The sequence below is a fragment of the Stenotrophomonas sp. RIT-551 genome (genome assembly GCF_026241915.1).
Lineage (GTDB): Bacteria > Pseudomonadota > Gammaproteobacteria > Xanthomonadales > Xanthomonadaceae > Stenotrophomonas > Stenotrophomonas bentonitica_A.
Map to the genome: position 1 here is coordinate 1 of NZ_JAPJIU010000014.1, position 56456 is coordinate 56456.

Sequence of the window (56456 nt, forward strand, 5' to 3'; positions counted from 1 at the left end):
TTTTATTGCAGGCACCTGGTTTTTGCAGGTATCTGTTTCTCGGAAGAGACCTCTGCTGAGCTGGCGCATCGCGCTGCTCCAACCGTCTCCCTGGTGAAATTAGCGCTGTGGCACCACCCGATCCCATCCCGAACTCGGAAGTGAAACGCAGCTGCGCCGATGGTAGTGTGGCCTAAGCCATGCGAGAGTAGGTCATCGCCAGGGTTTACACCCAAAACCCCGTTGCTCACGCAGCGGGGTTTTTTTTGTCCTTCTCCCAACGGATGGGAGCGTCTCATTTCACGTGCCACAGCAGATGAGCACGGTCATGCAGTAGTGCGGCGGGTCTCGCTGAGCAGTAGTGCGGCGGGTCTCGCTGGGCAGTTCTGCGGTTTGGGAATGGTGGCGTCTCCGCTTGCATCTTCCGCGAGCGTAAGGCCCGCGTAGCGACCGGCAGGCCCCTCGGCAAATGTCCCCCGGCCGCCGCCTGACGGCGACGCCCCCCTCCTTGATTTTGCCCAGGCGCCTACCGGCCGCTACGGCGCTCCGCGTGCTGTGTGAGGACTGACAAATCAATCCACACTCGCTGATCGCGCTGCTGCTGTGCGGCGCCAGTGGTCTCCACACGTGGGTCGCGATGCCCTTGTGGGCGAACTCAAGGAGGAGGGGGCGGCCACAGGCCGACCCCGGTGGACATTCGCCCGCAAGGGTATCGCGTCCCAACGCCCGACCAATCCAGTCGCCGCCGCGCTCGGAGAGCTGCCGCACTTCATGCTCGCCCGGCGGAGAGGCAAAGACCAAAAAAAACGGCGCCCCGAAAGGCGCCGTTTTCATGAAGCAAAGATCACGTCACTGCAACCAACCGCTCAGCGCGCAGACTCCGCGGCCGGCGCCTCAGCGCCCTTGCCCTTCATCATCGCATCGCGTGCCGCCTTGAACGGATTGCCTTCGTACCAGTTCGGCCAACGATCGCCGCCGGCCAGTTCCTTGCCAACCCCGTACAGCAGCTGCAGGTCCTCGACCGTGCCGTCCAGCTTCCAGGTGGCCGGATCGAACTCATCCTTGGGGCCGTGGTAACGGTGGCTGCCGTAGTCTTCGGCCGCCTTGCGGCCAGCCTCGACACCGCCCTCGCGCAGATCCTCACCACCGTCGGCATACAGCGCCGGCACGCCCGCCTTGGCGAAGTTGAAATGATCCGAACGGAAGTAGAAGCCGCTCTGCACCGCGGTCTCGCCGTGCAGGGTGCGGCCCTGATTCGCGGCCAGCGGCTTGAGGATGTCCTCCAGCTCGGAGCTGCCGAAACCGGTCACGGTCATGTCCTTGGCGCGGCCGGCCACCGACATCGCATCGATGTTGATCACGCCGGCGATCTTGTCCAGCGGGAAGGTCGGGTGGCTGACGTAGTACTTCGAGCCGAGCAGGCCGGACTCTTCCAGCGTCACCGCCAGGAACACCACCGAACGCTCCGGTGCCGGCTGCTGGTGGACCATCGCGTCAGCGACTTCCAGGATGCCGGCCACGCCGGTCGCGTTGTCGACGGCACCGTTGTAGATGTTGTCGCCCTGCTCACCTTCGTGCTTGCCCAGGTGATCCCAGTGCGCCATGTACAGCACGGCCTCGTCGGCCCGCTTGCTACCGGGCAGGACGCCGACCACGTTGCGCGACTTCTTCTCGGCGATGGTGCTCTTCAGGTCGAAGGAGACCTTGGCCTTCAGCGGGACCGGCTTGAAGCCGCGCTTGCTGGCGTCCTTGTAGGCCTTGTCCAGGTCCAGGCCGGCCTCGGCGAACAGCTGACGCGCGGCCTCGGCGCTCAACCAGCCCTGTGCGGGCAGGCGCGCTTCCGGATCATCCTTGGCCGGCAGGTCGTACTGCGGGCCGGCCCACGAGTTCTTGACCACGTCCCAGCCGTACGACGCACCGGCGGTGTCGTGCACGATCAGTGCGGCTGCAGCGCCCTTGCGTGCGGCCTCCTCGAACTTGTAGGTCCAGCGGCCGTAATAGGTCATGCGCTTGCCGTCGAACAGCTTCTCGTCGTTGACGTGGAAGCCCGGGTCGTTGACGAACATCACGACCGTCTTGCCCTTCCAGTCCTGGCCGGCATAGTCGTTCCACTTCTGCTCCGGTGCGTCCACACCGTAGCCCACGAACACCAGATCGCTGTCCTGGACCTTCACCTCCGGCTGGCCGCTGCGGGTGCCGATCACCATGTCGGTGCCGAACGTCAGCTCGCGGGTCTTGCCTGCCTGGTCCAGCTTGAGCACGGTCGACTCATCGGCGGTGGTCTCGGTCATCGCCACGTCCTGGAACCAGCTGTCGCCGTTGCCCGGCTGCAGGCCGATGCGCTGCATCTGGTCGCGGATGTAATTGACGGTCAACTCTTCGCCCTTGCTGCCCGGCGAACGGCCTTCGAACTCATCCGAGGCCAGGGTCTTGACCAGCTCGGCGAAGTCGCCGGCATTGATCTCGGGCGAGAACGCATGGCCCGGCGCGGTCGGTGCCGCGTCGGTGGCGGGGGCCGCGGTGGGCGCGGCGGATTCGCCCTTGCACGCGGTCAACGCAGCGGCAGCGGCAAGGCACAACAGAAGTTTGCGGGGCATCATCGGTTCCTGGAACGGGAAAGGCGGGTGCGCGCGGCACCAGCAGCCACAATATCAATCCTGCGGCGCGGTGTCGGTATCGAAGGGAACGGCCACCGCGCCACTGACCGGTCCGACGCGGGCCGTGCGGTGCACGTACAGGGTGACCTCGCGCTCGAACTGCAGCGGTCCGTTGACCGACGCGTTCGGGCCGATGATCACGCGCGGCTTGCGGCCGGGCGTCAGCGACAGGTTGAAGTTCGGTTTCTTGACCTCGATCCCGCCCTCCACCTGCGAGCCCACGCCAACGGTGATGTCTCCGTTGACGGTCTCGATGCCGCGCGCCACGCGCGTTTCGACCAGGCCGATGCTGCCGTTGACGGTTTCAAGGCTGCCGTCGATCTGGGTACCACGGTCCAGGAAGATGCCGCCGTTGACGGTGTCCACGCCGCCGCTGGCAATCACTTCGCGTCCGACCCGCACGCTGCCATTGACCGTGGATATTCCCCCGGTGCGCGCGCGATCAGCCACGCGGATGCCGCCGTTGACGGTTTCGATACGACCCGTCACAGCGCCTTCGGCGACCTTGATGCCGCCGTTGACGGTCTCCAGATTGCCGTAGGTCTGACCGGCTTCGGCGGAGATGCTGCCGTTGACCTTGCTGATGTTGTCGCTTGCCAAGGCCGGCGCACAGGGCAGCGTCAGGGCCAGCAGCAGCGGGAGCAGGGAGCGTTTCATGGGAACCTCGATGGTGGAGCGCGGCTGGCAGGCCGCCTGCAGGAATGTCACCATGCATCGTTGCAATCCGCATCTGCCTGAAGTCACTGGAAAGCCCTTGCGCCACAACGCCTTTTCCTCACGCCGGGATAACAATCCGACCGATGGACGCGGTCGCACGCAGTGGCTGAGCCCGGCGTTGCGTGCCCTCGTGCTGGCAGTGGCCATGCTCGGCGCCAGCCCGCTGGCCGCGCAATCGTCCAAGGAGGCCGAGCGCAAGCTGCAGAAGCTGCGCAGCGAGCTCAAGGGCGTGGCCCAGGAACGGCGGACGCTGGAAGGCCAGCGTGGGCAGGCATCGCGCCAGCTGCGCGAAGCGGATGAGAAGGTGGCCCGCACCGGGCGCGTACTGGCCCAGACCGAGACCGCGCTGCAGCGCGAAACCCGCGCCATGAACGAACTGCAGGCCAAGCGCGATGCGCTGCAGGCCGGGCTGGAACAGCAGCGCACGGAGCTGGCCTCGCTGCTGCGCGCGGCCTATCGCATCGGCAACAACGCACCGCTGAAGCTGCTGCTGTCGCAGGACCGTGTTGCCGATGCGAACCGCAGCCTGGCCTACCACCGCTACCTGCAGCGCGAGCGCGCGCAGCGGATCCAGTCGCTGACGGCCGACCTCACCGAACTGCAGCGTGTGGAGACGGAGATCGTCGAGCGGCGCAAGGCGCTGGAAGGCACCCGCCAACAGCAGAAGCAGCAGGTGGCCACGTTGGCCGATGACCGCCGCGAGCGGGCGGCCACGGTCGCCACGCTGGATGAGCGCTACAAGGACCGCAGCGAGCGTGAGAAGGCGCTGGGCCAGGACGCCAAGGCACTGGAAACGCTGCTCGCGAATCTGCGTGCCGCCGCTGCACGTGCCGAGGCGGAACGTCGCGCTGCCGCGCGCCGGGCCGCTGCGGAAAAAGCCGCTGCCGAGAAGGCTGATCGGGCTGCTGCCGCGAGTGGCACGCGGCCGCCGCCGCGGGCGACCAAGACACCCCCTGCGGTCGCTTCCGCACCGGCCCCGAAGGTGGGCGGCCTGGGCTGGCCGTTGTCCGGCAATCTGCTCGCCCGCTATGGCGGCAAGCTGCCCGATGGCCGCACCAGCAGCGGCGTTCTGATCGGTGCGCCAGCGGGCAGCACGATCACCGCCGTCGCCGATGGCACCGTGGTGTTCTCCGACTGGATGACCGGCTACGGCATGATCCTGATCGTCGACCACGGCAACGGCTACATGAGCCTGTACGCCCACAACGACACCCTGCTGCGTGATGCCGGCGCCACGGTGAAGAAGGGCGAGGCCGTGGCCAAGGTCGGTAACTCGGGTGGGCAGGGCGTGACCGCGCTGTACTTCGAGCTGCGCCGCAATGGCCAGCCGGTCGACCCGGGCAGCTGGCTGCAGCGGCGATAAACCGCGCACAACAGCAGCGCACCGCCAGGGGCGGGGTTCAACGGGAATTTATCGTCGCTTCGCGCATAATCGGGCGACGCACCCCGGTGCGTGGCTCAACCGTCCCCCGATCATCCTGGAGTGCTTCATGCGCGTAGCCCGTTCCGCCACCTTGCTGCTGGCCCTGTTGCCCGCGGTGTCCTGGGCGCAGCAGACCGCCGAAGCGCCGGCACGCGGGGCCGATGCGGCCACCACGGAAGAAGCGGTGACCTCACGGGTTCCGTTGGAAGAGATCCGCCGCTATGTGGCCGTGTACAACGCAGTGCGCGCCGCCTACGTCGACCCGGTCGATGACAAGAAGCTGATGCAGTCCGCCATCCGTGGCCTGCTGCTGGATCTGGATCCGCACAGCACCTATTTCGACAAGGAAGACGCCGAAGCCTTCGATGAGCAGGCCAACGGCGCCTACGACGGCATCGGCGTGGAGCTGCAGCAGCAGCCCGACAACAGCAGCCTGAAAGTGATCTCGCCGATCGACGACACCCCGGCCGCACGCGCGGGCATCCTCGCTGGCGACCTGATCATCGCCATCGACGGCAAGCCGATCAGTGCGATCGAGGCCACCGAGCCGCTGCGCGGCGTGGCCGGCACCAAGGTCGTGCTGACCCTGGTTCGCGAAGGCAAGCCCAAGCCGTTCGATGTCAGCGTCACCCGCGAGACGATCCGCGTGACCAGCGTGCGCAGCCGGATGCTTGAACCCGGTTACGGCTACATCCGCCTGAGCACCTTCCAGGCCGACACCGGTGCCGATTTCCAGAAGCACGTTGCCCAGTTGCAGCAGCAGGCTGGTGGCAAGCTCAAGGGGCTGGTGCTGGACCTGCGCAGCAACCCGGGTGGCCTGCTGACCGCCGCCGTGCAGGTGGCCGACGACCTGCTCGAGAAGGGCAACATCGTCAGTACCCGTGGCCGCATCTCGATCAGCGATGCCCGTTTCGATGCAACGCCGGGCGATCTGCTCAAGGGCGCGCCGGTCGTGGTGCTGGCCGACGCCGGTTCGGCCAGTGCCTCCGAGGTGCTGGCCGGCGCCCTGCGCGACAACGGCCGCGCGCGCGTGGTCGGCAGCCGCACCTTCGGCAAGGGCTCGGTGCAGACCGTACTGCCGCTGGACAACGGGGACTCGGTGAAACTCACCACCGCGCGGTATTTCACGCCGAGCGGCAAGTCGATCCAGGCCACCGGCATCATTCCCGATGTGCTGCTGCAGCCGGAAAAGCGTGCTGGCGATGACGACCTGCCGGCCAGCCTGACCGACTACAGCGAAGCCACGCTGCCCGGGCACCTGCGCGGTGACGAGGAAGGCACCGAAGGCTACAAGGCCGGTGACGTGCTGCCGGGCGATGGCCCGATCAACGATGCCCTGGCCGAGTTGAAGCAGCCGGGTTCGGTGCTGGCCAGGCAGAAGGCGGAGGCGGCGAAGAAGCCGGCGGCCAAGCCGTCAGCGGCAGCGGTCAAGCCGGTAGACGCGAAGCCGGCAGATACGAAGCCAGCCGAACAGCCTGCGGCTGCACCGGCTACGCCCGCACCGGCCGAGCCGGAAGCTCCGGCCTCGACGGCACCGATCAAGCCCTGACCAAGCCACCCAATACTCGCCATGACGGACCTGTTTGATCAGATCGCGGCATTGACCCGCTCCGCCGCGCTATCCGAAGACGAGAGGGCAATGCAATTGGGCACTGTGGCCGCGCTCCATGGCATCGATGGCGATCGCGTCTACTGGTGGGCCGGGCTCTCCCGCCCGCCCCGCAGGATGCCGTATGAAGATGGCAGTGCCGGATTGGCTCTCCTCAACGAAGTGCTGACCGCGCTGCCACTGGAAGAAGTAGTGCTGGTCGCAACCGACGAGGAACCCGCGCCTTGGCCGATGTGGGTGCTGGGTCGGGATGAGCTCATCGCGTTGCTGGAAGCACTACCGTTCTTCGAGTACTTCGTTGCGTCGCCAGATGGGCGCACGCTAGTTTTCGATACGCATCACAACGAATTGCTGATCGCTTCGCTGGACCCCTCGGGGGCTGTCTCTCGCTCGGACTGACGCGAACGCGCCGTCCCCGATATCAAAACCCGTGCCGCTTGCGCAGCCGCCGCGCGATCGCCGCACGCACATACACGCCATAGCCGAGCCCGAACACGAAGCCGGCGATGTGCGCCCACCAGGCGACCATGCCGAAGGTCGGGCCGATGTAGGCGAAGACCACCTGCAGTGCCGCCCAGACACCGATCAGCAGATAGGCCGGCGCACGCACGAATTCCAGGAACAGGCCCAGCGGAATCACCACGCCCAGCCGCGCGCCCGGGAACAGCGCCAGATAGGCGCCGATCAGGGCCGACACCGCGCCGCTGGCCCCGATGATGATCTGGTCCGGGCTGCCCATGGTGTAGATCGCGGTCAGATTCGAGATCGCCCCGCCGACCAGGAACAGCAGCATCAGCCGCCACGGGCCCAGCACGCGCTCGGCCGGCAGCCCGAAGATCAGCAGGAACACCAGGTTGCCCAGCAGGTGCGACCAGTCCGCATGCAGGAACAGCGCGGTGAACAGCCGTAGCACGCTGCCGTCCTGCAGGGTTGCCCACCAGTCCAGCGGGTGGGTCAGGCCGGTGGAAAGCGCGCCCCAATCCATCCACAGGCTGCGCCGGGCGTCGTCCGGCCGGGAGATCGACCACAGGAACGCGACCCACAGCGCCGCGAACAGCAGGGGGGTGGCCCAGCGGTAGGCGGCTTTCTTGCGGGAGGGGGTCGACACGAACATGCGGGCACTAGCCTAGCGCGGAGGCTGACCTGACGGGGATATGTCGTGTTCAGCATGAATAGCCACAAGGGCGACGCACGTTATTGTTTCATTAACCGCTCTCGGTATACTCGCATACGGCGTCGTATGTCGGGAGGGGAATCCGGCGCGTTGTCCTGACCCATCAAGGGGAGGGGCGGCGCAGGCGCGCGTTGCCAACATCACCGCTTTCCGGAGAGAACCAACAATGCATACCGCTTCCACTCTTGCCCGCGTCACCGCCCTGGCCGTCGGCATTGCCGGTGTCCTGGCCGTGGGCCACGTCCACGCTGCCGCCTTCCAGCTGAAGGAAAACAGCGCCAAGGGCCTCGGCCGCGCCTTCGCCGGTTCCGGCAGCGCCGCCGGCGACGCCTCGATCATGGCCGTCAACCCGGCCGGCATGCGCCAGCTCGAGGGCATGCAGGTCCAGGGCGACCTGAGCGCCATCAGCTTCTCGGCCAAGTTCAAGGGCACCGGCCGCAAGCCGACCGGCCAGCCGCAGACCGGCGGTGACGGCGGCGACGCCGGCATGATCGCCCCGGTTCCGGCTGCCTACTTCCATATGCCGATCGGCGAAAAGGCCCACTTCGGCGTCTCGCTGACCGCCCCGTTCGGCTTCAAGACCGATTACGACAATGGCTGGGTCGGCCGTTACAGCGGCCTGAAGACCGACATGAAGGCCATCGACCTGGGCTTCGCGGCTTCGTATGACGTCAACCCGTACGTGTCCTTCGGTGCGTCCGTGTTCGTCGAGCACCTGACCATCGAGCTGAGCAACCAGATCGACTTCGGCACCGCGCTGGCGCAGTCGCGCGTGCCGGGCTTCGCCCCGGGCAGCGCCGACGGCAAGTTGACCGTGGAAGGTGACAACAATGCCGTGGGCTGGACCGTCGGTGGCTTGTTCAGCCCCGATGAGAACACCCACATCGGCATCAGCTACCGTTCCAAGGTCGAGCACAAGATCACCGGCGGCGATGCCACCTTCGATGTGCCGCAGAACGCTGCTGCCGTGCTGGCCATCGCCCAGCCGGGCCGCTTCGTGAGCACCTCGGGCAAGGCCACGCTGACCCTGCCGGCCTCGGCCACCCTGAGCGTCACCCACAACGTCAACGACCGCTGGACCGTGATGGGTGATGTCACCCGCACTGCCTGGTCGACCGCGTTCGACCAGGTCACCATCGACTTCGCGTCGGCGCAGCCCGATTCGGTGCTGGAGTTCGGCTACCGCGATACGACCTTCGTTTCGCTGGGTACCGATTTCAAGCTGAGCGACACGGTGACCCTGCGTGGCGGTATCGCGCTGGACCAGACCCCGACCACCAACGCTCACCGCGACGTGCGCGTGCCCGATACCAGCCGCAAGTGGCTGTCGCTGGGCGTGGGCTGGACCCCGTCGGCGAACACCGAATACAACTTCGGTTACACCCACCTGTTCACCAAGGATCCGGACGTGATCATCGGTGGCACCACCAACAACCAGGGCAACTCGCTCAACGGCAAGTACAAGGTCCGTGGCGACGTGCTGGCCGCGTCGTTCAACTACAAGTTCTGATCGACGCAGCACTGAACGGTTGAACGCAGCAGCAGAAAACCCCGCGAAAGCGGGGTTTTTTGTTGGTCGCGTTGAGGCGCTTGCGGATCGACTGCCGCAGCACGGTGGGATCCGCGATCACGACGTACAATCCCCGCCCGGACTGCGCCCCTGCCGTCCCGTGCCTACTGACAAGGATCTGTATATGTCGTCTCTGCTGCTGCGCTCCACGCTTGCTCTTGGCCTGGCCGGTCTCTCGCTGCCCGCCATCGCCGCGCCGGAGTTCGCCGCCTGTTTTACCTTGACCCCGGGCCTGTCGTGGTCCAGCAGCGATGAAACGCTGACCATCGAGAAGGCCACGTTCGCCGGGCAGGAGGCGATCAAGGTGAGCAGCGCCGGTGGTGGGGTTGGCACGGCCAGCTATTACGACGCCAGCGGGCGCCAGCTTCTCGGCCAGGAGCGCCTGGGCATTTCCGCTTGGGGTGGCGACGCGTCCAGGCCGGTGATGACCGACATCTTCAAGCCCGCGCCGACGTTCCCGCAGAGCGCCAAGCCAGGCGATCGGTTCGAGGTCAACGGCAAGGGCGAGCGCACGAACCATGTCGACGAGACGGTCGAGCCGATCGACTACGACGGCTTCTCCGATTACACCTTCGTCGGCTTCGAAGATCTGGAGACGGAAGTCGGCGACCAGCCGCGGACGTTCAAGGATATCTGCCATGTCACGGCGACCTTCGAAGACAACCGTATCGAGGCGTGGTACGCCGCCGGCTTCGGCCGCATCAAGTTCGAGCGCTACATGGGCAGCGAACTGCTGATGCGCGATGAGATCGAGTCCATCGAGCAGTAGTGCCGGCCGCTGGCCGGCAATCTGTGCCAGCTTCCAGGCCACAAAAAACCCCGCTTTCGCGGGGTTTTTCGTTCAACGCATGTGCGCTGGAATCAGTCGCCCAGGGTCAGCAGCGAGGCATTGCCGCCGGCCGCCGTGGTGTTCACGGTGACCGTTTTTTCGGTGGCGAAGCGCAGCAGGTAGTGCGGGCCGCCGGCCTTCGGGCCGGTACCGGACAGGCCCTGGCCGCCGAACGGCTGCACGCCGACCACCGCGCCGATCTGGTTGCGGTTGACGTACACGTTGCCGACATTGATGCGCGAGGAAATGCGGTCCACGGTTTCATCGATGCGCGAATGCACGCCCAGGGTCAGGCCGTAGCCGGTGGCGTTGATCTGGTCGATCACCGCATCGAGCTGGTCGCCCTTCCAGCGGATCACGTGCAGCACCGGCCCGAAGATTTCCCTGTGCAGCTGGTCCAGGTTCTTCAGCTCGTACGCACGCGGGGCGAAGAAGGTGCCGTGCGCCGCTTCGTCGCTGAGCGTGGCAGCGGCGATCAGGCGCGCTTCCTTCTCCATGCGCACGGCATGGTCCTTGAGGATCTGCAGCGCATCGGCATCGATCACCGGGCCGACGTCCGTGGAGAGCAGACCCGGGTCACCGACCTTCAGCTCGGCCATCGCGCCGGACAGCATGGTCATCACCTTGTCGGCGATGTCGTCCTGCACGAACAGCACGCGCGCGGCCGAGCAGCGCTGGCCGGCGGAGGTGAAGGCCGACCCGATCGCATCCTTGACCAGCTGCTCTGGCAGCGCCGAGGAGTCGGCGATGAAGGCGTTCTGGCCGCCGGTTTCGGCGATCAGCACACCGATCGCGGCGTCGCGCGCGGCCATCGCACGGTTGATCGCACGGGCGGTATCGGTCGAGCCGGTGAAGGCCACGCCGGCCACGCGCGGGTCGGCGGTCAGCGCGGCGCCGACGGTCGCACCGTCGCCCGGCAGGAACTGCACAACGCCTTCGGGCACGCCGGCGTCGAGCAGCAGCTTCACCGCGTAGTAGCCGATCAGGTTGGTCTGTTCGGCCGGCTTGGCGATCACGCTGTTGCCGGCCGCCAGTGCGGCGCTGACCTGGCCCAGGAAGATCGCCAGCGGGAAGTTCCACGGGCTGATGCAGACGAACACACCGCGGCCATGCAGCTGCAGTTCGTTGGATTCACCGGTCGGGCTCGGCAGCTTTTCGGCATGGCCGAACTGCTCGCGTGCCTGCTTGGCGTAATAGCGCAGGAAGTCGACCGCTTCGCGCACTTCGGCAATACCGTCGGGCAGGCTCTTGCCAGCTTCCTTGACGCACAGTGCCATGAACTCCGGCAGGCGTGCCTCGAGCTGGTCCGCCGCGTGTTCCAGGATTGCGGCGCGGCTGGCGGCCGGGGTGCGGTTCCAGGCCGGCTGCGCGGCCACGGCGTTGGCCAGGGCCTTCTCCACGGTGGCACTGTCGGCCGGCTGCCACTGGCCGACGACCTGGCGGGTGTCGGCCGGGTTGGTCACGTTCAACAGCGCAGCGGTCGGGTTGGCACCGGGCACCAGCGGCGCGGCGTGCCACCCGCTCTTACCCGGCGCGGGCACGGCCGCATTGAGCTGCTCGGCCAGAGCGCGCAGATCGTTGTCGTTGGCGAGATTGACGCCCATGGAGTTCTTCCTGTCATGGTTCTGGCTGCGCAGCAGATCGACCGGCAGCGGGATTTTCGGATGCGGGATGGACGCGAACGAGGAGACCACTTCCACCGGATCGCGGATCAGGTCGTCGATGGCCACGTTCTCGTCGGTGATGCGGTTGACGAAGCTGGAATTGGCGCCGTTTTCGAGCAGGCGGCGCACCAGGTACGGCAGCAGGTCTTCATGCGAACCGACCGGCGCGTACACGCGGCACGGCACGTTCAGACGGTCGGCCGGCACCACTTCGGCATACAGGTCATCGCCCATGCCGTGCAGCTTCTGGTGCTCGTACTGGCCGCCCTTGGCGATCGCCTGCACGGCCGCGATGGTGTGCGCGTTGTGCGTGGCGAACATCGGGTAGATCGCATCGCTGTGCGTGAACAGGCGCTTGGCGCAGGCCAGGTAGGACACGTCGGTGTTCTGCTTGCGGGTGAACACCGGGTAGGCCGGCAGGCCCTCGATCTGCGCGCGCTTGATCTCCGCATCCCAGTACGCGCCCTTGACCAGGCGCACCTGCAGGCGACGACCGATGCGGCGGGCCAGATCGGCCAGGTAGTCGATCGTGTACGGCGTGCGCTTCTGGTACGACTGCACGACCACGCCGAAGCCTTCCCAGCCGGCGAGCGAGGCATCGCTGACCACCGTCTCGATGATGTCCAGCGACAGCTCCAGGCGGTCGGTTTCTTCGGCATCGACGGTGCAGCCGATCCCATAGGACTTGGCCAGCTGCGCCAGTTCCAGTACGCCCGGCACCAGGTCGGCCATCACGCGTGCGCGCTTGGCATGCTCGTAGCGCGGGTACAGCGCGGAGAGCTTGATCGAGATGCCCGGTGCCGAATTGACATCGCCGTCCGGGCGACCGCCGCGGGCCTTGTGGTCACCGCCGATCGAATGGATCGCGCGACGGTAATCCTCCAGGTAACGCTTGGCGTCCTTCATGGTCAGCGCGCCTTCGCCGAGCATGTCGAACGAATAGCGGTAGCTGGCGTTGTCGCCCTTGTGCGAGCGCGACAGCGCTTCGTCGATGGTGCGGCCCATGACGAACTGGTGGCCCATGATCTTCATCGCCTGGCGCACTGCCAGGCGGATCACCGGCTCACCCACGCGACCGATCAGGCGCTTGAACGCGCCCGGCACATCGGCGCGGGTGGCATCGTTGATCTGGACCAGGCGGCCTGTCAGCATCAGGCCCCAGGTGGAGGCGTTGACCAGCACCGAGTCGCTGCCGCCCATGTGCTTCTTCCAGTCCGCGTCGCCGAGCTTGTCGCGGATCAGCTTGTCGGCCGTCTCCTGGTCCGGAATGCGCAGCAGCGCTTCGGCCACGCACATCAGCAGCACGCCTTCCTCGCTGCCCAGATCGTACTGGCGCATGAAGGCCTCGATCGCGCCCTGGTCCTGGGCACGCACGCGCACGCGCTTGACCAGGTCGGCGGCGGTGGCCTGTACCCTGGCCTGTTCGGCGGCGGGCAGGCGCGCCTGCTCCAGCAGCTCTCGCACGTGGGTGGCCTCGTCCTTCAACCAGGCATCGGTGATCGCCTGGCGGAACGCATTGGGAACCGCCGGCAGCTCAGGAGAGAGCAGCGGCGGGCGGGCAGCGCCGGACGATGCCGGGGCAGGGGGAAGGACAGAGGATGCAGTCATGCCGGTCGGCTCGTGGAGAACTTGACCATTTTAATCGTTTTCTGGGGGAGTCAAGCGGTTTTTGCGGTCGCGCCCATGCGGCGCATAGCCTTTCATACAGGGGGATTCGGCGGATTCGAGCCGGCTGGTAGTTATTGTGCCGATTTCGTCAAAACGGCCGCCGCAGCCGATGCTGTGTTGCAACATTCCTGAAACTGTGAATGGACCCTTGCTACTCGCTGGAGAGCGGGGCTACCATCGAGACGTTTCCCGCGGCAGGAAAAACGCGGTTGCGACATGATCGAGGTGCTCATCGCTCCGGACGGATCAGGGACGCAACTGCGGCTGCGTCCCCCACGGGCGCTCGATGCCCGGCAGTTCGTCCTGTTGTTTGCAGTGTTGGCGGGGGGGATGTGGCTGGCGGCCGGCCTGGGCTGGTTCACCGGCAACGTATTCGCCCCCGTGTTTGCTCTGCTGTACAGCGTGTTGCTGGCAGTGGCGCTGCGCACGGTGTGGCGCAGTGGAGAACGGCAGGAAGAGATCCGGGTAGTGCCGGCGTGCGTGGAAGTGATTCCCGCACCCGGGCATTCGCCGGTGTTCAGCGCCCACCCGCACTGGGTGAGGCTGATCGCCGACGAACGCAGGGTCCGGCTGGCATCCAGCGGTAGGCAGGTGGACGTGGGGAGCTTCCTCGCACCGGCCGAACGCCAGGTACTGGCTCAGAAACTAGAAGGCTTGCTCGCGGCCACTGACGGCCGCAACCGACGACGCTAAGGGTCTAGGCAATGAAGCAATGCAGAAAGTGGGGCAGGACGTTCGGGAAGTCAGTGTTGAGCGGGGCTGCGCTGCTGGCGCCGGCCATGGCGTGGGCCCAGGCGGCCGACCCCAAACCGTGGCAATTGAACATGGGCAAGGGGGTGACCCAGAGCTCGCGGTTGGCGTGGGAGTCCAACCTGTTCTCGCTGTGGGTCTGTACCGTGATCGGGGTGCTGGTATTCGGCGCGCTGTTCTACGCGATCTTCAAGTTCCGCAAATCCAAGGGCGCGGTCGCCGCCACCTTCAGCCACAACACCAAGGCCGAGGTCATCTGGACCGTGATCCCGGTGATCATCCTGGTGGTGATGGCCTGGCCGGCCACGGCCAATCTGATCAAGTTCTACGACACCCGCGATTCGGAAATGACCGTCAAGGTCACCGGGTATCAGTGGATGTGGAAGTACGAATACCTCGGCGAGAACGTCAGCTTCACCAGCCGCCTGGACCGTGAGTCCGACCGTGTCCGCCAGAGTGGCGTGGTGCCGACCCGCGACAGCCATCCGCATTACCTGCTGGATGTCGACAACCGCCTGGTACTGCCGGTCGATACCAAGGTGCGCTTCGTGATCACCTCCGACGACGTCATCCATGCATGGTGGGTGCCGGCGCTGGGCTGGAAGCAGGATGCGATTCCCGGCTTCATCAACGAGGCCTGGACCAACATCGAGCAGCCCGGCGTGTACCGCGGTCAGTGCGCCGAACTGTGTGGCAAGGATCACGGCTTCATGCCGATCGTGGTCGAGGCGGTCTCCAAGGAGGATTACCAGAAATGGCTGGCGTCCAGGAAGCCTGCGCCGGCCCCTGCACCGGAGGCTGCACCGGCACCGGCGCCGGCCGTCCCGGCCGAGGCCACTCCGGCACCGGCCAGCGAGCCGGCCGCGGCAGCAACAGACAGCAACGCCTGAAATCGAGCCGCGTCCGCCAGCCGGCGGATGCGGGTACCACCGGATACAGTGAGGTGTAGTTGCGATGGCGCATTCCGCAGTTGACCACGACGGGCATCACGGGCATCAGCAGGGGTTCTTCGAGCGTTGGTTCTTCTCGACCAACCACAAGGACATCGGCACGCTCTACCTGCTTTTCAGCTTCATCATGTTCATCATCGGTGCGGCGATGAGCGTGATCATCCGCGCTGAGCTGGCGCAACCGGGCCTGCAGTTCGTCAAGCCCGAGTTCTTCAACCAGATGACCACCGTGCATGCGCTGGTGATGATCTTCGGTGGCGTGATGCCGGCCTTCGTCGGCCTGGCCAACTGGATGATCCCGCTGCAGATCGGCGCGCCGGACATGGCCCTGCCGCGCATGAACAACTGGTCGTTCTGGCTGCTGCCGGTGGCCTTCAGCCTGCTGCTGCTGACCCTTTTCCTGCCGGGCGGCGCCCCCGCCGGTGGCTGGACGCTGTACCCGCCGCTGTCGCTGCAGGGCGGCTACAACGTGGCCTTCAGCGTGTTCGCCATCCATGTGGCCGGCATCAGCTCGATCATGGGCGCGATCAACATCATCGCCACCGTGCTCAACATGCGCGCCCCCGGCATCGATCTGCTGAAGATGCCGATCTTCTGCTGGGCCTGGCTGATCACCGCGTTCCTGCTGATCGCGGTGATGCCGGTGCTCGCCGGCGCGGTGACGATGCTGCTCACCGACAAGTTCTTCGGCACCAGCTTCTTCAATGCCGCCGGTGGCGGTGACCCGGTGATGTACCAGCACATCTTCTGGTTCTTCGGGCACCCGGAGGTCTACATCATGATCCTGCCGGCGTTCGGCGTGGTCAGCGAGATCATCCCCACCTTCAGCCGCAAGCCGCTGTTCGGTTACCAGGCGATGGTCTACGCGATCGCCGCGATCGCCTTCCTGTCCTTCATCGTCTGGGCCCACCACATGTTCACCGTGGGCATGCCGCTGGGCGGCGAAATCTACTTCATGTTCGCCACGATGCTCATCTCCATCCCGACCGGGGTGAAGGTGTTCAACTGGGTCAGCACGATGTGGCGTGGCTCGCTCACGTTCGAAGCGCCAATGCTGTGGGCGGTGGCCTTCGTCATCCTGTTCACCATCGGTGGCTTCTCCGGCCTGATGCTGGCGATCGTGGTGGCCGACTTCCAGTACCACGACACCTATTTCGTGGTCGCGCACTTCCACTACGTGCTGGTCACCGGCGCGGTGTTCGGGTTGATCGCCGCGGTGTACTACTGGTGGCCGAAGTGGACCGGGCGCATGTACAGCGAAACCTGGGCCAAGGTGCACTTCTGGTGGTCGATCGTGTTCGTGAACCTGCTGTTCTTCCCGCAGCACTTCCTCGGCCTGGCCGGCATGCCGCGGCGTATTCCGGATTACAGCGTGGCCTTCGCCGACTGGAACCTGATCAGTTCGATCGGTGCGTTCGGCATGTTCGTCACGCCCTTCATGATGGCCGCGATCCTGTGGCATTCGCTGCGCCACGGCGCTAAGGCCGCCGACCGTTGCTGGGAAGGAGCGCGTGGCCTGGAGTGGACGATCCCGTCGCCCGCGCCGGCGCATACGTTCACCACGCCGCCGACCATCCGTCCGGGTGATCTGGCCCATGACGACATCACCCATTGAGGCCGCTCATGACCACCACCACCCGCACGCCGGATGAGCAGGCCCTGCAACGCCGCCGCGCGCACCGCACCGCGTGGGCCGTCGGGATCGTCGCGGTGATGGTCTATGCCGGCTTCATCCTCAGCGGGGTGATCGGGCGATGAGCGATCCGCGCCCGGCTCCGCCCGCACGTCATGCGGGCCTGCCCCGCCTGATCGGGGTGGCCCTGGCGGTGTTCGTGCTGACCTTCTCGCTGGTGCCGCTGTACCGCATCGCCTGCGAGAAGGTGTTCGGCGTGCGCCTGGAACGTGGCCCGGGCGCGGCGGCGGGTACGGCGGCCGCCACCGGCAAGCGCACGGTGCGGGTGGAATTCGATGGCGGTGTGAATTCCAAGCTGCCGTGGGCGTTCCATCCCGAACAGCTGACGATGGACGTGGTGCCCGGCGAGCTCAACGAAGCGCTGTATTACGCGCGCAATGACAGCGACCGCGCGCTGGTCGGCAGCGCGGTGCCCTCGGTTGCACCGGCCAAGGCGTCGGGCTACTTCAGCAAGACCGAGTGCTTCTGCTTCACCGCGCAGACGCTGCAGGCCGGCGAGAAGCGCGACATGCCGGTGCGCTTCATCGTCGATCCCGACCTGCCGGCCAACATCACCACGATCACCCTGTCCTACACCTTCTACAAGAACGACGCTTTGTCCGCGCAGTTGGCCCCGGCCAGCCTGCCGACCGGCGCGCGTGCAGCTCCCTGATCCGGACCGGACCCAAGACCATGGCCCAGCAAAGCCCCGATGCGAACGTGTACTTCGTGCCCACGCACAGCAAATGGCCGTTCATCGGTTCCATCGCGATGATGGTGACGATGGTCGGCGTGGCCAGCTGGCTCAATGATTCCAGCTGGGGCAAGTGGACCTTTTACGCGGGCATCGCGATGCTGGTGCTGACCCTGTTCTGGTGGTTCAGCGACGTGGTGCGCGAATCGCAGGCCGGCAGCTACAACCGCCAGGTCGACGGCTCGTTCCGGATGGGGATGGTGTGGTTCATCTTCTCGGAAGTGATGTTCTTCGGCGCATTTTTCGGCGCGCTGTTCTATACCCGCAACCTGGGCCTGCCGTGGCTGGGCGGCGCGGGCGACGGTGTGATGACCAACGAGCTGCTGTGGGATGGCTACTCGGCGGCGTGGCCCACCAACGGCCCCGGGGCGATCGGCGGGCATTTCCAGACCATTCCGGCCTGGGGCCTGCCGCTGATCAACACGCTGATCCTGCTGACCTCCGGTGTCACCCTGACCATCGCGCACCACGCGCTCAAGGCCGGGCATCGGCGCCAGCTGCTGGTCTGGCTGGGCATCACCGTGCTGCTCGGCCTGGGCTTCCTCACCCTGCAGGCGGAGGAGTACATCCACGCCTACAAGGAACTCAATCTCACGTTGGGCTCGGGCATCTACGGCTCGACGTTCTTCATGCTCACCGGCTTCCACGGCGTGCACGTGCTGCTCGGCACGATCATGTTGGCGGTGATGTGGCTGCGTTCGTCGAAAGGGCATTTCACCCGCGACAACCATTTCGGTTTCGAAGCCGCCGCGTGGTACTGGCACTTCGTCGACGTGGTGTGGCTGATGCTGTTCCTGTTCGTCTACGTGCTGTAGCGTCGGTGCGACGTCCTGCCGCATCGACGCCGGTGCGGCTTCAGCCGCCGATGCCGTGGGGCTTGATCCAACCGCTGTAGATGCCGATGACCACGAGCACGATCAGCGCCACCGACACCGCGATGCGGCGGGTGAGGGCATTGACGGTGCGCTTGGTCTGGCCGCGATCGACCAGCAGGTAATACAGCCCGGCGCCCAGATTCCAGACGATGACGATCAGAAACGCGATTACCAGCAGGGTCTTCAACGAATCATTCATGCGCGGCTCGATGGCGTGGCGGGTGCGCCTATATCACCGCGTTTTGCCGGCGTTGTCATGATGCGCAAGCACACACGCCTGATCGGCTGGATCGCCGCGGTACTCGTCATCCTCGCGTTCTGCCAGCTCGGCCGCTGGCAACTGCAGCGCATGCATGAAAAAGAAGCGCTGCTGGCCCAGCAGGTGCCGGCGCGTGCGCAGTCACTCACGCTGCGCCAGGCGCTGGCGGCACCGCCGGTGCTGCGCTGGGTGGAGGACCGGGGCCGCTTCCTGCCGGGTACGCTGCTGCTCGACAACCAGACCCGCGATGGCCGGGCCGGGATCAAGGTCTACCAACCGTTCCAGAGTGATGACGGCGCACGGGTGCTGATCGACCTGGGCTGGCTGCCGATGCCGCCGGATCGTGTGATCCCGCCGATCACCCCGCATAGCGGCCCCACGGCCCTCAGCGGCCTGCTGGCGCCGCCGCCGGCTACCGGCCTGGCGCTGGGCCCGGCGCTGTCGCCCGCGCCACAGCCGGGCGTATGGCTGGCCAGCCGGATGCCACCGGAAGAGATGGCGCGCGCGCTGTCGTTGCCGCCGGGCAGCCTGCAGGTGCGCGTGCTGCGGCTGGACCCTGCGCTGCCAGGCGGATATGCGCGGGATCTGGAGCTGCTGCCCAACACGCTGCCGCCCAGTCGCCATCTGGGCTATGCCGTGCAATGGTTCGGGCTGGCGTTGACCGTGCTGGTGGTCGCGCTGGTCCTGGAATTCCGACGCCATCGCCGCCGGCGTGGCACTTCCCGGCGCTGACCGGCTCAACATGAGAAAATGCCGCCCATGAATGCCACTTCCCCGGCACGGCTGCCGTCCCGTTCACGCGGCCGCTGGACCCTGATCGCCCTGTTCGGCGTGTTCTTCGGCGCCATGGCGTTGGCGGGCGTGCTGCGCTTCTCCGGCTGGCAGCCCACCGCGCACCGCAATACCGGGCAACTGCTGCAACCGCCGGCGGACCTGCGCGCGCTGCCGCCGACCCTGGCCGACGGCCAGCCGTACCCGTGGAATCCCAACGAACGGACCTGGCGGATCCTGGTGGCCCCGTCTGCCAGCTGTACCAGCGAGTGCGTCACTTTGTCGCAGGGATTGGGCAAGGTGTGGCAGCTGTTCGGCCATAACGCCGATAATGTCGAGATCCTGTGGCTGGGCACGCCGCCGGCCGAGGTCCAGGGCATGCCCGCACTGCGCGCGCTGCGCGCCCAACCGGACCTGCGTGCCGCTTTGCCCGCCGTGGATGACGCCGCCGGCACGCCTGTGTATGTGATCGATCCCAACGGTTTCGTGATCATGCGGTACGCGCCGGGATTCGATATGGCCGGTCTGCGCAAAGACCTGGCCACGCTGCTGAAACTGAAGTGAGTTCTGTTCGATGAGCCTCTCCGCACGCCCGGTGCTGCACCGCAATTTCCACCGTCTGGCGTGGTTTGCACTGATCATGACGGCCAGCACGATCATGTTCGGCTCGTTCGTGCGCTTGTCCGATGCGGGCCTGAGCTGCCCGGACTGGCCGACCTGCTATGGCCGTGTCACCTGGCCGCAGCACGCCCAGGAAGTGATCGGCCACGAGGCCGCCAAGATCCGCCCGCTGGAAACGCACAAGGCGTGGCGCGAGCAGGTGCACCGCTTCCTGGCCGGCGCACTCGGTATCGAGATCCTCACCCTGGCGCTGCTGGCTACGCGCCGCCGTCGCTGGGGCAGCACTGCGGTCATCACCGCCTGTGTGCTGGTGGCGACCGGCATACCGCTGTACATGATGGGCATGCACGTCCCGGCGAGCATCATCGCCCTGATCGGCGAGGCGATCCTGCTGATCGCCGCGTTGCGCTGGACCAATATCGACCTGGCCCGCGCCGCGTTGCTGACGCTGGCGGTCGTCATCTTCCAGGCGCTGCTCGGCATGTGGACGGTCACCTGGCTGCTCAAGCCGATCGTGGTGATGGGCCATCTGCTTGGCGGCATGCTGATGTTCGGCCTGCTGGTGTGGATGGCGTGGCGCGCCACGCACATGCCGATCACCCTGGCCGAAGCGCCCAAGCTGAAATGGCTGATCCGTGCCGGCGTGGCCGTGCTGGTCGCGCAGATCGCCCTCGGCGGCTGGGTCAGTGCCAACTACGCCGCACTCGCCTGCGGTGGCGGCAGCGCCTCGCTGGACAACTTCCCGCGCTGCGTCAGCCAATGGTGGCCGCCGCATGACTTCAAGGAAGGCTTCACCCTGTGGCGCGGCATCGGCGTGGATTACGAAGGGGGCGTGCTGGATGGCGCCTCGCGCATCGCGATCCAGATGGCACACCGGATGATGGCGATCGTGGTGGCCGTGTACCTGCTGTGGCTCTCGGTGCGCCTGTTCCGCCTGCCGAGCATGCGCGGCTGGGCCAGCGCACTGGGCCTGCTGGTGGTGCTGCAGATCACCCTGGGCATCCTCAACGTGAAGCTGGCGGTGCCGCTGGAAGTAGCCGTCGCGCACAGCGGTGGCGCGGTGGCGCTGCTGTTCGTGCTGGTGACGCTGCTGGCGCGCCTGCGCGCGCCGGATGCCGAGGGTGGCAAGGCCGGCGCTGCCTCCCCTGCCGTGCAGGCGGGCTGACGCATGGCCAATTACCGTCAGTACTGGGATCTGACCAAGCCCAAGGTCGTCGCCCTGATCGTGTTCACCGCGCTGGTGGGCATGTTCCTGGCCATCCCCGGGCTGCCGACCGCGCAGCAGGCGCTGGATGGCGCGCTGGGCTTCCTTGGCATCTGGCTGGCCGCCTCGGCCGCCGCGGCGATCAACCAGCTGCTGGACGCGCGCATCGATGCACAGATGGCGCGCACCTCGTGGCGACCACTGGTGGTGGGCAAGGTCAAGCCCTGGCAGGTGCTGGTGTTCGCCGGCCTGCTGATCGCGTTGTCGATGACGATCCTGGTGGTCTGGGTCAACGTGATCACTGCCGTGCTGACCTTCGCCTCGCTGATCGGGTATGCGGTGATCTACACCGTGTACCTCAAGCGCGCGACCTCGCAGAACATCGTCATCGGTGGCCTTGCCGGCGCCACCCCGCCGATGCTCGGCTGGGCCGCGATTACCGGCATGCAGGGCCCGTGGGACTGGGCCTACGCATCGCTGCTGGTGCTGATCATCTTCATCTGGACCCCACCGCACTTCTGGGCCCTGGCGATCTTCCGTCGCGAGGATTACGCCAAGGCGGAGATCCCGATGCTGCCGGTGACCCATGGCGTGGCGTACACACGCAAGTCGATCATGGTCTATTCGATCGCCCTGGCCATCGTCAGCATCCTGCCGGTCGTGTTCGGCATGAGTGGCATGTTCTACCTGGGCGGTGCGATCGTGCTCAACGCGGTCTTCCTCTGGTACGCCTGGCGCATGCTGAATCCGCCGGATGAGATTTTCTCGATGAAGATGTTCGGCTACTCCATCGTCTACCTGATGGCGCTGTTCGCCTTCCTCATGGTGGACCACTGGATGCTGCCCTGGTTGCAGTAACGCCTTGAATCGGTGATTCGCCGTCGCCATTGCCTCTGTACCGAACAGGGAGTGACGGTATGAAGCGATGGCGTTGGATGGCAGGGTGGGTGATCGGGATGGCGTTGGGTGCGGCCAATGCGGCACCGGCACCGGTAACGCGAGTGGAGGACACGGCTGCGCAGATCATCCAGCATGCAGGCGATGCGCGCCTGATCGTACTCGGCGAATACCACGGCACCGCTGAAACGCCGCGGCTCGTGGCCGATCTGGTGGAGCGCTACAGCCGCGACAACGCCGCGGTTCGGCTGGGACTGGAGATGCCGATGAGCGAGAACGTCGCGCTCGCGCGCTACCTGCGCTCCAACGGTGATCCTGATGCGCGTGAAGCACTGCGGACCACCCCGTTCTGGTCCGTCAAGGATAACCAGCATGACGGGCGACGTAGCCGTGACATGCTCGATCTGATCGAATCCATTCGATCGCTGCGCGCACAGGGACGCGATGTGGGCGTCGCCGGCTATGACGTGGAGACCGGGTCGTCCACGGGCAACGACATGCGCGACGCCGCCATGGCCACGCATCTGCACCAGCAGTTCAACGCGCTGCCGCCCGGCGCCCGGATGCTGGTGCTGACCGGCAACGTGCATGCGATGCGCAGCCCGCCCGCAGATGCGCCACCGGAGATGCAGCAGCGCACGATGGCCTCCCACCTGCTGGATCTGCCGCTGTACAGCGTGCGCCTGGAGGCGTTGCGCGGTCATTTCTGGGCCTGCGTGCAGCCTTGCCGCGCGCTGCCGCTGATCGAGCGCGCACCACGAGATCCCGAACTCAGTACTGACCAGGATCGGCAGTACGATCTGGTGGTGTTCCTGCCCGGACTCAGCGTCGGCACACTGACGGCGCCCTAGGGCTGGCTCTGCGGCCTGCGTGACGAGGCCGCGCAGGCTGCAGTATTGCCGTCTCAGTCCTGCCGGGTGACGGGCGTCGGTTCCACTGGATCACGCGCATACCGCTGCGCGATCATCGCGCAGACGATCAGCTGGATCTGGTGGTAGATCATGATCGGCAGCACGATCGCACCGAGGCTGCCACCGGCGAACAGCACCTTGGCGATGGGCACGCCGGTGGCCAGGCTCTTCTTGGAGCCGCAGAACAGGATGGTGATTTCATCCTCGCGGTTGAAGCCCAACCGGCGCGCGATGAAGCGGATCAGCGGCATCGCGATGCCGAGCAGCAGTGCTGCCACCACCGCCACACTGAGCAGCGACAGCAGCGGCGTCTTGCTCCACAGCCCTTCGCTCACCGCTTCGCCGAAGGCGGAGTAGACCACCAGCAGGATCGTGCCCTGGTCGGTGTAGCGCAGCAGGGCGCGCTGCTTTTCGACCCAGCGGGCGATCCAGGGCCGCAGCAGGTGGCCGGCCACGAACGGCACCAGCAGCTGCAGCATGATGCTGACGATGGCCTGGCCGGGGTTGTGCATGCCGCCTTCGGTGCCGGCCAGCAGGGCCAGCAGCAGCGGGGTCAGGAATACGCCGAGAATGCTCGACAGCGAGGCGCTGCACACGGCCGCCGGGACGTTGCCGCGGGCGATCGAGGTGAACGCGATCGAGGACTGCACGGTGGACGGCAGCGCGCACAGGAACAGCACGCCGATGTACAGCTCGGGCGTCAGTAGCCAGCCATCCAGCGGTTTGAACATCAGCCCCAGCAACGGGAACATCACGAAGGTGCAGGCAAGGATGGTCAGGTGCAGGCGCCAGTGCAGCAGGCCGGCGACGATCGACTCACGCGGCAGGCGTGCGCCGTGCAGGAAGAACAGTGCGGCGATGGCGACGTCGGTGACATCGTCCAGGACCATCGCGGCGGCGCCGTGCATCGGCAGGAAGGACGCCAGCAGCACGGTGCAGAGCAGGGCGAGGGTGAAGTTGTCCGGTCGCAGGCGCGACCACCAGCGGGTCATGGTGGGCAGGCTCCTGTAGAGCAGGGAAGTGGGCGGGAGAAGAAGAGCGGGGTCAACGCGCGGCGTCCTGCTCCAGCAGGACACGGGTCGGCGCTTCCAGCGAGGTCATGCCGGCCTCGCGGCCGACCTGCAGCGCCTGGTCCACCGAGGCACCGTCACGCGCCTCCAGCACGGCCAGCAATGCACCGGCGCGGTTGCCGGAGGCGCAGTGCAGCAGCACCGGGCCCTGGCTCTGCGCCAAGGCGGTACGCAGCGCCTGCGCGTTGGCGTCGGTCAGGCCGGCGGCACCTGCAACGGGAATGCGCACGTAGCGCAGGCCCAGGCGCTCGGCCGCGGCGGTTTCATCGAAGCCACGCGCCTCGTCGGGCTGGCGCAGGTCGATCACGGTGGTGATCCCGGCCGCGGCCGCCTGCTGCAGCTCGGCCGCGCTGGGTTGCCCGGCGGTGTACAGCTGCGGCCGTGGCTGTGCGAATGGCAGTTCCGCCGCCCAGGTGGGCAGGCACGGCGCGAACAGCGCGGCCATGACGCCAGCGCGGAGCCAGCGGACGATCGGTGCGGTGGAACGTGCGATGTGGGATGCCACGGCGGCTCCGTCGGTCAGAAGCGGAGGGTGCTGCGCGCCTTGAGCAGTTCGCGCAGCTCGTACTTGTCAGTATCGTCCAGACCCTGCTGGCTCTGCTTTGCCTGAAGCTCATCCAGACGTTGCATCAGCAGCTGTTTCTCCAGCTGGGCCACGGCGTCATGCAGTTCCTGGGTCCACATTGCCTCGTCGCCGGGCAGGGTCTGTGCGGCCAGCTTGTGCAGCGCGTCCTGTTCCTCGCGCCCGTCGAAGTGCTCCAGCAGCGCGCCGGTGCTGATGTCCGGGCGCTGCTCGACCAGGGTCAGCAGTTCGGTCAGCAGTTCGATGCCGGGCAGGCGCAGGCCGGTGAAGTGGTGGCCTTCCAGGGTCATCGCCAGCGAGGGCTGCTGCAGCAGGATCGCGATGGCCGCACGCACCAGGCTGCGGCGCTGCGCCGGTGCGACCGCGCGCTGTGGCGGCCGCGAAGGAGCCGCGGATGCGCTGGGCTTGGCACCCAGGCCGGTCAGCGTGGTCAGCTGCTGCTTCATCAGGTCGCCGAAGGCGCCATCGGGAATCTGCGCCAGCATCGGCTTGGCCCGTTCGGCCAGGCGTGCCTTGCCGTCAAGCGTGCCCATGTTGACCTCACGGGTGAGCTCATCGAAGAAGAACTGCGACAGCGGCGTGGCCTGCTGCAGGCGTGCATCGAAGCCCTCGCGGCCTTCCTTGCGCACGATCGTGTCCGGGTCCTCGCCGTCGGGCAGGAACAGGAAGAACGCCTGGCGGCCGTCCTTCATGCGCGGCAGCACCGACTCCAGCGCACGCCAGCCGGCGCGACGGCCGGCGGCATCGCCGTCGAAGCAGAAGAACACGTCCGGCGCGTTGCGGAACAGCAGCTCGGCGTGGTCCGGCGTGGTCGCCGTGCCCAGCGTGGCCACTGCCTGGGTAACCCCGAACTGGAACAGCGAGACCACATCCATGTAGCCCTCGACGACGATCAGCCGCTCGATCTTCTGGTTGGCCTGGCGTACCTGCCACAGGCCGTACAGCTCGCGGCCCTTGTGGAACAGCGCGGTCTCGGGCGAGTTGAGGTACTTCGGGCCGTCGTCCTTCTCCATCACGCGACCGCCGTAGGCGATCACGCGGCCACGGCGGTCGAAGATCGGGAACATGACCCGGTCGCGGAACTTGTCGTAGACGTGGCCGCGGTCGTTCTTGGAAAACAGGCCGGCGCGGTCGAGCAGCTTCATCCGGCGCTCGTCCTTGCCCAGTGCATCCTTCAACGCGCTGTAGCCGTCCGGTGCGTAACCGATGGCGAAGCGCTCGCGGTTCTCTTCATCGACACCGCGCTGGTCCAGGTAGGCGCGCGCCTTGTCGCTGCCTTTCAGCGCGGTCTGGAAGAAGCGCGTGGCCGCGTCCAGTGCCGAGTACAGATCGCGGCTGTCGTCCTGCTGCTGGGCGGTGCGCGGCTGGGTATCGCGCGGCACTTCCATGCCCACGCGCTTGGCCAGCTCATCGACCGCGTCGAGAAACTCGAGGCGGTCGTAATTCATCAGGAAGCTGATCGCCGTGCCATGCGCGCCGCAGCCGAAGCAGTGATAGAACTGCTTGGTCGGCGAGACCGTGAACGAGGCCGAGCGCTCGTCATGGAACGGGCACCGTGCGGCGTATTCCTTGCCCTGGCGCTTCAGCGGCACGCGGCTGCCCACCACCTCGACAATGTCGGAGCGGGCCAGCAGGTCGTCGATGAATGCGTCGGGGATACGGGCCATGGGCAGCAGGCGGGGGCATGGCCGGTCACGGCCACACGCGGAAGCGGGGGTGCCGCTAGTCTACTAGCTGCCGGCCGTTTCGCCCGGTTTCGGCGGCGCGACACCGGCCTGGGCGAGGACGGCATGGGCGCGCAGGCGCTCATCGATCACCGAGGTCATCAGTGCACCGACGAAGAACACCACGGTGGCGTAGTAGATCCACACCAGCGAGATCACCAGGGCGCCCATCGAGCCATACGCGCTGCCCGGTGCGACGGTGGCGATGTACAGGCCGATGCCATAACGGCCCAGCGCGAACAACGCCGAGGTGATCGCACCGCCGATGAAGGCCTGTCGCCACGCCACGCGGCGGTCGGGCAGGTAGTGGTAGAGGAAGGCGAAGCCCACCGTGTACAGCGCCAGGCTGGTCAGATAGCCGATCGCCGGCAGGACCGAGGGCAGGTGCGCGAAGACCACCTGCAGCATGGTGGTGGCGGTCATCGACAGGATCAGCAGGAAGCCCAGCGCCAGGACCACGCCGAAGGAGAACACGCGCTTGCGCAGCCACGCCACGATCCCATCCAGGCGCTCGCCGCTGGTGTTGAAGATCAGGTTCAGGGCGTTCTGCAGCTGGGCGAACACCGCCGTGGCGCCGATGAACAGCAACAAGGTGCTCCAGACCCCCGCCAGCGTGCCGATGTCCGGCTGGTTGTTGGCGTTGCTGAGCACGGTTTCGGCCACCGAGGCGGCACTGGTGCCGGCCACATCGTTGATCTGGCCCAGCAGCGCCTGCTGCGCCGGGGGATACAGCGAGGCCGTCAGCCACAGCAGCAGGACCAGCAGCGGCGCCATCGAGAGCAGGGCATAGAAGGCCAGCGCGGCGGCCTGGGTCATCACGTCCGCATCGATGAAACGGCGCACCAGTACGGCGGGAAAGCTCTTCTCCAGCCGCGCCATGTGCTTGCGGACCTTGGACAGGGAGGGGCTCGGTTGGTGCATGGACGGCGTCGGGTCGGGAGCGAGGCCCCTGTTCTAGCAAATGCCCGGGGTGCGCCGGGTGAAGCGGTCCGGTCACGGCGTGACCTTGACGGATATCGCGCTATCCTTTTTCCCGGTTTTCCACCTTCACAGCAGAAAGGACGCTTCATGAAAGGAATGGTCTACACGACGATGGCGCTGTTGGCGGCCGCAGGTCCGGCGATGGCGGCCGGGGCCTGCGACAAGGCCTTCAAGACGGTAGGGGACGCGCGCAACGGTGCGCTTTACATGGCCGATGTCACCGTGCCGGGGCTGAAGGTGCAGAGCGCGCTGGACCAGTTGCGCAAGATTGGCGGCGATGACGAATTCGAAGTCGCCGGTCAGCTGGTGCAGGGCGATACCGGCGACCAGTACCTGATCCAGCGCAAAGGGCTGCGCACCCCGCTGGTACTGGTGGGCACCGCCGACCGTACCGGTCGGGTCACCCTGGCGACCAAGCTGGCCCGGGGCCAGTCGGTCGAGCCGGCGGCGGCCAAGCAGTCGATGTGCGGGATGCTGGACAAGCTCAAGGCGGGCAGCCAGGGCGACGCGGTTGCCGCAGCGGGACGCACCCAGTACCCGATGCCGGCCATGGAGGCCGTGGCGGCCCCGGATCTGTCCAAGATGATGGGCAAGGAAGTCAAAGACACGATGGCCCTGTACCGCAGTGCCGGTGCCTTCAAGGACCTGATGCTGGGTACCACCACCAACAAGGAAGACAAGGGCGACCGTTCGGCCACGTTCCTGCCGCTGTACGCCAAGTATGTGGGGCGGCGCTACCAGATCGATGGCCAGATCTATACCGTCAATCCCAACACGTACTCGACCAAGCCTGGTGACATCGGCTCGATCAACTATCTGGTCACGCCGACCCGCGGCCTGCTGCGCGTCCGCCAGAGCGACAGCTACAACAACAACAACTACACCATCCGCTGCGAATTCGCGTCCGACCAGGCCGCCAACTTCACCATGCTGCGCGAGCGCGACTGGGCCAAGCTGGAAGGCGAGATCAGTTCGATCGAGGAAAGCTCGATGACACTGCGCAATTGCCGCCAGGCCTCCTGACAGCGGACCTGCTGAAACTGAAAAGGCCCGCGAAATGCGGGCCTTTTCATCGGCGGCGTGGCGGCGGGATCAGCCGGCCAGCTGCTGCTTGACCAGCTTGGACACCAGGCCCATGTCGGCCTGGCCGGCCAGGCGCGGCTTGAGCGCGCCCATCAGCTTGCCGATGTCGGCCGGGGTGGTCGCGCCGGTTTCGGCGATGGCGGCCTGGATGGCGGCCACGATCTCGGCTTCGCCCAGCTTGGCCGGCAGGTACTGGTCGATGACCACGATTTCCTCGCGCTCGATCACGGCCAGGTCTTCGCGACCGGCGGCCTCGAACTGGGTGACCGAGTCCTTGCGCTGCTTGACCATCTTTTCCAGCACGGCGAGCACGGCGGCGTCGTCCAGCTCGATGCGCTCATCGACTTCGCGCTGCTTGATCGCGGCGTTCATCAGGCGGATCACGCCCAGGCGGTGCTTCTCGCCGGCCTTCATGGCGGCCTTCATGTCATCGGTGAGCTGCTGCTTCAGGCTCATGGGAACACCTCGTGTCGGTGGAAATGGGAAGCGGGGCGCCGAAGCGCTGGAACGCAAAAAGCCGGTAACGCTCGCGCGTTCCGGCTTCGGCTCCGTCACGACAGGCCAGGGCCCGCCGTATCGAAGTTGCGTCCGATCAGTACAGGCGCTGACGCTTGGTAACGTCGCGCGACGAACGGCGCAGCTGACGCTTCACAGCAGCGGCAGCCTTACGCTTACGCTCCTGGGTCGGCTTTTCATAGAACTCGCGCTTGCGGGTTTCGGCCAGCACGCCGGCCTTTTCGCAGGTGCGCTTGAAGCGACGGAGCGCAAACTCGAAGGGCTCGTTCTCGCGGACTTTAACGCTGGGCATGGAATCTCCGGGACACAGTAGAACCGGGTCACGCCCGGTGAGAGCCGCACATTATAGCGGCGAGAAAAGAAGTTGCAACCCACCCCGGCGAACTTCTTGGCCACGGGTGATGCTGAGACAGGCCAGCGTACGTCTGCCGGGGCCTGAAGAGGTCCATAATACCCGTTATGCGAGTCCTTGGTATCGAATCTTCCTGCGATGAGACCGGCGTGGCGGTGTATGACACCTCCCTGTCCGGGATCGACGCCCTGCGCGCCCACGCGGTCTACAGCCAGATCGCCCTTCACGCCGAGTACGGCGGGGTGGTGCCCGAGCTGGCCAGCCGCGACCACGTGCGCAAGCTGCTGCCGCTGATCCGCCAGACCCTGGCCGACGCCGGCATGACCGTGGCCGACATCGACGGGGTGGCCTACACGGCTGGCCCCGGCCTGGTCGGCGCGCTGCTGGTCGGGGCGGGCGTGGCCCGTTCGCTGGCCTGGGCGCTGGAGGTGCCGGCGGTCGGGGTCCACCATATGGAAGGGCATCTGCTGGCCCCGCTGATGGAAGACGACCCGCCGCAGGCGCCGTTCGTGGCCCTGCTGGTGTCCGGCGGGCATACCCAGCTGGTGGCGGTGGACCGGATCGGCCAGTACCGCCTGCTCGGCGAAACCCTGGACGACGCCGCCGGCGAGGCTTTCGACAAGACCGCCAAGCTGATGGGCCTGCCGTACCCCGGTGGCCCGCAGTTGGCGGCCCTGGCCGAGCGCGGCACGCCGGGCCGGTTCAAGTTCACCCGGCCGATGACCGACCGCCCCGGGCTGGATTTCAGCTTCTCCGGGTTGAAGACCCAGGTCTTGCTGGCCTGGCGCGACAGCGACCAGAGCGAGCAGACCCGCGCCGATATCGCGCGCGGTTTTGAAGATGCGGTGGTCGACACCCTGGCGATCAAGTGCGAACGCGCGCTGGATGCGGCGGGCACCGATGTGATCGTGGTGGCTGGCGGCGTCGGGGCCAACAAGCGCCTGCGCGCCAAGCTGCAGCAGATGGCCGCCCGCCGCGGTGGCCGCGCCTGCTTCCCGCGCCCGGCGCTGTGCACCGACAACGGCGCGATGATCGCCTTCGCCGGCGCCCTGCGTCTGGAAGCGGGCCAGCACACCCCGCCGCAGGTGCAGGTCACCCCACGTTGGGACATGGCGACGCTGCCGGCGGTGTGAGGTTGGCCGAGCGTCGGCAACGACTCAGACCGGCCTCCGCTTCAGCAATGATGTCACCGACTCATGCCGGTTCATCCACCGCTCGATATGGGCGCAGCGCATTTGGACGATTCGTCCAATCGTGGCCAGATCCAGCGCAAGGTCACGCGCGAAGATCGGTTCGTGATGCGCAATCCGGTTGCGCAGCTGCCTCACCTGTTCGAGGTTGCCGTGCAGCTGCGCGCGCACAAGGTGCCCGGGTACGTCCGGATCCGCGCCTGGAAGGACGCGCCTCAGGGTCTTGGACCATAGCGTCCTGTCGAATCGTTGGGTAAACAGATGCTGCCAGAACGCGAATCTCAACGAGGCGATAACGGCCGCCGTTGACGTGTGCTTCGACGCTGCGCGGCGCAACTCTCCGCGCGCGTTGTAGCGCGCTGTGCCGCCGGGAAGACTGGTACGGAACCCTTCCTGCCATGGCGGGAGTGCACCATGCTGCTGGGCTACCGCTTCAGCCACCGCATTGCGGATGACGACCTCGCAGGTATGGAGCGGCAGTAAAAACGCGCCGCTGACCCTCATGTTCCATCGATACAGCTCGAATGGATGGGTGCGAAGTCGGGCGTGTGCGACGGCTCCTTCATACGTTGTCATGCGTGCTGCGGAGAATGAGCGGTGAATCAGGTGCTGATCGCGCACGTCAGAGCTTTGCGGGGTCCATGGGCCTCCACCGTAGAGGGTGGCTGTCGCGCGCGGTATCAGGGAAGTCGGTCAGTCGTGGCAGGTTTGATCTATCGAAAACACTTATCGGATCAATGATCTACCGAGTTCCAAGGGGGCTGAGCACTACGTCATAAATCCGGATTCAGACCGTTGACCCTATTTGGCAACACCGGTACCGTTGCCGCGTGTGCCACCGGGATCAGCTGATGGGTAAGCCCATCTCCCCCGGGGACAGTGGTGGTAAGCAAAGGGTCCCGCGCGGGACCCTTTGTCTTTTCCGGCACCGGCGCGGACGCCCGCCGACCCCGATTCCCGGCACATTCCGGACAGCCCCGTTACCATGGTCGCCATCTTCCACGTGGCATGGCTATGGACAAGGTATTCATCGAGGGGCTCGAGATCGATGCCCTGATCGGGATCTACGACTGGGAACGGCGGATCCGCCAGACCCTGCGTTTCGATCTGGAAATGGGCTTCGACAACCGCCGTCCGGCGGCCAGCGACGACATCGCCGATACCCTCAATTACAAAGCCGTGAGCAAGCGCATCGAGCAGTTCGTGCGTGACTCGGACTACGGCCTGGTCGAAACCCTGGCCGAGCGCATCGCCGAGATCGTGCTGCGTGAATTCAAGGTGCAATGGCTGCGCCTGAAGCTCAGCAAGCCCGGCGCGGTGCGCGGTGCGCGCGCGGTGGGCGTGATCATCGAGCGCAGCGCGCAGGACCTGGCAACGCCCTGATACCCCGATTAGGAGATCGATACACGATGTTGGATGCGGTAGTGGCAACCCGATGGCTGGACAGTGTCCAGCAGACCCTGGAACCCTGGCCTTGGGCCTACACCCTGCTGGTGCTGGCAGCGCTGGCCCTGGCGGCCTGGCTGGCCAACTTCGTCACCAAGAAGATCCTGCTGCGCGGCCTGCGCAAGCTGGTCAGCCGCCTGCCTGGCCATAGCGCCGGCAACGAAGGCGGCAACAACCTGCGGGTGATTTCGCGGTTGTCCAACGTGGTGCCGAGCATGGTCATCGCCGCCGGCATCCGGATCGTGCCGGACCTGCCGCCGGAGCTGGTGGCGTTCGTGATCGGCGCCTGCCGGGCGTGGGCGGTGCTGACCGTGGCGCTGGCCGTCTCGCATGCGCTGGATGCCGCCAACGATCTGTACGAGCGGCGCCCGGATGCGCGCAACAAGCCGATCAAGGGCTACCTGCAGGTCGTGAAGATCATCGTCTTCGTGATCGCCGGCCTGTCGATCGTGGCGACCCTGCTGGGCGTGAAGCTGGGCCCGCTGGTGACCGGCCTGGGCGCGGCCACCGCGGTGCTGATGCTGATCTTCCAGGACACCATCCTCTCGTTGGTGGCCAGCGTGCAGATCAGCGGCGATGGCCGGGTGCGGCTGGGCGACTGGATCGAGATGCCGAGCCAGAACGCCGATGGTGATGTGATCGATATCGCGCTGCACACCATCACCGTGCAGAACTTCGACAAGACCATCACCACCATCCCGACCAAGAAGCTGGTGACCGAGTCGTTCAAGAACTGGCGTGGCATGCAGGAAGCGGGTGGGCGCCGGATCAAGCGCTCGCTGTACCTGGACCAGCACAGTGTCGGCTTCGTCGATGCGCCGATGCTGGCCGAGCTGGAGCAGTTCGCGGTGCTGGGCGATTACCTGCGCGGCAAGCAGGCCGAGCTGCAGCAGTACAACGCCGACCTCCAGGCCAAGGGCGTGGCCGCCGTCAACGCGCGCCGGGTGACCAACCTGGGCACCTTCCGCGCCTATGTCGAGCGCTACCTGCAGCACCATCCTGGCATCCATACCGAAATGACCCTGCTGGTACGGCAGCTGCAGCCCACCACCCAGGGCCTGCCGCTGGAGATCTACTGCTTCACCCGCAGCACGGCGTGGGGCGAGTACGAGGGCGTGCAGTCGGACGTGTTCGATCACCTGCTGGCGATCCTCCCGGCCTTCGGGCTGCGGGTTTTCCAGGAATCCAGCGACGCCATGTTGATGGCGGGGCAGCAGCGCCTGGCCGCTGCGGAGTAAGCTCCTGTGCCCCCGTCGCTGCCCGTGCGGTGGCGGGGGTCTTCCCTCCGGGGAAGAAAAATGAACGCAAAAGTCATTCACAACGGCCTCGGGAACGCTAGAATCCCGGGCTTGTAAACGTTTTCATAAGGACAGCCGGTGGCCGCCGATCGTATCGAAACCCTCATTGCCCAGATGACCGTCGAAGAAAAAGTCGGCCAGCTGGGTGTGTTCGCCGACATGGTCCGCCCGTTCGCGCCGGATGTGAATCCGGAAGCCAACGTCAGCAATGCCGACCAGGTGCTGCAGCAGGTGCGCGAGGGCAAGGTGGGCTCGCTGTTCAATGGCGTGGGCGTGGAAGCCGGCCGCCGCATCCAGCAGGTCGCGCTGGAAGAAAGCCGCCTGAAGATTCCGGTCATCCTGGCCGCGGACGTGATCCACGGCATGCGCACCGTATTCCCGATCCCGCTGGGCGAGGCCGCCAGCTTCGAGCCGGACCTGGCCGAGCGCACCGCCCGCGCCACCGCGGTGGAAGCGACGGCAGCCGGTCTGCATTGGACCTATGCGCCGGCCGTGGATATCGCCCGCGACCAGCGCTGGGGCCGTGGCGCCGAGGGCGCCGGTGAAGACGTGGTGCTGGGCTGTGCGTTCGCCGCCGCCCGCGTGCGCGGTTTCCAGGGCCCGGACCTGCGCGCCGCCGATGCCCTGCTGGCCACCCCGAAGCATTTCGCCGCCTACGGCGCGGTGATGGCCGGCATGGAATACAACATGGTCGACATCTCGCCGCAGACCCTGCGTGACGTGCACCTGCCGCCGTTCAAGGCCGCTTTCGAAGCCGGTGCCCTGACCGTGATGTCCTCCTTCAACGACATCAACGGCGTGCCGGCCAGCGCCAATGCCGAGCTGTTGACCGACATCCTGCGCGGGGAGTGGAAGTTCCCGGGGGTGGTGATCTCCGACTACACCGCCGACATGGAACTGGTCGCGCACGGCTACGCCGCCGATGACCGCGACGCCACCGCCAAGGCCTTCACCGCCGGCCTGGACCTGAGCATGCAGAGCGGCTTCTATGCCGAACACCTGCCGGGCCTGATCGAGAGCGGCGAAGTCCCGATGGCCACGCTGGACGAGTCGGTGCGCCGCATCCTGCGCCTGAAGGAAGCGATCGGCCTGTTCGACGACCCGTACCGTTCGCTGGATCTGGCGCGCGAAGCGGACACCTCGCATATCGCCGCGCATGACGAACTCTCGCGCGATGCCGCGCGCCGTTCGATCGTGCTGCTCAAGAACGCCGAGTCGGTGCTGCCGCTGAAGAAGGCTGGGCAGAAGATCGCGCTGATCGGGCCGTTCGTGCAGGACCGCGACAACATCGAAGGCTGCTGGACGCTGTTCGGCGACAAGTCGCGATACGTCACCCTGGAAGCCGGCGTCCGCGCGGCGATCAGCGATGAAGCACTGCTGGAAATCGTGCCGGGCTGTGATCTGGAAGCGGCCGTGCAGGACGGTATCGAACAGGCCGTGGCCGCCGCGCTGCGTGCCGACGTGGTGGTGCTGGCCCTGGGCGAACCGCAGCGTTACAGCGGTGAGGCGCAGTCGCGCGTTGAGATCACCTTGCCGCCGGCGCAGCAGGCGCTGGCCGAAGCGGTGGCGATGACCGGCAAGCCGCTGGTCGTGCTGCTGCGCAATGGCCGCGCGCTGGCCCTGCAGGGCGCGGTGCGCAATGCCCATGCCGTGGCGATCACCTGGTACCTGGGCACCCAGACCGGGCACGCCGTGGCCGATGTGCTGTTCGGCGATTACAACCCGTCCGGCCGCCTGCCGGTGAGCTTCCCGCAGGTGTCGGGCCAGCAGCCGTATTTCTACAACCACCCGCGCACCGGTCGCCCGGAACTGCCGACCATGTCGGAGTTCAAGGCGCGCTGGCGCGAAATTCCGAACGAGCCGGCGTACGCGTTCGGCCACGGCATGGGCTACACCACCTTCGCCTATGGCGTGCCGCAGCTGAGCAACGCGCAGCTGGGCTGGGACGACACCCTGACCATCACCACCACGCTGACCAATACCGGTGCGGTGGCAGGTGAGGAAGTGGTGCAGCTGTATATCCACGATCGCGTGGCCAGCCGCGTGCGGCCGGTGCGCGAGCTGAAGGGCTTTGACAAGATCGCGCTGCAGCCGGGCCAGAGCACCGAGGTGACCTTCACCCTGGATCGCCATGCACTGGGCTTCACCGGCCGCGATGGCGTGTTCCGCGCCGAGCCGGGCCAGTTCGAGCTGTGGGTGTGCGCCTCGTCGGTCAGCGGCGAGCCGGTGATCTTCGAGCTGCTGGCTGCCTGAGCCGGCCTCGCTTCACCCGGTAGTGCCGGCCAGCGGCCGGCACTACCGTATCCATCATCGGCGGCTGACGTTCCGGCGGGTACGCTGGCTCCCCCGTGAAACCGATGGAGCCACCCATGCGCCTGTCCCGTACTCCTTTGTTGCTGGCCCTGGCCAGCCCGCTGTGGCTGGCCGCCTGCAGCCCGTCGTCGCCGCCGCCGGCTGACACCGCCGCTGCGGATCCCGCCCAGGGTCCGGCCACCGCCATCCCCGAAGGCCGCCCGACGCCGGGTGACACCGTGCCGTCCTCGGGCCTGTCGCCGGATGCGGTCACTGCCGGCAGCCCCGCGCCGGATGCCGCCGCGCCCGCCGCTGGCGGTGCTACAACACCTGCTGCGGACGCCGCCGCCACACCTGCCGCGCCGACCAGCGCTGGCACCGGCGATGTCCGCCAACGCATCGATCAGGTGCTTGGCGACGCGGCCCAGTACGAAGCTGTGTTCAATGCCTTCCAGAAGGCGGTCAACGGCGGCGATCGCGCGGCCGTGGTCGAGGAAGTGCGTTTCCCGTTGAACATCGCCAATGGCGCCAGGATCACCGGCCCCGGCGAGTTCCAGCGCAACTACGAGCGCATCCTGACCCCGGCCGTGCGCAAGGCCATCGCCGCGCAGAAGTTCGACGACGTCATGGTCAACCAGCAGGGCGTGATGATCGGCGACGGCCAGGTCTGGCTCAACGGCGCGTGCCTGGATCAGGCGTGCAGCCGCACCGAAGTCAAGGTCGTGACCATCCAGTAAGCACGTGCAGCGCTTGAACGCACGTGAGGTGTGCAGGCTGCCGGCGATGCGCCGGCAGCCTGTCTGGCTCAGGCTTTCGGCGTGAGCTTGAGCAGCTTGCCGTTGCTGCCGTCTTCAAGCAGCCATATCGCGCCATCCGGACCCTGTTCGATCTCTCGGATGCGCTCGCCCATGTCGAAGCGCTCGGCCTCGCGGGCGTTGTCGCCGTCGAAGGCCACGCGCACCAGCGCCTTGGAGGACAGGCCGCCAATGAAGCCACTGCCGTCCCACTTGGGGAACTGTTTGCCGTTGTAGATGATGAAACCGGCCGGCGAGATCACCGGGGTCCAGGTCACCTTGGGCGCGGCGAATTCCGGGCGGGTGGAATGGTCGGGAATGTCGCGGCCGTCGTAGTGATTGCCGTTGGAGACGATCGGATAGCCGTAGTTGGCCCCGCGCTCGATCAGATTCAGCTCATCGCCGCCGGCCGGGCCCATCTCGTGCACCCACAGCTTGCCGCGCGCATCGAAGGCGATGCCCAGCGCATTGCGGTGGCCGAGCGACCACACCTGCGCGGCCACGCCGCCCTGCGAGGCGAACGGGTTGTCGGCGGGCACGCTGCCGTCGTCATTGAGGCGGACCAGCTTGCCGAGGTTGCCGCCCATGTCCTGGGCCGGATCGAACTTCTGGCGCTCGCTGGACGTGATCCACAGCTTGCCGTCCGGACCGAACGCGAGGCGATGGCCGTAATGCCCCTTGCCGCTCACTTTCGGGGTCTGGCGCCAGATCACCTTGAGGTCTTCCAACGTGCCGCTGCCATCGGCCGCCAGCGCCAGCCGCGCACGGGCAACCGCAGCGCCACGGGTATCACCGTCGCCTTCTTCGGCGTAGCTGAGATAGATCCACTGGTTCTTCGCGAAGTCCGGGTGCGGCAGCACATCGCCGAAGCCGCCCTGGCCGCCATAGGCGACGTCCGGGACGCCGGTGATGGTGGCGGTTTTGCGGGTCTGCACGTTGAAGTGCTTCAGCGCGCCTTTCTTCTCGGTGACCAGCAGGCTGCCGTCGGGCAGGAAACTCATCGCCCAGGGCTCGTTGAAGCGGGCGAATTCGGTGGCGGCGAACGGCCACTGCGCCTTTTCCACGGCCGGGGCGGCGGCCTTGTCGGCAGCAACACAGGCGGTGGTGAACAGGGCGGGGGTGAGGCTGATGGCGAGGGTAAGCAAGAGCTTGCGGGTCATGGAAGTCTCCGTCGGGGAGGCGATGGCCAACCCCTGTTGTACACCATGCCCATCAACGCCGCGTGGACCAGAGGTCCTGCCCACACGACAACGGCGACCCGAGGGCCGCCGCTGGAGGTGGATCGGGGAGTGCGCGTCAGGTGCCGCGCGGTACGCCCTTGTCCAGGTGCGCCTGGCGCAGCGCGGTGGACTCATCCCAGCCGCGGCGCACCGCATTGCGGGCCTGTTCCCAGCTCAGCTTGCTCTGGCCATGTTCCTTCGCCCAGCGGGCCTGCAGCTCGGCTTCCACTTCTTCATACGCGCGGATCATGTCGTCAGCGCGGGTGCGATGGCCGAGCTGGTAGGCCGGCTCGTAGTCATCGAAGAACTGGTTGTTGTCATAGTACGGTTCGCTTGGAAAGCGCTCACGCCAGTAATCCGATACGGCCTGGCGCGGGACACCGTCTTCCGGCACCCGGCCGGGAATCTGATAGTCAGTGCTCATGTGTTGGCTCCGGTTGGGTGAGACTTCACCGTACCCAAAGCCGGGTTAACGCCATGGACCGGCGAGGTGAATGACACATCAAGTGCCATTCACCTGCGCACCTGCTCAGCCGTCGTGATCGCGGCGCGGGAGTTTATAGATGACCGCGCCTACCGCGAAGGCGATGCCTGCCGCCGCGATGTTCTGCCAGCTCGCGCTGGCGAACAAGCCCAGGCACAACAGCAGTGCGAGGATCGGGATCAGCGGTCCGCCGGGCAGCTTCAACGCGCCAGGGCGATCACGGAACCGGCGCGCCAGCACCAGCACCGCCGCGGCCGTGCCGATGTAGGCGAACAGGCGCGTGGTCATCGACAGCAGCGCCAGCTGCACGAACGAACCGGACAGGGCCAGCGCCAGGGCGATCAGTCCCTGCGCGATGATCGCCGCCGCCGGGGTGCGGAAGCGCGGATGCACCTGCGCCAGGATCTTCGGCCCGTAGCCATCGCGCGCCAACGCAAACAGGAAGCGCGGACCCATCATCATCGTGTTGCTGTTGGTGCCGAGGATGGAGATCGTTGCGCCCACGGTGAGGATCAGGGCGAGGGTGAGCCCGCCGAAGCTGGCGGCGGCATCGGCCAGCGGCGTCGGCGAACTGGCCAGCCCGGCCAGCGTGCCCTGTGCGATGAACTGCACCGCGCCGTAGATCACGGTGACGGTGATGATCATGGTGATCAGGGCGAAGGGAATATCGCGGCGCGGGTTCTTGTACTCACCGGCAGCGGCCGGGATGTTTTCGAAACCGGCATAGGCATACAGCAGCAGGAGTGCTGCTTCGCCCATGCGCCGCAGATCGTGTGGGTCAGGGCGTACGCCGGAGAAGGCCAGGTCGGTATCCACGTAGAACGCGCCGATCGCCACGAACAGCACCAGCGGCAGCAGCTTGCCGATCACCAGGATCACACCGGTACGCGCGGCCGAGCGCACCCCGGCCACGTTCACCGCGGTGAGGAAGCCCAGCGAGACCACGATGACCGCGATACGGCCGATGTCATGCCCGGCCCAGGGCCAGAACCGCGCGACCGCATCGGCCAGTGCGTTGCTGAGCGCCGCCGCCGAGCTGATGCGGGTGAGCCAGATCATCCAGCCGATCTCGAACCCGGCAAACCGGCCGAATGCCTCGCGCGCATACAGATAGCTGCCGCCGGGCTCGTCGAAGTAGCTGGCCGCCTGCGCATAGCAGAGCACCAGCAGGGCGACCACGATGCCCGCCGCGACCACCCCCCACAGGCTGAAAGGACCGAGCAGGGCGACGGTGGCCGCCGGCAGCAGGTAGATGCCACTGCCGATCACATCGTTGATCGAAAGGCCGACGATCTGCCAGCGGCTGACCGCGCGTTCGAGTTGCGGGTCGGGCGGCGCGGTGCTCAATGCACGCTCCCGGCCAGCACGGGCAGCTGCCATTCGGCCTGCAGGCGCTGGTATTCCGCGCGCGGCAACAGTACGAAGCGCGGCCGCGCGCTGGCGTCCAGCCACGCAAGCAGCGTGGTCATGCGCGCCGGGTCCATCGCGGTGCAACCCGCGGTCGCCTCACCGGGTGTGCGCCACAGGTGGGCGAAGATGCAGCTGCCACGGCCGGGCGTCGCTTTCGGGTTGTGCTCGATGACGAAGCCTTCGCGGTAGCGCACGTCGCCCTTGTTGTGCAGGTCCAGCCGCATCGGTTCGGTCGAGCCTTCCACCGCATCGGCACCGACCACCTCGGCATCGACGATGCGGTTGTAGTACGGCGAGTCCGGCACGTCCATGCAGTAACTGGTGTCGCGCATCGGCTGGTAGGGCAGGCCGCTGGTGACGCCGCGCGCATAGCCGAAGGCCGGGCCGACCGCGAAGATGCCGGCCGGGCTGCGGCCATCGCCTTCCTGCTTCCGTGGCGTCCCGGACTGGGCCGGATGCAGCCCTTCGCCCCATGCGCTGCCGCTGCGGCCCACGGCAACATCGAAGGCGGCGCCGTGCGGCTGCCAGCCCTTCGCGGTGCGCTCGAAGGCCTGCAGCTTGCCCTGGGTGGCATCCCAGCCCTCGGTGGTGACCACGACCAGCTGCGTGCTGCCCTCCAGCGCGGCGGCGAACACGGGGGCGGCGATGACCAGCATCACGGCGGCGGTGACGGAGCGGAACAGCGGCATCATCGTGGCGGACTCCAGGATCAGCTGTCGATCAAATGTTCGATCCGTTCCAGGTTCACCCCGAGCTGGCGGTGGCGGTCCGGGTTGGCGTGGCACAGCAGGACGAAGACGAAATCCAGCAGCGCCTGCAGAGAAGAACGGTACAGCAGTTGCGCCACGTGCGGCGCCGGGTCATGCGCGCACAGCACCAGGCTGGCATCGGCATGGGCGCGCAAGGGGTTGGCGCTGTGGCGGGTGATCGACACCACCTTGCCGCCCATGTCCTGGAATTGGCGCGACAGCTGGAACAGCTGTGGCAGCTTGCCGAATTCGGAGAACACCAGCATCGCGTCCCCGGGCCGTGCGGCCGAGAGGTTGGCCATCATCAGGATCGGGTCGGCGTGGTGCACGGTAAGCATGCCCAGCAGCGACAGGCGCATGGCGAATTCGCGGGCGTACAGGCCGTCATCGCCCAGGCCGTAGACGAACACCTTGGGCGCGCCATCGATCAGCTGCACGATCGCTTCGATGTCGGCCTGGGGATTGGCCAGCCAGGTTTCTTCCTCGGCGGCGGCCTTGCTCACGCGCAGGCGCTCGGCGATCTGGGTGTAGTCGTTGGCGGCCTCTGGGAGCGGCGGGCGGCTGTGCGGGTCGCTGCCGGCGCGGGCGACGGCCTCGCCGATGGAGTACTTGAGGTCCGGATAGCCCTTGAAGCCCAGTTTCTGGCTGAACTTGACCACGCTGGACTGGCTGATGCCCAAGGCGCTGGCCAGCTGCTGGGAGGAGTAATCGCGCAGGAGGTGGGCGTTGTCGAGGATGAAGTCGGCGATGCGGCGTTCGATCGCCGACATGTGGTCACGCTCGGAGCGGATTTTCACCAGGGGCGGCATGGGGAGGGCGTCAGATCCGGTAGAGCCACCCCATGGGTGGCTGCGGCAGGTGGGATTGCGCGAACGGCAGCCACGCATGGCGTGGCTCTACCGTAGGCGACCGGCGAGGCGGATACAACGGTCACCACCGCCGCGGCGTGATCATCTCCAGCCCACGCACCTCGGTGATGCCCAACCCGGGCGCATCGCTGATGGTGATCTCCGATTCGTTGAAGTTGACCCCACCGGTCACCGGGTTGAACTGGCCCAGCGACGGCCCATCCAGATCCACCTTGGTGATGATGTCGCTCTTGGCGACGGCCAGGTGCACGGCGGCGGCCACGGAGATGCTCGATTCGATCATGCAGCCGATCATGCATGGCACGCCGTAGATCGCGGCGATGTCGGCGATGCGGATCGCATTGGAGAGGCCGCCGGTCTTCATCAGCTTGATGTTGATGATGTCGGCCGCGCGCTGCTGGATCAGGTCGAACACCTGGCCGGGATTGAACACGCTTTCATCGGCCATCACCGGGGTGTTGACCCGGTCGGTGACGTACTTCAGGCCGCTGATGTCGGCGGCCTTCACCGGCTGCTCCAGCAGTTCCAGCACCACGCCGGCCTCTTCCAGCGCCCGCATCGCGTGCACGGCCTGCTTGGCGGTCCAGCCCTGGTTGGCATCCAGGCGCAGCAGGGCGCGACCCTGCACGGCGGCGTGGATCGCCTTGACCCGCTCGACATCCAGGCCGATGTCCTTGCCGACCTTGATCTTCAACGACTCGAAGCCGCGCTCGATCGCCGAGAGCGAGTCGGCCACCATCTTGTCGATGTAGTCCACGCTGATGGTGATGTCGGTGGTGATCACCGGGTCGCCGCCACCCAGCATCCGGTACAGCGGCGCGTTATGCAGCTGCGCCCACAGATCGTAGACCGCGATCTCCACCGCCGCCTTGGCGCTGGTGTTGCGCTCCATCGAGGTCTGGATCAGGCCGCAGAGCCGGTTGAGGTTGGCCACGTCCTCGCCGATCAGGCGCGGTTTGATGAAGCCGTCGATGGCCTCGATGATCGAGCCATGCGTGTCGCCGGTGATCACCGCCGTGGCCGGCGCTTCACCGTAGCCGGTATGGCCGCTGTCGGTGCGGATCAGCACGACCACGTCTTCGACGGTGTCCACGGTGCGCAGCGCGGTCTTGAACGGGGTCTTCAACGGCACGCGCAGCATGCCGAGTTCGATGTCGGTGATCTTCATTCAGGGGGTCTGTGGCCGAAGGCGCTGGATGTTGGTGATGCGGTCGATGTAGCTCACGGTATCGCTGGCCATCATCGGCTCCAGCGGAGTGACCGACACGCCGTTGAGGTGGGCCTGCACGCGCTTGCCATCCGCGCCGATCCAGCCACCGCCAGCGGTATCGTGGATCAGCCAGGTGCGGCCGTCGATGTGGCCGATCGCCATCATCACGTGGCCAGGGATGTAGACCAGGTCGCCGACCTGCAGCTGCTGGACGGCCGTGTCGCGCGTGGCTTTCCCGTCCTTCGCGCTGAAGGCGATGCGGTCCAGCGCCGGGCTGACCGCCTGTGCGCTGGTATTGCGCGGCATCAACACGCCGACGCTGCGGTAGATCTCAGAGACGAAGCCACTGCAGTCCCGGGTGTCGTAGTCGTGGCCCCAGCCGTAGCGCTCGCCGAGGAACTTGAAGGCCTGGGTCAGCAGCGTCCGCGGGGTCAGCGGCAGATAGTCGTCGGCGGTGTCCTGCGAGCGCGGCAGCAGTGCCGGCACCAGTGACAGGCGGCCATCGGCCTCGCGCACCGGCAACTGCACCACATGCGCGGCGTGGGCCTGCTGGCCGTTGACGGTCTTCTCCAGCGGCCAGTCGGCGATCACCGGCAGGCGCACGCCCATGTCCAGCTGCAGCCGCGACACGCGCGGCTCCTCCGGCGTGTAGGCGGTGAACGCGGTGGCCCCGGTGACCACACGGTACGGGCCATGCTGGCCGTAGCCGAGCACGGTGTCGGCGTCGCCGATGCCGACGAAGCGCTTCTCGATCCACGCCGAGTAGCGTTCGCTGGTGATGAACAGCCAGCGCCCGTCAGCGCTTTCATGCAGCACCGCCACCGCGTCGCCGGGGAACAACGCCGACTCCTGGAAGCGGTCGATGTCGGTGTCGCCCTGGCTGCTGAACACCCGCAGCGCGGTCGGGAACGCGCGCAGCGCGGCGCGATGGGTGACCAGGCCATACTGCAGCGGGCGCTGCGCCGGAACCGCGGCGAGTGCCAGGTTGGCCAGGGTCTCGCTGCGCTGCCGGTCGCTGATGGTCTTGCCATCCTGGCCGTACAAGGTGCGCTCGGGCCACCTGGAGAGCGATTGGATGCTGCCCAGCACCTGCTCGCGCGGCAGCTGCGCCGGCAACGCGCGCAGATCGTGGATCGAGGTGTCCTCGGCACGCATGCGGGCGTTCTGTGCGGCGATACCGGCGCGATCGAGGATCACGCGGTCCGGATCGGGCAGGCGGTCGGCCCAGAAGCCGGGCGCGAGATAGGCCTCGCGCAGGGCGATCACCCCGCCGAAGTCGGCGCCGGGTGCGGCACGCGGCGCCGCGGCCCACGCAGGTGCCAGCGTGGCCGCAAGGACCGCCGCCAGCACGGCGCGCGACAGCCAGCGGGACCGCACAGGGCGGTGGGGGGAAGCCTGGATCATCACGCGGTCACCCTCCTCGGAAGCGTCAAGAATATTTATTCCTTTTTTCGGCGAAAGCAAGAATAAATTATTGACCGGCTATCAGGCCCGTGTTACACAGCGATTACCCCACCCGCACCTTGGGAAGTGTCGCCGTGGATCCTGTGATGCGCAAACCGCGATTGCCTCTGCCTGCTGTCTGGTGCCTGTGCGCTGGTCTGCTGGCGATGCCGTGGGGGCTGGCCGCTGCGCCGGTCGCGCTGCCGACGGTGATCGCCGGCATCGACCGCGGTGCGTTCGCGCAGGCCGAGGCCGACATCGCTGCGGCGTTGCAGGATCCGAGCCTGTCGGATGCCGAGCGTCAGGCCTATGCCTTCGAGCGCGAGCGGATGCGCCGCCTGCGACTGGACTTCACCCTGGACGCGGCGGCGGCCAAGGCGCAGCTGCGCAAGCAGATTCCCGACCTTCACGATGACGAATTCGCGCGCTGGGATTCTGCCGGCCTGATCGAACACCTGGATATCGATGGCCAGCGCCGCTATTTCAAGCGCGCGCCGTCCAACCTGTTCCGGATCAGCGCCGAGGCGCGCGCCCGGCGGGCACCCGGGGTCCCGCTGCCGAAGGAGGGCCCCTATGAGCATCTGCACCCGCACCATGAGGAGATCGTCGCGGCCGCCCGTGCTACGGGCGCGACCAGCCTGGTGCCGCGCCGCATCGAGGTGACCCAGTCGCTGGTGGTCAAGCCCGATGCCGTGCCGGCCGGGGAAACCATCCGTGCATGGATTCCCTACCCACGTGCCATCGCCGGCCAGCAGGAAGACATCACCTGGGTCGCGAGTACGCCTGACCGCGCCCAGGTGGCGCCTGACAGTGCGCTGCAACGCACCGCCTACCTGGAACGCAATGCGGTGGCCGGCACCCCGACCGAGTTCCAGATCCGCTACGCGGTCACCGTGTACGCGCGGCACATCACGATCGATCCTGCCAGGGTCCAGCCCACGCCGGACGATCCCGCGCTGAAGCCGTACCTCGCCGAGCAGGCGCCGCACGTGGTGTTCACCCCGGCGTTGCGCGCGTTCTCGCAGCAGGTGGTCGGCACCGAAACCGATCCCTTCCAGATCGTCCAGAAGCTGTTCGACGCCGTGGACCGGATTCCATGGGCCGGCGCCCGCGAGTACGCCACGATCTCCAACATCAGCGACTACGCGCTGCACGCCGGTCACGCCGATTGCGGGCAGCAGACGCTGCTGCTGATCGCGCTGTTGCGCCTGAACGGCATCCCCGCGCGCTGGCAGTCGGGCATGGTCTATTCCGACGATGCGGTCGGCTACAACAACCTGCATGACTGGGGCGCGCTGTACCTGGCGCCCTACGGCTGGGTACCGATGGATGTCACCACCGGGCGCCTGGACAGCCCGCAGCCCGCGCTGCGCGATTTCTATCTGGGTGGGCTGGATGCCTATCGCATCGCCTTCAACGACGACTACGCCCAGCCACTGGTGCCGGCCAAGCAGTACTTCCGGTCGGACACGGTGGATTCCCAGCGCGGCGAGGCCGAGTGGTCCGGCGGCAACCTGTATTTCGATCAATGGAACTACGACGTCCAGTCGCACGTGGTGCCACTGGAGGCCAAGCGGTAAACGGCGGTATCCACGATTCCACATCTGCAGGAGAGAGCAGGGAATGAACGTAAATCGATTGAAGCGGGCAGCGCTGTGCGTTGCGCTCGGGGCGTGTCTGGGCAGCCTGGTACCGATGAGTGCTTCGGCACAGAATGTCAGCGGTGCCGTCGCCGGGCGCGCCACTGCGGGTGACCAGGTTACGGTCGTCAGCAACGCGACCGGCCTGACCCGGACAGTGACGGCCAGCGCCGACGGCAGCTATCGCCTGGGCCAGCTGCCGGTGGGCGACTACCAGCTGCAGGTGAGCCGCGATGGCCAGAAGCTCGGCGAGCCGTTCGCGGTCAGTGTTGCGGTCGGCGGTACGACCACCGTCAACCTGGCCAGCAGTGGCGGCGTGGTCAACCTCGATGCGCTGCAGGTGGTCGGCACCCGCGTCGTCAATCGCGTGGACGTGTATTCCACGGAAACCTCGTTCAACGTGAACCGCCAGGAGCTCTCGCGCCTGCCGGTCGCGCAGGATCTGTCGGCGGTGGCGCTGCTGGCGCCGGGCGTGGTGGGCGGTAATTCTTCGTTCGGCGGGCTGTCCTTCGCCGGTTCCTCGGTGGCCGAGAACGCGGTGTTCATCAACGGCCTGAACGTCACCGACATGTATACCCGCCGCGGCTTCTCCAGCGCGCCATTCGGCTTCTTCAACGAATTCCAGGTCAAGACCGGCGGCTATTCGGTCGAATTCGGCCGCTCCACCGGCGGTGTGATCAATGCAGTCACCCGCTCGGGCACCAACGAGTTCCAGGGCGGTGTGGAGGTGACGGCCGAGCCCAGCGCATGGCGGTCCAGCCCGCGTGATCACTTCCACCGCGATGGCACCCCGCACTCCTACGCAAGCCGCGACAACAACTCGTTCCTGAAGACCAACGTGTGGGGGTCCGGCCCGATCATCAAGGACAAGCTGTTCCTGTTCGCGATGTATGAGGACCGCAACGACACCGGCCACAACACCTCCTCCGATGCGCTGAGCTGGTTCAAGAACAAGAGCGACAACGGCTTCTGGGGCGCCAAGCTGGACTGGAACATCAACGACAACCACAGCCTGGCACTGCTGGCCTTCTCCGACGAAGGCGAGATCACCAACGGCGCGTACAACTACGACTGGGATGACGACCAGATCGGCGCGTGGGGCGGTGATTCGGTCACCGAGACCGGTGGCAAGAACTGGTCGGCGACGTACACCGGTCACTTCGGCGAAAACTTCACCGCGCGCGCCATGGTGGGCGAGAACAACCAGCGGGCCTTCACCAACTCCTCGCTCGATGAGGCGTGCAGCCCGGTGTTCACCGATGCCAGCTATGCCTCCCGCCTGGGCAAGCTCAACGGCCTGCGCGCAGGCTGCCACCCTACCGGTGCCGCGGTTGCCGAGCGCGACGACACGCGCGAGGTGGCCCGCCTGGACTTCGAATGGCAGCTGGGCACGCATCTGCTGCGCTTCGGCGTGGACCGTGAGTTGATGACCACCGAGCAGTCCACCCGCTACCCGGGCCCGACCCAGCTCAGCTATACCGCCTACGTGGCCCGCCCGGGTGATGAGGTATGGGACGGCGCCAATGCCTATGTTCCGGCCGGCGTGACCGAGATGCTGCGCGCGCGCAATCGTGTCTCCGGTGGCACCTTCGAGACCGAGGCCAACGCCTTCTACCTGGAAGACATCTGGAACATCACCCCGAACCTGATGTTGAACCTCGGCGTGCGCTGGGACCGCTTCGAGAACCGCACCGCCGATGGCGACGCCTTCATCAAGATGGATGACCTGATCGCACCGCGCTTCGGCTTCTCCTGGGACATGAAGGGCGATGGCAGCACCAAGCTGTTCGGCAACGCCGGCCGTTACTACCTGCCGGTGACCAACAACATCAACGTCAACTTCGCCGGTGGCCTCACCGACGAGTACTCCTACTACGTGCTCAACGGCTGGCAGCAGCAGGCCAACCCGGTCACCGGCGCGCCTTTCATGGCCCCGGTCATCGGCCAGCAGATCGGCCCGGTCGATACCCGCATGAACACCGGCGCGGCCGACCTGCGCCAGAGCGTGGACAAGGACCTGAAGGCGGTCTACCAGGATGAGTACATCCTCGGCTTCCAGACCATGATCAACCAGGCCTGGTCGTGGGGCGTCAACGCGACCTACCGCAAGATGGACCGCGCGCTGGATGACATGCGCATCAACCACACCCCGTGCGGGCCGACCGGCACCACCCTGTGGCCGATCGCCAACCCGGGCGAGAGCCTGACGATCTGGGGCGACTCCAGCATCGGCTGCGCCACCGAGGGCTGGATCACCATCGATACCTCCAAGGATGGCTACCGCAAGGGCGGCAGCCTGGAGGTGGTCGGCTACTCCAAGCCCAAGCGCACCTACAAGGCCCTGGAGTTCCAGATCGACCGCGCGTGGGATGAAAAGTGGCTGTTCAACGCGTCCTACCTGTGGTCGCGCAGCGACGGCAACTTCGAAGGCCCGGTCAACTCGGACACCAACTACGGCGACACCGGCATGGTCCAGCATTGGGATCATCCGTCCAACAACCAGCGCTACGGGCCGTTGTTCAACGACTTCCGCCATCAGTTCAAGTTCCGCGCCGCCTATGCGCTGAACGAGCAGTGGTCGTTCGGCACCACGCTGCAGGTACTGTCCGGTGGCCCGATCACGGCGTTCGGCGTGATGTGGCCCAACGATACGGTCGCCGGTGGCAGCACCTCCAGCGAAGGCAGCGGCGGCGGCACAGGCTGGCTGTGCGTGGCGAACTGTTCGGGGTCGTATGACCAGCGCCAGTTCGAGTACAGCCCACGTGGTGCCTTCGGTCGCCTGCCGTGGACGTGGACCATGGGCGCCAACGTCACCTGGCGCCTGCCGGTGGAGGGCATCGACCTGAGCGCACGCCTGTCGGTCTACAACCTGTTCAACAACCAGACCGTCATCAACGTGCACCAGCGTTATGAAGCCCAGCCGGGCCAGGTGCGCGAGAACACCTTCAACACCGGCACCCGCTGGCAGGCACCGCGCTACACGCAGCTGATGGTGACCTGGAACTTCTGATCCGGCGCGTACGTGGCAGGTGCCGACAGTGGGTCGGCACCTGCCTTCCACGGGCGGCTTCGGTTGCACGCCCTCCGGTCATGACGAGGGACGCCATGCTGTCACGCACCTCACCGCGTATCCCATCCCGCCTTCTCACGCTTGGCCTGTCCTGCACCCTGGCCATCGCGCCCGGCGCATGGGCAGCCGATCCGGCTGACACCTTCAATCGGCTGCTCGATCAGGCTGTCACCCATGAACACCTGCCCGGCATCGCCATGGCCGTGGTCGAAGACGGGGACGTTGTCTTCACCGGCACCCGTGGTGAGCGCCAGGCCGGGCAGGGTGAGGCCATCAACCCGGACACCCTGTTCAAGATCGCCTCCAACAGCAAGGCGATGACCGCCGCGCTGCTGGCCCGGCTGGTCGACCGCGGTCTCCTGCGCTGGGACGACCCGGTCATCAAGTACCTGCCGCAGTTCCGCATGCATGACCCGTGGGTGACGCAGCAGATGCAGGTGCGCGACCTGCTGATCCACAACAGCGGCCTGGGCCTGGGGGCGGGCGATCTGATGCTGTGGCCCGAGCCGAACCGCTTCACCCGGCAGGACATCATCGCCGGGCTGGCCCACCTCAAGCCGGTCACCAGCTTCCGCAGCGGCTATGCCTACGACAACCTGATGTATGTGGTGGCGGGTGAAGTCGCTGCTGCCGCCGGCGGCAAGCCCTACGATCAACTGCTGCGCGAGGAGGTCTTCGTGCCGTTGGGGATGGATCGCTGCCAGGTCGGCGCGTGGTCGGTAACGGCGGTCGGCAATGTTGCCCAGCCGCATACACGGAAGGACGGTCGCAGCGTGGTGCGCGGTGGCGATGGTGACCTCAGTCCCGATCTGACTTCGATGGCCGCCGGCGGCATCCGTTGCAGCCTGCGCGACATGACCCGCTGGATGCAGGTGCTGCTCGATCCCGCGCGCGTGCCCGGGTGGCTGGGTGCGGTGCAGCGCCGCGCGCTGTGGACCGCGCACATGCCGATGCCACTGGGCGAGCGGCAGCGCCGCTGGGACGACGCGCACGTCTCCGCCTATGGCTATGGCTGGCGCCTGTCGGACATGGACGGGCAGTGGAAGGTGGCCCATACCGGCACGCTGTCTGGCATGTACTCCTCGCTCGCGCTGCTGCCGGACCGCAAGGTGGGCGTGGTGATCCTGATCAACAGCGACGCCGAAGATGCACGCACCGCGCTGATGCAGGCGGCGTTGAAGCACTACACCGCGCCGGATGACGGTGCAGATGTGGAGCACTATCTGTCCCTGCTCGCGCAGGAGCGCGCCGGGCGCCGCGAGGCCGGGCAGGTACGCCCGGATACCCGTGCGCGTCGTCCGGCCCCGCTTCGCACTACGGCGGCCGCGCAGGGCCGCTATCGCGACCCATGGCTGGGCGAGGCCCTGCTCTGCCCGCAGCAGGGCACGCTGCGCTTCAGCGTGGCCAAGTCGCCGAGGCTGCGTGGCCAGGTCATGCAGCTCGGGGAGCGCTGGCTGGTGCAGTGGGATACGCTCGGGGCCGATGCCGAGCCGTGGTTGCAATTGCAGCCGGGTGCGCCGCCCACCTTGACCTTGGCCGCGATCGATCCGGAGATCGACTTCAGTTATGACTACCAGGACCTGCACTTCTCCCGCGTCGGCGATTGCCCGTAGCACGCTGCTGTTGGCGCTGCTGGCAGGCAGTGCCCACGCGGCGGCGGCGGTCACCGTCTCGCCGGCCCGCGACGTGGCCGAGGCCGGGCTGGTCGATATCCGCACACTGGCACCGGCAATCGAGCAGGACATCCGCTACGCCGGCGTGGACAACTTCACCGGCCGGCGCGTGCCCGGCTATGACGCGCCCAAGTGCTATCTGCTCGCCCCGGCGGCCACCGCGCTGGCCCAGGTGGAGGCCGACCTGCGCGCCGAAGGCTTCGCGCTGCGTCTCTTTGATTGCTACCGCCCGGCCCACGCGGTGAAGGCCTTCGTGGCCTGGGCGCACGACCCGCACGAGCAGTCGCGCAAGGCCCTGCAGTATCCGGACATCGACAAGCCGGCCCTGCTGGGCGGTTACATCGCCGAGACTTCCGGCCACAGCCGCGCCGCCACCGTGGACCTGACCCTGCTCGATTGCCGCACGGGTCCCTGCGCCCCCATGGACATGGGCACCGACTTCGATTTCTTTGGCCCGCGTGCGCATACCGATGCGCCGGAGATCGGTGAGGTGCAGCGCCGCCACCGCCAGCAGCTGCGCCAGGCGATGGCCCGGCGCGGCTTCGCCAACTACCCGATGGAGTGGTGGCACTTCACCCTGCAGCCCGAGCCGGCGCCGACCACCGCCTACGACGTGCCGGTCCGCTGAGGCGCACCGCTACACTGTGCGCTGACCGCCTGATCGGACCACGATGAACCTGCCGCTGCATTTTGGATTGCTGGGAACGCTGGAAGCGGGCCTGATCGCGCTGCTGGTCGGGCTGCTGGTCTATGCGCTGTGGCATCGACTGTGCCGCTGGGCCGGGTGGACCGACGGGCACGCGATCGGCTGGGCCTGCGTGATCGCGGTCGTGGCCTCGGCCGGCATCGATGCGTGGAACCTGTTCTACATGGGCATGATGCGGCTGGAGTCGCCGCTGTACGCCCGGTTGTTCCTGGCCAGCATCCACGATCCGAACGAGCTGGGCTCACGCGTGGTGCTCGAAGTGGCCGGCGCGATCGGCGGTGTCGCACTGGGGTGGCTTGTGTTCAGTTCCCGCTCAGCCGGAAAAAACAGCAACGCCGCGTGAGATTGCGTTCGCATCCGGTTAAATCCGCCGCCGTTGAATGCCTGTGTTACCAACTGCTCACCTGCGGCTAACCACTGCGGTAATGCACGCGTTCGGGGAGGTGGTTAAGACGGCGTGCGCAGTGCGATCAAGGGGCAATTTCGATTCACAAACGGGGTGGCAGTGTGGGGCCGTGCGGAAACAACAGGCCGCGCAACACATAACCAAGGAGACCACCCCAATGACTACTCGCATCCGCAAGCCCCTGATCGCCCTGATCGTCGCCGCAGGCAGTGTGCTGGCCATTCCGGCGATGGCCCAGTCGGCGCAGCACAGTGCCGCGCAGGCCCAGAATCAGGCCGCCCAGGCACAGCAGGCGGCGGCGCAGGCCGGTGACGCAGCAGATACCGCTGCCAACGCTGCAGCCCAGGCCTCCGCGCAGGCCAACGGGGGCGGTGGCCAGACCTGGGCCAGCGTTGATACCGACGGCAACGGCACCATCAGCAAGGCCGAGGCACAAGTGAACGCGGGCCTTGCCCAGGTGTTCGACCAGGCCGACACCAACAAGGACGGCGAGCTCTCGCCGGATGAATACAAGGCGTACGTGGCTGCCCAGCAGGGCAAGGCCGCAGATACCGGCGCCCAGCAGAGCAGGTAAGGACCGGGGACACCGGTAGCGCAGTGAGGGGGAAAGGGCGGCTTCGGCCGCCCTTTCTTTATGTGCCGCCGGGGTGGGGCGGCTGCGCCGCTGTTGGTATCCTTGGCCGATGATGACTTCCCTGCCCACGCCGCAAGGCGCTATCGGCCTGGTTGGTTTTGACGGTGATGACACGCTGTGGAAGAGCGAGGATTACTACCGCAAGGCCGAGCAGGACTACCTCGACATCCTGTCGCGCTATATCGACGTGCACGACACCCAGACCGCGCGCCACCTGCTGGAAGTGCAGCAGCGCAATCTCGGCGTGTTCGGCTATGGGGTGAAGGGCATGACCCTGTCGATGGTCGAAGCGGCCATCGAGATCACCAACCAGACCATCAGCGCCCGCGACCTGCAGCAGATGCTCGACATCGGCCATGACACCCTGCGCCACCCGGTGGAGCTGATCGATGGCGTGCGTGAGTCGGTCACCGAGATCGCCCGTGACTATCCGGTCGTGCTGATCACCAAGGGCGACCTGTTCCACCAGGAGGCCAAGATCAAGCTGGCCAACCTGCGCGACCTGTTCCCGCGCATCGAGATCGTCTCCGAGAAAGACCCGGAAACCTACGCCCGCGTGCTGGAGGAGTTCGATCTGCCGATCGAGCGCTTCGTGATGGTCGGCAATTCGCTGCGCTCGGACATCGAGCCAGTGATCACCCTGGGCGGCTGGGGCATCCACACCCCGTACGCGGTGACCTGGGCGCACGAAACCCAGCATGGCGTCGCCGACGATGAACCGCGCATGGTCGATGCACCGACCGCCTTCGAGTGGCCGCAGGCGCTGCGCACCATCGAAGCCAAGGCGGCGCAGGCCGGATGATGCGCGCCGGGCTGCTCGCGCTGCTGTTGATGCTGCCCTGGGCGGCGGCGGCCGAGCAGACCCCGGAGAAGTCCGCCGCCTACGTGGTGGACACCGGGGATGCCTGGGTGGATACCCAACTGCAGGACATCAACCACTACGCCGAGCGCTACCCGGACAGCTTCCTGGATGAAGTCTCGCGCTACGCCGGGGTCTCGCGCGGCTACATCGCCGCGCTGATGCACACCCACGGCTGGCAGGCGGGCGACATCTACTTCGCCTGTTTCTGGGCCCACGTGATCGAACGTTCCTGCCGCGAGAGCGTTCAGCAATGGTCGCGCGCGGTGCCGGAGGAGGGCGAGGCCAAGCGCTGGGAAGCCGTGGTCGCCGAGCTTCCGGTCACGCCGACCAACCTGCACTGGCGCGCGCTGCGCCATGCCATCGTCGCCAGCCACGATCACTGGGATCGCCCGGTAACCCTTGATGCCACGCTGCAGCGCCAGCTCGGCAACCGCGAGCAGCGCCAGCGTGCGGCGGCCAATCCGGAACCGGCCGCAGCGACGCGCTGACGCGATGATGCACCGCGCAGCCACGCATGGCGTGGCGCTACCCTGTCGCTCACCTTTGCTGCTGTGCAGATCGCCGCGCGCCACCGCCTCGGCGACAATGGCCGACTGCTGTCCCTCCCCGTGATCCGTTGCCGAGTACGTCATGAGCACCGACCGTTTCGTTTCACCCGACGATATCCGCAGCCTGTTCGCCCAGGCGATGTCCACCATGTACCGCACCGAAGTGCCGCTGTACGGCACGCTGGTCGACCTGGTGGCCGAGATCAACGACGCCGTGCTGACTGCCAACCCGGCGCTGGCCGAACAGCTGGACCGCACCGACGAACGCGCCCGCCTCGACCAGGAGCGCCATGGCGCGATCCGGGTCGGCACTGCCGGGGAACTGGCGACGTTGGGCCGCCTGTTCGCGCTGATGGGCATGTATCCGGTGGGGTATTACGACCTCTCGGTGGCCGGCGTGCCGGTGCATTCCACCGCCTTCCGCCCACGCACCGCGCAGGCGCTGGCGCGCAACCCGTTCCGCGTGTTCACCTCGCTGCTGCGGCTGGAGCTGATCGAGAATGTCGCGCTGCGTGAGCAGTCCGCTGCCATCCTCGCCCAGCGCCGGATCTTCACCGATGCCGCGCTGGCCCTGATCGAACAGGCAGAACGCGAGGGTGGCCTGGATGAAGCCGATGCGCGCCGCTTCGTCATCGAAGCGCTGGAGACCTTCCGCTGGCATGGCGATGCGACGGTTTCGCTGGCCACTTACCACGCGCTGCACGACGCGCACCGGCTGATCGCCGATGTGGTCAGCTTCCGCGGCCCGCACATCAACCACCTGACCCCGCGCACGCTGGACATCGACGCTGCGCAGGCCGGCATGCTTGCACGCGGCATCGATGCCAAGGCCGTGATCGAAGGTCCGCCACCGCGCCGCTGCCCGATCCTCCTGCGCCAGACCAGCTTCAAGGCGCTGGAAGAAACCGTGCAGTTCCCCTCTGGCGATGCAGGCGACGCCGGCACGCATACCGCGCGTTTCGGTGAGATCGAACAGCGTGGCCTCGCCCTGACGCCCAAGGGCCGCGCGCTGTATGACCAGCTGCTTGCACAGGCGCGCGACAGCGGCGGCGCCGGCAGTACCGGCCAGGACTATCCGACGCGTCTGGCGGCGGCATTCAGCGCCTTCCCGGATGACCACGACACCCTGCGCCGCGAAGGCCTGGGCTACTACCGGTACACCCTGACCGATGCTGGCCGCGCCACCCCGGCCGCAGTTGGCGACCTGCCGGCCGAAGCGCTGATCGCCGCTGGCCTGGCCAGCGCCGACCCGATCGTCTACGAAGATTTCCTGCCGGTCAGCGCCGCAGGCATCTTCCAGTCCAACCTGGGCGGCGACGAACAGCGTGCCTATGCCGCGCATGCCAACCGCGATGCCTTCGAGCAGGCGCTGGGCATGAAGGTGGAGGACGAGTTCGCCATCTACGAGCGGCTGCAGGCCGAGTCGCTGGCGAGCCTGCGGACCCGCTGACGGCGAGCGATCGCTGACCGCGCGGGGACCGCCCTGCGGACGGGATCCTGAACCACGCAGGGGCCGCTCCCCCGGGTAGTGCCGGCCGCTGGCCGGCTCCGCATGTACCAAACGCGCATCCGGGTTTGCGGACGGTAATGCCTGGAGCCGGCCAGCGGCCGGCACAACCCGGAAAGAGAACGTCGTGGTCCCTACGTCGCGACCCGGAAACAGAACGCCCCGGTAGGTACCGACCGTTGGTCGGTACCGTGCACCATCACGCCTTCATCGTGCCGGTATCGAGCCAGCGCTGGTGCCACGACAGCGCTTCGGGCAGCAGATGCGGGGTGTGCTTGCCGTAACTCTCGCGGCTGGCGCGGTCGAAGTAATCGTTCAATTGATCGCGGAAATCCGGGTGCGCGCAGTTGTCGATCACCACCCGCGCACGCTTGCGCGGCGTCAGCCCGCGCAGATCGGCCAGGCCCTGTTCGGTGACGATCACCGAGACATCGTGCTCGGTGTGATCCACATGGCTGACCATCGGCACGATCGCCGAGATGCTGCCGTTCTTCGCCGTCGAGGGGCTCAGGAACGCGGACAGGAAGCCGTTGCGCGCGAAGTCGCCCGAGCCGCCGATACCGTTCATGATGCGGCTGCCCATCACGTGGGTCGAGTTGACGTTGCCGTACAGGTCGGCCTCGATCATGCCGTTCATGCCGATGCAGCCCAGGCGGCGCACCAGCTCCGGGTGGTTCGAGATCTCCTGCGTGCGCATGATGATGCGCTCGCGGTAGAAGTCGATGTGTTCCTTGAAGGTCTCGTTCGCCTGCGGGCTCAACGCGAAGCCGGTACACGAGGCATAGCTCAGCACGCCGTCGCGCAGCAGGTCGAGCATGCCGTCCTGGATCACCTCGGTGAACGCACTCAGATCGCGGAAGCCGCTCTTGGCCAGCCCGGCCAGCACCGCGTTCGGGATGTTGCCCACGCCGCTCTGCAGCGGCAGCAGGTTGGCCGGCAGGCGCCCCTTGGCCACTTCGTGCTTGAGGAACTCGATCAGGTACTGCGCGATCTGCTCGCTGGTGGTGTCGATCGGGCTGAACGGGCTGTTGCGGTCCGGGCCGTTGGTGCGCACCACCGCCACGATCTTGTCCGGGTCGCAGCGCAGCGCGGTCTCGCCGATGCGGTCGTTGGCGTGCACCAAGGGGATCGGCTTGCGGTGCGGCGGCAGCGCGGTGCCGTAGTAGATGTCGTGCATGCCATCCACGCCGGCCGGCTGCCACTCGTTGACCTCGACGATCACCTTCTTGGCCAGGTCCAGCCAGGTCTTGTTGTTGCCGACCGAGGTGGAGGGCACCAATGAGCCATCTTCGCGGATCGCCGAGACCTCGATCACCGCCGTGTCGATCTCGCCGTAAAAACCGAACCACACGTGCTGGGCGACATGGCTGAGGTGGATGTCGATGTAATCCAGCTTGCCCTCGTTGATGCGGTTGCGCGCATCCGGGTCGCTCTGGAAGGGCATGCGCATCGCGATGCCATCGGCCTTGGCCAGCGCCCCATCCAGTTCCGGCGCGGTCGAAGCGCCGGTCATCAGGCTGATCTGGAAGGGCATTCCCTGGGCGTGCACCGCCTCGATGCGCTGCGCCAGCGCGACCGGCACCGCCTTGGGGTAGCCTGAACCGGTAAAGCCGCTCATGGCGACGGTTTCACCCGGCTGGATCAGGGCGGCGGCAGCTTCAGCGGAGACAACGCGGTCACGCAGACGCGCGTTTGCAATGCGATCGACAGACATGACGACAACGTTTCTGGGGGGATCCCCA

General features: G+C 66.7%; 51 protein-coding genes and 1 rRNA gene. 32 read left to right on the plus strand and 20 right to left on the minus strand.

What is annotated here, in order from left to right; genetic code table 11:
- Window positions 1-89 precede the first annotated feature (89 nt).
- Window positions 90-204 (plus strand): 5S ribosomal RNA (gene rrf / locus ORK51_RS14790).
- Between the two features lie 641 nt (window positions 205-845).
- Here the strand turns inward: rrf and ORK51_RS14795 are convergent.
- Window positions 846-2576: a M28 family metallopeptidase gene (locus ORK51_RS14795; RefSeq protein ID WP_266085456.1), complete on the minus strand. Its 1731-nt coding sequence runs from the start codon at window positions 2574-2576 to the stop codon at window positions 846-848.
- A gap of 54 nt (window positions 2577-2630) precedes the next feature.
- Entirely contained in the window at window positions 2631-3293 is a 663-nt protein-coding gene (locus tag ORK51_RS14800) for a DUF4097 family beta strand repeat-containing protein (protein WP_046272917.1), read from the minus strand.
- Window positions 3294-3498: 205 nt separating this feature from the next.
- On the opposite strand from ORK51_RS14800, the gene ORK51_RS14805 reads away from it, so the two are divergent.
- From ORK51_RS14805 to ORK51_RS14815, 3 genes are all read left to right on the plus strand, one after another.
- The gene (locus ORK51_RS14805) at window positions 3499-4716 is read left to right on the plus strand and encodes a murein hydrolase activator EnvC family protein (RefSeq protein ID WP_266085566.1); all 1218 of its coding nucleotides are present in this window, start codon (window positions 3499-3501) and stop codon (window positions 4714-4716) included.
- A 127-nt stretch (window positions 4717-4843) separates the two neighbouring features.
- Entirely contained in the window at window positions 4844-6325 is a 1482-nt protein-coding gene (locus tag ORK51_RS14810) for a S41 family peptidase (protein ID WP_266085458.1), read from the plus strand.
- A gap of 21 nt (window positions 6326-6346) precedes the next feature.
- Window positions 6347-6784, plus strand: a complete 438-nt coding sequence (locus ORK51_RS14815; protein ID WP_070426470.1) for a hypothetical protein — start codon at window positions 6347-6349, stop codon at window positions 6782-6784.
- Window positions 6785-6806: 22 nt separating this feature from the next.
- Here ORK51_RS14815 and ORK51_RS14820 read toward each other — a convergent pair whose 3' ends face one another.
- Window positions 6807-7499: a rhomboid family intramembrane serine protease gene (locus ORK51_RS14820; RefSeq protein ID WP_019186003.1), complete on the minus strand. Its 693-nt coding sequence runs from the start codon at window positions 7497-7499 to the stop codon at window positions 6807-6809.
- A 226-nt stretch (window positions 7500-7725) separates the two neighbouring features.
- On the opposite strand from ORK51_RS14820, the gene ORK51_RS14825 reads away from it, so the two are divergent.
- Both ORK51_RS14825 and ORK51_RS14830 read left to right on the plus strand, forming a co-directional pair.
- Window positions 7726-9069, plus strand: coding sequence for an outer membrane protein transport protein (locus ORK51_RS14825; protein WP_266085462.1), 1344 nt, complete (start codon window positions 7726-7728; stop codon window positions 9067-9069).
- Between the two features lie 184 nt (window positions 9070-9253).
- Window positions 9254-9898 (plus strand): hypothetical protein, encoded by a 645-nt coding sequence (locus ORK51_RS14830; RefSeq protein ID WP_266085464.1) that lies wholly within the window; start codon window positions 9254-9256, stop codon window positions 9896-9898.
- Between the two features lie 92 nt (window positions 9899-9990).
- On the opposite strand, the gene putA is transcribed toward ORK51_RS14830, so the two are convergent.
- A complete protein-coding gene (gene putA / locus ORK51_RS14835; protein WP_266085467.1) occupies window positions 9991-13230 on the minus strand; it encodes a bifunctional proline dehydrogenase/L-glutamate gamma-semialdehyde dehydrogenase PutA in 3240 nt (1079 codons plus the stop codon).
- 276 nt (window positions 13231-13506) lie between these two features.
- Between putA and ORK51_RS14840 the strand changes: the two genes are divergently transcribed.
- The 6 genes from ORK51_RS14840 (at window position 13507) to ORK51_RS14865 (ending at window position 18231) form a co-directional block, all read left to right on the plus strand.
- Window positions 13507-13983 carry a DUF2244 domain-containing protein gene (locus tag ORK51_RS14840; RefSeq protein WP_266085469.1) on the plus strand — a complete coding sequence of 159 codons (477 nt, stop codon included), beginning with the start codon at window positions 13507-13509 and terminating at the stop codon, window positions 13981-13983.
- Window positions 13984-13994: 11 nt separating this feature from the next.
- Window positions 13995-14930 carry a cytochrome c oxidase subunit II gene (coxB, locus tag ORK51_RS14845; RefSeq protein ID WP_266085472.1) on the plus strand — a complete coding sequence of 312 codons (936 nt, stop codon included), beginning with the start codon at window positions 13995-13997 and terminating at the stop codon, window positions 14928-14930.
- A gap of 64 nt (window positions 14931-14994) precedes the next feature.
- Window positions 14995-16605 carry a cytochrome c oxidase subunit I gene (gene ctaD / locus ORK51_RS14850; protein ID WP_019185997.1) on the plus strand — a complete coding sequence of 537 codons (1611 nt, stop codon included), beginning with the start codon at window positions 14995-14997 and terminating at the stop codon, window positions 16603-16605.
- A gap of 8 nt (window positions 16606-16613) precedes the next feature.
- Entirely contained in the window at window positions 16614-16748 is a 135-nt protein-coding gene (locus ORK51_RS14855; RefSeq protein ID WP_257785228.1) for a hypothetical protein, read from the plus strand.
- On the plus strand, window positions 16745-17335 hold the full coding sequence (locus ORK51_RS14860; RefSeq protein WP_019185995.1) for a cytochrome c oxidase assembly protein: 591 nt from the start codon (window positions 16745-16747) through the stop codon (window positions 17333-17335). The genes ORK51_RS14855 and ORK51_RS14860 overlap by 4 nt, the downstream gene beginning before the upstream one ends.
- A gap of 20 nt (window positions 17336-17355) precedes the next feature.
- Complete coding sequence (locus ORK51_RS14865) at window positions 17356-18231, plus strand: cytochrome c oxidase subunit 3 (protein ID WP_019185994.1); 876 nt, start codon at window positions 17356-17358, stop codon at window positions 18229-18231.
- Between the two features lie 40 nt (window positions 18232-18271).
- On the opposite strand, the gene ORK51_RS14870 is transcribed toward ORK51_RS14865, so the two are convergent.
- Window positions 18272-18490, minus strand: a complete 219-nt coding sequence (locus ORK51_RS14870) for a twin transmembrane helix small protein (RefSeq protein ID WP_019185993.1) — start codon at window positions 18488-18490, stop codon at window positions 18272-18274.
- A 57-nt stretch (window positions 18491-18547) separates the two neighbouring features.
- On the opposite strand from ORK51_RS14870, the gene ORK51_RS14875 reads away from it, so the two are divergent.
- Genes ORK51_RS14875 through ORK51_RS14895 form a run of 5 tightly spaced genes read left to right on the plus strand, consistent with a single transcriptional unit; the run spans window position 18548 to window position 22894 of the window.
- Window positions 18548-19282 (plus strand): SURF1 family protein, encoded by a 735-nt coding sequence (locus ORK51_RS14875; RefSeq protein ID WP_070426475.1) that lies wholly within the window; start codon window positions 18548-18550, stop codon window positions 19280-19282.
- Window positions 19283-19309: 27 nt separating this feature from the next.
- Window positions 19310-19885 carry a redox-active disulfide-containing membrane protein gene (locus ORK51_RS14880; protein WP_026070219.1) on the plus strand — a complete coding sequence of 192 codons (576 nt, stop codon included), beginning with the start codon at window positions 19310-19312 and terminating at the stop codon, window positions 19883-19885.
- A gap of 10 nt (window positions 19886-19895) precedes the next feature.
- Window positions 19896-21107, plus strand: coding sequence for a COX15/CtaA family protein (locus ORK51_RS14885; protein ID WP_261997570.1), 1212 nt, complete (start codon window positions 19896-19898; stop codon window positions 21105-21107).
- Between the two features lie 3 nt (window positions 21108-21110).
- A complete protein-coding gene (gene cyoE, locus ORK51_RS14890; protein ID WP_261997571.1) occupies window positions 21111-22004 on the plus strand; it encodes a heme o synthase in 894 nt (297 codons plus the stop codon).
- 59 nt (window positions 22005-22063) lie between these two features.
- On the plus strand, window positions 22064-22894 hold the full coding sequence (locus tag ORK51_RS14895) for a TraB/GumN family protein (RefSeq protein WP_266085479.1): 831 nt from the start codon (window positions 22064-22066) through the stop codon (window positions 22892-22894).
- A gap of 53 nt (window positions 22895-22947) precedes the next feature.
- On the opposite strand, the gene ORK51_RS14900 is transcribed toward ORK51_RS14895, so the two are convergent.
- The 4 genes from ORK51_RS14900 to ORK51_RS14915 form a co-directional block, all read right to left on the minus strand.
- Window positions 22948-23946, minus strand: coding sequence for a bile acid:sodium symporter family protein (locus tag ORK51_RS14900; RefSeq protein WP_266085481.1), 999 nt, complete (start codon window positions 23944-23946; stop codon window positions 22948-22950).
- Window positions 23947-23998: 52 nt separating this feature from the next.
- On the minus strand, window positions 23999-24469 hold the full coding sequence (locus ORK51_RS14905; RefSeq protein ID WP_266085568.1) for a protein tyrosine phosphatase family protein: 471 nt from the start codon (window positions 24467-24469) through the stop codon (window positions 23999-24001).
- A gap of 74 nt (window positions 24470-24543) precedes the next feature.
- Window positions 24544-26274 (minus strand): DNA primase, encoded by a 1731-nt coding sequence (dnaG, locus tag ORK51_RS14910; protein WP_019185985.1) that lies wholly within the window; start codon window positions 26272-26274, stop codon window positions 24544-24546.
- A gap of 63 nt (window positions 26275-26337) precedes the next feature.
- Window positions 26338-27252: a YihY/virulence factor BrkB family protein gene (locus tag ORK51_RS14915; RefSeq protein WP_019185984.1), complete on the minus strand. Its 915-nt coding sequence runs from the start codon at window positions 27250-27252 to the stop codon at window positions 26338-26340.
- A gap of 147 nt (window positions 27253-27399) precedes the next feature.
- On the opposite strand from ORK51_RS14915, the gene ORK51_RS14920 reads away from it, so the two are divergent.
- Window positions 27400-28335, plus strand: a complete 936-nt coding sequence (locus ORK51_RS14920) for a hypothetical protein (RefSeq protein ID WP_235318883.1) — start codon at window positions 27400-27402, stop codon at window positions 28333-28335.
- Between the two features lie 69 nt (window positions 28336-28404).
- Here ORK51_RS14920 and ORK51_RS14925 read toward each other — a convergent pair whose 3' ends face one another.
- Both ORK51_RS14925 and rpsU read right to left on the minus strand, forming a co-directional pair.
- A complete protein-coding gene (locus tag ORK51_RS14925; protein ID WP_070426478.1) occupies window positions 28405-28851 on the minus strand; it encodes a GatB/YqeY domain-containing protein in 447 nt (148 codons plus the stop codon).
- A gap of 136 nt (window positions 28852-28987) precedes the next feature.
- On the minus strand, window positions 28988-29203 hold the full coding sequence (rpsU, locus tag ORK51_RS14930) for a 30S ribosomal protein S21 (RefSeq protein WP_002808376.1): 216 nt from the start codon (window positions 29201-29203) through the stop codon (window positions 28988-28990).
- A gap of 167 nt (window positions 29204-29370) precedes the next feature.
- Between rpsU and tsaD the strand changes: the two genes are divergently transcribed.
- Complete coding sequence (tsaD, locus tag ORK51_RS14935) at window positions 29371-30396, plus strand: tRNA (adenosine(37)-N6)-threonylcarbamoyltransferase complex transferase subunit TsaD (RefSeq protein WP_070426479.1); 1026 nt, start codon at window positions 29371-29373, stop codon at window positions 30394-30396.
- Window positions 30397-30420: 24 nt separating this feature from the next.
- Here tsaD and ORK51_RS14940 read toward each other — a convergent pair whose 3' ends face one another.
- Window positions 30421-31029, minus strand: a complete 609-nt coding sequence (locus tag ORK51_RS14940) for a hypothetical protein (RefSeq protein WP_266085485.1) — start codon at window positions 31027-31029, stop codon at window positions 30421-30423.
- Between the two features lie 438 nt (window positions 31030-31467).
- Between ORK51_RS14940 and folB the strand changes: the two genes are divergently transcribed.
- The 4 genes from folB to ORK51_RS14960 all read left to right on the plus strand — a co-directional run bounded on the left by folB (window position 31468) and on the right by ORK51_RS14960 (window position 36226).
- Window positions 31468-31836, plus strand: coding sequence for a dihydroneopterin aldolase (gene folB, locus ORK51_RS14945; protein ID WP_019185979.1), 369 nt, complete (start codon window positions 31468-31470; stop codon window positions 31834-31836).
- A gap of 26 nt (window positions 31837-31862) precedes the next feature.
- A complete protein-coding gene (locus tag ORK51_RS14950; RefSeq protein ID WP_019185978.1) occupies window positions 31863-33137 on the plus strand; it encodes a mechanosensitive ion channel family protein in 1275 nt (424 codons plus the stop codon).
- A 138-nt stretch (window positions 33138-33275) separates the two neighbouring features.
- The gene (locus ORK51_RS14955) at window positions 33276-35450 is read left to right on the plus strand and encodes a glycoside hydrolase family 3 N-terminal domain-containing protein (protein WP_102788913.1); all 2175 of its coding nucleotides are present in this window, start codon (window positions 33276-33278) and stop codon (window positions 35448-35450) included.
- Between the two features lie 116 nt (window positions 35451-35566).
- Window positions 35567-36226, plus strand: coding sequence for a hypothetical protein (locus tag ORK51_RS14960; RefSeq protein WP_052727504.1), 660 nt, complete (start codon window positions 35567-35569; stop codon window positions 36224-36226).
- A gap of 68 nt (window positions 36227-36294) precedes the next feature.
- Here ORK51_RS14960 and ORK51_RS14965 read toward each other — a convergent pair whose 3' ends face one another.
- The 7 genes from ORK51_RS14965 to ORK51_RS14995 form a co-directional block, all read right to left on the minus strand.
- Window positions 36295-37443 carry a PQQ-dependent sugar dehydrogenase gene (locus tag ORK51_RS14965; protein ID WP_266085489.1) on the minus strand — a complete coding sequence of 383 codons (1149 nt, stop codon included), beginning with the start codon at window positions 37441-37443 and terminating at the stop codon, window positions 36295-36297.
- Window positions 37444-37579: 136 nt separating this feature from the next.
- Complete coding sequence (locus ORK51_RS14970; protein ID WP_266085491.1) at window positions 37580-37927, minus strand: hypothetical protein; 348 nt, start codon at window positions 37925-37927, stop codon at window positions 37580-37582.
- 105 nt (window positions 37928-38032) lie between these two features.
- A complete protein-coding gene (locus ORK51_RS14975; RefSeq protein WP_429000686.1) occupies window positions 38033-39367 on the minus strand; it encodes an APC family permease in 1335 nt (444 codons plus the stop codon).
- Window positions 39331-40089, minus strand: a complete 759-nt coding sequence (locus ORK51_RS14980; protein ID WP_266085495.1) for a L,D-transpeptidase family protein — start codon at window positions 40087-40089, stop codon at window positions 39331-39333. The genes ORK51_RS14975 and ORK51_RS14980 overlap by 37 nt, the downstream gene beginning before the upstream one ends.
- Window positions 40090-40106: 17 nt before the next feature.
- Window positions 40107-40955 carry a MurR/RpiR family transcriptional regulator gene (locus ORK51_RS14985; RefSeq protein ID WP_019185971.1) on the minus strand — a complete coding sequence of 283 codons (849 nt, stop codon included), beginning with the start codon at window positions 40953-40955 and terminating at the stop codon, window positions 40107-40109.
- A gap of 121 nt (window positions 40956-41076) precedes the next feature.
- On the minus strand, window positions 41077-42183 hold the full coding sequence (locus ORK51_RS14990) for a dipeptide epimerase (protein WP_266085498.1): 1107 nt from the start codon (window positions 42181-42183) through the stop codon (window positions 41077-41079).
- A complete protein-coding gene (locus ORK51_RS14995; protein WP_266085500.1) occupies window positions 42184-43629 on the minus strand; it encodes a C40 family peptidase in 1446 nt (481 codons plus the stop codon).
- A 146-nt stretch (window positions 43630-43775) separates the two neighbouring features.
- Between ORK51_RS14995 and ORK51_RS15000 the strand changes: the two genes are divergently transcribed.
- From ORK51_RS15000 to hglS, 9 genes are all read left to right on the plus strand, one after another.
- Complete coding sequence (locus ORK51_RS15000; protein WP_429000687.1) at window positions 43776-45248, plus strand: transglutaminase-like domain-containing protein; 1473 nt, start codon at window positions 43776-43778, stop codon at window positions 45246-45248.
- Window positions 45249-45291: 43 nt separating this feature from the next.
- Entirely contained in the window at window positions 45292-48318 is a 3027-nt protein-coding gene (locus tag ORK51_RS15005; protein WP_266085504.1) for a TonB-dependent receptor, read from the plus strand.
- A gap of 95 nt (window positions 48319-48413) precedes the next feature.
- Window positions 48414-49991, plus strand: coding sequence for a serine hydrolase domain-containing protein (locus ORK51_RS15010; RefSeq protein ID WP_266085506.1), 1578 nt, complete (start codon window positions 48414-48416; stop codon window positions 49989-49991).
- Window positions 49945-50679, plus strand: a complete 735-nt coding sequence (locus ORK51_RS15015) for a M15 family metallopeptidase (protein WP_261997580.1) — start codon at window positions 49945-49947, stop codon at window positions 50677-50679. Before ORK51_RS15010 ends, ORK51_RS15015 begins: the two co-directional genes overlap by 47 nt.
- Window positions 50680-50722: 43 nt before the next feature.
- Entirely contained in the window at window positions 50723-51100 is a 378-nt protein-coding gene (locus ORK51_RS15020; RefSeq protein ID WP_088434576.1) for a hypothetical protein, read from the plus strand.
- 220 nt (window positions 51101-51320) lie between these two features.
- On the plus strand, window positions 51321-51737 hold the full coding sequence (locus tag ORK51_RS15025) for an EF-hand domain-containing protein (protein ID WP_019185963.1): 417 nt from the start codon (window positions 51321-51323) through the stop codon (window positions 51735-51737).
- 109 nt (window positions 51738-51846) lie between these two features.
- A complete protein-coding gene (locus ORK51_RS15030) occupies window positions 51847-52599 on the plus strand; it encodes an HAD family hydrolase (protein ID WP_019185962.1) in 753 nt (250 codons plus the stop codon).
- Entirely contained in the window at window positions 52596-53147 is a 552-nt protein-coding gene (locus ORK51_RS15035) for a hypothetical protein (RefSeq protein WP_102788922.1), read from the plus strand. The genes ORK51_RS15030 and ORK51_RS15035 overlap by 4 nt, the downstream gene beginning before the upstream one ends.
- A 142-nt stretch (window positions 53148-53289) precedes the next feature.
- A complete protein-coding gene (hglS, locus tag ORK51_RS15040) occupies window positions 53290-54657 on the plus strand; it encodes a 2-oxoadipate dioxygenase/decarboxylase HglS (protein ID WP_266085516.1) in 1368 nt (455 codons plus the stop codon).
- 256 nt (window positions 54658-54913) lie between these two features.
- Here hglS and scpC read toward each other — a convergent pair whose 3' ends face one another.
- Complete coding sequence (scpC, locus tag ORK51_RS15045; protein WP_266085517.1) at window positions 54914-56428, minus strand: succinyl-CoA:acetate CoA-transferase ScpC; 1515 nt, start codon at window positions 56426-56428, stop codon at window positions 54914-54916.
- Between the last annotated feature and the right edge of the window lie 28 nt (window positions 56429-56456).

Coding starts and splice junctions, on each gene's coding strand:
- ORK51_RS14795 (WP_266085456.1), bottom strand. CDS start 2,576: ATGCCCCGCAAACTTCTGTTGTGCCTTGCCGCTGCCGCTGCGTTGACC.
- ORK51_RS14800 (WP_046272917.1), bottom strand. CDS start 3,293: ATGAAACGCTCCCTGCTCCCGCTGCTGCTGGCCCTGACGCTGCCCTGT.
- ORK51_RS14805 (WP_266085566.1), top strand. CDS start 3,499: ATGCTCGGCGCCAGCCCGCTGGCCGCGCAATCGTCCAAGGAGGCCGAG.
- ORK51_RS14810 (WP_266085458.1), top strand. CDS start 4,844: ATGCGCGTAGCCCGTTCCGCCACCTTGCTGCTGGCCCTGTTGCCCGCG.
- ORK51_RS14815 (WP_070426470.1), top strand. CDS start 6,347: ATGACGGACCTGTTTGATCAGATCGCGGCATTGACCCGCTCCGCCGCG.
- ORK51_RS14820 (WP_019186003.1), bottom strand. CDS start 7,499: ATGTTCGTGTCGACCCCCTCCCGCAAGAAAGCCGCCTACCGCTGGGCC.
- ORK51_RS14825 (WP_266085462.1), top strand. CDS start 7,726: ATGCATACCGCTTCCACTCTTGCCCGCGTCACCGCCCTGGCCGTCGGC.
- ORK51_RS14830 (WP_266085464.1), top strand. CDS start 9,254: ATGTCGTCTCTGCTGCTGCGCTCCACGCTTGCTCTTGGCCTGGCCGGT.
- putA (WP_266085467.1), bottom strand. CDS start 13,230: ATGACTGCATCCTCTGTCCTTCCCCCTGCCCCGGCATCGTCCGGCGCT.
- ORK51_RS14840 (WP_266085469.1), top strand. CDS start 13,507: ATGATCGAGGTGCTCATCGCTCCGGACGGATCAGGGACGCAACTGCGG.
- coxB (WP_266085472.1), top strand. CDS start 13,995: ATGAAGCAATGCAGAAAGTGGGGCAGGACGTTCGGGAAGTCAGTGTTG.
- ctaD (WP_019185997.1), top strand. CDS start 14,995: ATGGCGCATTCCGCAGTTGACCACGACGGGCATCACGGGCATCAGCAG.
- ORK51_RS14855 (WP_257785228.1), top strand. CDS start 16,614: ATGACCACCACCACCCGCACGCCGGATGAGCAGGCCCTGCAACGCCGC.
- ORK51_RS14860 (WP_019185995.1), top strand. CDS start 16,745: ATGAGCGATCCGCGCCCGGCTCCGCCCGCACGTCATGCGGGCCTGCCC.
- ORK51_RS14865 (WP_019185994.1), top strand. CDS start 17,356: ATGGCCCAGCAAAGCCCCGATGCGAACGTGTACTTCGTGCCCACGCAC.
- ORK51_RS14870 (WP_019185993.1), bottom strand. CDS start 18,490: ATGAATGATTCGTTGAAGACCCTGCTGGTAATCGCGTTTCTGATCGTC.
- ORK51_RS14875 (WP_070426475.1), top strand. CDS start 18,548: ATGATGCGCAAGCACACACGCCTGATCGGCTGGATCGCCGCGGTACTC.
- ORK51_RS14880 (WP_026070219.1), top strand. CDS start 19,310: ATGAATGCCACTTCCCCGGCACGGCTGCCGTCCCGTTCACGCGGCCGC.
- ORK51_RS14885 (WP_261997570.1), top strand. CDS start 19,896: ATGAGCCTCTCCGCACGCCCGGTGCTGCACCGCAATTTCCACCGTCTG.
- cyoE (WP_261997571.1), top strand. CDS start 21,111: ATGGCCAATTACCGTCAGTACTGGGATCTGACCAAGCCCAAGGTCGTC.
- ORK51_RS14895 (WP_266085479.1), top strand. CDS start 22,064: ATGAAGCGATGGCGTTGGATGGCAGGGTGGGTGATCGGGATGGCGTTG.
- ORK51_RS14900 (WP_266085481.1), bottom strand. CDS start 23,946: ATGACCCGCTGGTGGTCGCGCCTGCGACCGGACAACTTCACCCTCGCC.
- ORK51_RS14905 (WP_266085568.1), bottom strand. CDS start 24,469: ATGGCCGCGCTGTTCGCGCCGTGCCTGCCCACCTGGGCGGCGGAACTG.
- dnaG (WP_019185985.1), bottom strand. CDS start 26,274: ATGGCCCGTATCCCCGACGCATTCATCGACGACCTGCTGGCCCGCTCC.
- ORK51_RS14915 (WP_019185984.1), bottom strand. CDS start 27,252: ATGCACCAACCGAGCCCCTCCCTGTCCAAGGTCCGCAAGCACATGGCG.
- ORK51_RS14920 (WP_235318883.1), top strand. CDS start 27,400: ATGAAAGGAATGGTCTACACGACGATGGCGCTGTTGGCGGCCGCAGGT.
- ORK51_RS14925 (WP_070426478.1), bottom strand. CDS start 28,851: ATGAGCCTGAAGCAGCAGCTCACCGATGACATGAAGGCCGCCATGAAG.
- rpsU (WP_002808376.1), bottom strand. CDS start 29,203: ATGCCCAGCGTTAAAGTCCGCGAGAACGAGCCCTTCGAGTTTGCGCTC.
- tsaD (WP_070426479.1), top strand. CDS start 29,371: ATGCGAGTCCTTGGTATCGAATCTTCCTGCGATGAGACCGGCGTGGCG.
- ORK51_RS14940 (WP_266085485.1), bottom strand. CDS start 31,029: ATGACAACGTATGAAGGAGCCGTCGCACACGCCCGACTTCGCACCCAT.
- folB (WP_019185979.1), top strand. CDS start 31,468: ATGGACAAGGTATTCATCGAGGGGCTCGAGATCGATGCCCTGATCGGG.
- ORK51_RS14950 (WP_019185978.1), top strand. CDS start 31,863: ATGTTGGATGCGGTAGTGGCAACCCGATGGCTGGACAGTGTCCAGCAG.
- ORK51_RS14960 (WP_052727504.1), top strand. CDS start 35,567: ATGCGCCTGTCCCGTACTCCTTTGTTGCTGGCCCTGGCCAGCCCGCTG.
- ORK51_RS14965 (WP_266085489.1), bottom strand. CDS start 37,443: ATGACCCGCAAGCTCTTGCTTACCCTCGCCATCAGCCTCACCCCCGCC.
- ORK51_RS14970 (WP_266085491.1), bottom strand. CDS start 37,927: ATGAGCACTGACTATCAGATTCCCGGCCGGGTGCCGGAAGACGGTGTC.
- ORK51_RS14975 (WP_429000686.1), bottom strand. CDS start 39,367: ATGGCAGCTGCCCGTGCTGGCCGGGAGCGTGCATTGAGCACCGCGCCG.
- ORK51_RS14980 (WP_266085495.1), bottom strand. CDS start 40,089: ATGATGCCGCTGTTCCGCTCCGTCACCGCCGCCGTGATGCTGGTCATC.
- ORK51_RS14985 (WP_019185971.1), bottom strand. CDS start 40,955: ATGCCGCCCCTGGTGAAAATCCGCTCCGAGCGTGACCACATGTCGGCG.
- ORK51_RS14990 (WP_266085498.1), bottom strand. CDS start 42,183: ATGAAGATCACCGACATCGAACTCGGCATGCTGCGCGTGCCGTTGAAG.
- ORK51_RS14995 (WP_266085500.1), bottom strand. CDS start 43,629: ATGATCCAGGCTTCCCCCCACCGCCCTGTGCGGTCCCGCTGGCTGTCG.
- ORK51_RS15000 (WP_429000687.1), top strand. CDS start 43,776: ATGCGCAAACCGCGATTGCCTCTGCCTGCTGTCTGGTGCCTGTGCGCT.
- ORK51_RS15005 (WP_266085504.1), top strand. CDS start 45,292: ATGAACGTAAATCGATTGAAGCGGGCAGCGCTGTGCGTTGCGCTCGGG.
- ORK51_RS15010 (WP_266085506.1), top strand. CDS start 48,414: ATGCTGTCACGCACCTCACCGCGTATCCCATCCCGCCTTCTCACGCTT.
- ORK51_RS15015 (WP_261997580.1), top strand. CDS start 49,945: ATGACTACCAGGACCTGCACTTCTCCCGCGTCGGCGATTGCCCGTAGC.
- ORK51_RS15020 (WP_088434576.1), top strand. CDS start 50,723: ATGAACCTGCCGCTGCATTTTGGATTGCTGGGAACGCTGGAAGCGGGC.
- ORK51_RS15025 (WP_019185963.1), top strand. CDS start 51,321: ATGACTACTCGCATCCGCAAGCCCCTGATCGCCCTGATCGTCGCCGCA.
- ORK51_RS15030 (WP_019185962.1), top strand. CDS start 51,847: ATGATGACTTCCCTGCCCACGCCGCAAGGCGCTATCGGCCTGGTTGGT.
- ORK51_RS15035 (WP_102788922.1), top strand. CDS start 52,596: ATGATGCGCGCCGGGCTGCTCGCGCTGCTGTTGATGCTGCCCTGGGCG.
- hglS (WP_266085516.1), top strand. CDS start 53,290: ATGAGCACCGACCGTTTCGTTTCACCCGACGATATCCGCAGCCTGTTC.
- scpC (WP_266085517.1), bottom strand. CDS start 56,428: ATGTCTGTCGATCGCATTGCAAACGCGCGTCTGCGTGACCGCGTTGTC.